Source organism: Corallococcus sp. Z5C101001, assembly GCF_007352635.1.
GTDB lineage: Bacteria > Myxococcota > Myxococcia > Myxococcales > Myxococcaceae > Corallococcus > Corallococcus silvisoli.
In genome coordinates, this window is sequence record NZ_VKLU01000009.1 from 1 (window position 1) to 57671 (window position 57671).

The 57671-nt window shown below is 70.4% G+C and carries 45 protein-coding genes and 1 tRNA gene (1 of these 46 running past the window's edge); 13 read left to right on the top strand and 33 right to left on the bottom strand.

Going from position 1 to position 57671, the window contains the following annotated elements; translation table 11 throughout:
* Both FOF48_RS20575 and FOF48_RS20580 read left to right on the top strand, forming a co-directional pair.
* Nucleotides 1-1716 (top strand): condensation domain-containing protein (locus FOF48_RS20575; RefSeq protein WP_255442452.1); only part of this gene is annotated, 1716 nt, incomplete at its 5' end.
* Nucleotides 1713-3155, top strand: coding sequence for a glycosyltransferase (locus FOF48_RS20580; RefSeq protein WP_143904303.1), 1443 nt, complete (start codon nucleotides 1713-1715; stop codon nucleotides 3153-3155). The genes FOF48_RS20575 and FOF48_RS20580, both read left to right, overlap by 4 nt.
* 55 nt (nucleotides 3156-3210) lie before the next feature.
* Here FOF48_RS20580 and FOF48_RS20585 read toward each other — a convergent pair whose 3' ends face one another.
* Nucleotides 3211-4086, bottom strand: a complete 876-nt coding sequence (locus FOF48_RS20585) for a class I SAM-dependent methyltransferase (protein WP_255442453.1) — start codon at nucleotides 4084-4086, stop codon at nucleotides 3211-3213.
* A gap of 111 nt (nucleotides 4087-4197) precedes the next feature.
* Between FOF48_RS20585 and FOF48_RS20590 the strand changes: the two genes are divergently transcribed.
* From FOF48_RS20590 to FOF48_RS20600, 3 genes are all read left to right on the top strand, one after another.
* Nucleotides 4198-5361, top strand: coding sequence for a hypothetical protein (locus tag FOF48_RS20590; RefSeq protein WP_143904305.1), 1164 nt, complete (start codon nucleotides 4198-4200; stop codon nucleotides 5359-5361).
* A 120-nt stretch (nucleotides 5362-5481) separates the two neighbouring features.
* Nucleotides 5482-5844, top strand: a complete 363-nt coding sequence (locus FOF48_RS20595; RefSeq protein ID WP_143904307.1) for a YciI family protein — start codon at nucleotides 5482-5484, stop codon at nucleotides 5842-5844.
* A 132-nt stretch (nucleotides 5845-5976) separates the two neighbouring features.
* Nucleotides 5977-7998: a membrane dipeptidase gene (locus FOF48_RS20600; RefSeq protein ID WP_143904309.1), complete on the top strand. Its 2022-nt coding sequence runs from the start codon at nucleotides 5977-5979 to the stop codon at nucleotides 7996-7998.
* An 89-nt stretch (nucleotides 7999-8087) separates the two neighbouring features.
* On the opposite strand, the gene FOF48_RS20605 is transcribed toward FOF48_RS20600, so the two are convergent.
* The 10 genes from FOF48_RS20605 to mxcK form a co-directional block, all read right to left on the bottom strand.
* Nucleotides 8088-9338 (bottom strand): hypothetical protein, encoded by a 1251-nt coding sequence (locus tag FOF48_RS20605; RefSeq protein ID WP_143904311.1) that lies wholly within the window; start codon nucleotides 9336-9338, stop codon nucleotides 8088-8090.
* Between the two features lie 60 nt (nucleotides 9339-9398).
* Nucleotides 9399-11960: a TonB-dependent siderophore myxochelin receptor MxcH gene (mxcH, locus tag FOF48_RS20610; RefSeq protein ID WP_255442456.1), complete on the bottom strand. Its 2562-nt coding sequence runs from the start codon at nucleotides 11958-11960 to the stop codon at nucleotides 9399-9401.
* Between the two features lie 112 nt (nucleotides 11961-12072).
* Nucleotides 12073-13350, bottom strand: coding sequence for a 3-deoxy-7-phosphoheptulonate synthase class II (locus FOF48_RS20615; protein ID WP_143904315.1), 1278 nt, complete (start codon nucleotides 13348-13350; stop codon nucleotides 12073-12075).
* Nucleotides 13347-17699 (bottom strand): myxochelin non-ribosomal peptide synthetase MxcG, encoded by a 4353-nt coding sequence (mxcG, locus tag FOF48_RS20620; RefSeq protein ID WP_143904316.1) that lies wholly within the window; start codon nucleotides 17697-17699, stop codon nucleotides 13347-13349. The genes FOF48_RS20615 and mxcG overlap by 4 nt, the downstream gene beginning before the upstream one ends.
* Nucleotides 17700-17743: 44 nt before the next feature.
* On the bottom strand, nucleotides 17744-18649 hold the full coding sequence (locus FOF48_RS20625; RefSeq protein ID WP_143904318.1) for an isochorismatase family protein: 906 nt from the start codon (nucleotides 18647-18649) through the stop codon (nucleotides 17744-17746).
* 14 nt (nucleotides 18650-18663) lie between these two features.
* Nucleotides 18664-20298: a (2,3-dihydroxybenzoyl)adenylate synthase gene (locus FOF48_RS20630; RefSeq protein ID WP_143904320.1), complete on the bottom strand. Its 1635-nt coding sequence runs from the start codon at nucleotides 20296-20298 to the stop codon at nucleotides 18664-18666.
* The gene (dhbC, locus tag FOF48_RS20635) at nucleotides 20295-21590 is read right to left on the bottom strand and encodes an isochorismate synthase DhbC (RefSeq protein ID WP_143904322.1); all 1296 of its coding nucleotides are present in this window, start codon (nucleotides 21588-21590) and stop codon (nucleotides 20295-20297) included. The genes FOF48_RS20630 and dhbC overlap by 4 nt, the downstream gene beginning before the upstream one ends.
* A 78-nt stretch (nucleotides 21591-21668) precedes the next feature.
* Entirely contained in the window at nucleotides 21669-22511 is an 843-nt protein-coding gene (locus FOF48_RS20640; RefSeq protein ID WP_304503227.1) for a 2,3-dihydro-2,3-dihydroxybenzoate dehydrogenase, read from the bottom strand.
* An 86-nt stretch (nucleotides 22512-22597) separates the two neighbouring features.
* A complete protein-coding gene (gene mxcL / locus FOF48_RS20645; protein ID WP_143904324.1) occupies nucleotides 22598-23875 on the bottom strand; it encodes a myxochelin B biosynthesis transaminase MxcL in 1278 nt (425 codons plus the stop codon).
* A gap of 28 nt (nucleotides 23876-23903) precedes the next feature.
* Complete coding sequence (gene mxcK / locus FOF48_RS20650) at nucleotides 23904-25133, bottom strand: myxochelin export MFS transporter MxcK (RefSeq protein ID WP_143904326.1); 1230 nt, start codon at nucleotides 25131-25133, stop codon at nucleotides 23904-23906.
* Between the two features lie 287 nt (nucleotides 25134-25420).
* Between mxcK and FOF48_RS20655 the strand changes: the two genes are divergently transcribed.
* From FOF48_RS20655 to FOF48_RS20665, 3 genes are all read left to right on the top strand, one after another.
* On the top strand, nucleotides 25421-27118 hold the full coding sequence (locus FOF48_RS20655) for a dihydroxyacetone kinase family protein (RefSeq protein WP_143904328.1): 1698 nt from the start codon (nucleotides 25421-25423) through the stop codon (nucleotides 27116-27118).
* 20 nt (nucleotides 27119-27138) lie between these two features.
* Nucleotides 27139-27201 (top strand) — tRNA-Arg (locus FOF48_RS20660).
* A 434-nt stretch (nucleotides 27202-27635) separates the two neighbouring features.
* A complete protein-coding gene (locus FOF48_RS20665) occupies nucleotides 27636-28262 on the top strand; it encodes a hypothetical protein (protein ID WP_143904330.1) in 627 nt (208 codons plus the stop codon).
* 9 nt (nucleotides 28263-28271) lie between these two features.
* Here the strand turns inward: FOF48_RS20665 and FOF48_RS20670 are convergent, their stop codons facing one another.
* Nucleotides 28272-28724 (bottom strand): C40 family peptidase, encoded by a 453-nt coding sequence (locus tag FOF48_RS20670; RefSeq protein WP_255442458.1) that lies wholly within the window; start codon nucleotides 28722-28724, stop codon nucleotides 28272-28274.
* Nucleotides 28725-30060: 1336 nt separating this feature from the next.
* On the opposite strand from FOF48_RS20670, the gene FOF48_RS20675 reads away from it, so the two are divergent.
* Nucleotides 30061-32445, top strand: coding sequence for an Ig-like domain-containing protein (locus FOF48_RS20675; protein ID WP_370456600.1), 2385 nt, complete (start codon nucleotides 30061-30063; stop codon nucleotides 32443-32445).
* Here the strand turns inward: FOF48_RS20675 and FOF48_RS20680 are convergent.
* Together FOF48_RS20680 and FOF48_RS20685 are read right to left on the bottom strand one after the other, a co-directional pair.
* Nucleotides 32428-32709 carry a hypothetical protein gene (locus FOF48_RS20680; RefSeq protein WP_143904333.1) on the bottom strand — a complete coding sequence of 94 codons (282 nt, stop codon included), beginning with the start codon at nucleotides 32707-32709 and terminating at the stop codon, nucleotides 32428-32430. The two genes, FOF48_RS20675 and FOF48_RS20680, sit on opposite strands and share 18 nt — an antisense overlap.
* 23 nt (nucleotides 32710-32732) lie before the next feature.
* On the bottom strand, nucleotides 32733-34346 hold the full coding sequence (locus FOF48_RS20685) for an LVIVD repeat-containing protein (protein ID WP_143904335.1): 1614 nt from the start codon (nucleotides 34344-34346) through the stop codon (nucleotides 32733-32735).
* Between the two features lie 128 nt (nucleotides 34347-34474).
* On the opposite strand from FOF48_RS20685, the gene FOF48_RS20690 reads away from it, so the two are divergent.
* Nucleotides 34475-34957: a hypothetical protein gene (locus FOF48_RS20690; RefSeq protein WP_143904337.1), complete on the top strand. Its 483-nt coding sequence runs from the start codon at nucleotides 34475-34477 to the stop codon at nucleotides 34955-34957.
* A gap of 260 nt (nucleotides 34958-35217) precedes the next feature.
* The gene (locus tag FOF48_RS20695) at nucleotides 35218-35418 is read left to right on the top strand and encodes a hypothetical protein (RefSeq protein WP_143904338.1); all 201 of its coding nucleotides are present in this window, start codon (nucleotides 35218-35220) and stop codon (nucleotides 35416-35418) included.
* A gap of 241 nt (nucleotides 35419-35659) precedes the next feature.
* On the opposite strand, the gene FOF48_RS20700 is transcribed toward FOF48_RS20695, so the two are convergent.
* Nucleotides 35660-36052: a helix-turn-helix domain-containing protein gene (locus FOF48_RS20700; RefSeq protein ID WP_143904340.1), complete on the bottom strand. Its 393-nt coding sequence runs from the start codon at nucleotides 36050-36052 to the stop codon at nucleotides 35660-35662.
* Between the two features lie 121 nt (nucleotides 36053-36173).
* Between FOF48_RS20700 and FOF48_RS20705 the strand changes: the two genes are divergently transcribed.
* Nucleotides 36174-36941, top strand: a complete 768-nt coding sequence (locus FOF48_RS20705) for an SDR family NAD(P)-dependent oxidoreductase (protein ID WP_143904342.1) — start codon at nucleotides 36174-36176, stop codon at nucleotides 36939-36941.
* A gap of 125 nt (nucleotides 36942-37066) precedes the next feature.
* On the opposite strand, the gene FOF48_RS20710 is transcribed toward FOF48_RS20705, so the two are convergent.
* The 18 genes from FOF48_RS20710 to FOF48_RS20795 all read right to left on the bottom strand — a co-directional run bounded on the left by FOF48_RS20710 (nucleotide 37067) and on the right by FOF48_RS20795 (nucleotide 57187).
* Nucleotides 37067-38593, bottom strand: a complete 1527-nt coding sequence (locus FOF48_RS20710) for a PH domain-containing protein (RefSeq protein ID WP_143904344.1) — start codon at nucleotides 38591-38593, stop codon at nucleotides 37067-37069.
* Nucleotides 38583-39017, bottom strand: a complete 435-nt coding sequence (locus FOF48_RS20715) for a PH domain-containing protein (protein ID WP_161665532.1) — start codon at nucleotides 39015-39017, stop codon at nucleotides 38583-38585. The genes FOF48_RS20710 and FOF48_RS20715 overlap by 11 nt, the downstream gene beginning before the upstream one ends.
* A 174-nt stretch (nucleotides 39018-39191) precedes the next feature.
* Nucleotides 39192-39497, bottom strand: a complete 306-nt coding sequence (locus FOF48_RS20720) for a PRC-barrel domain containing protein (protein ID WP_186002002.1) — start codon at nucleotides 39495-39497, stop codon at nucleotides 39192-39194.
* Nucleotides 39498-39515: 18 nt separating this feature from the next.
* Complete coding sequence (locus FOF48_RS20725) at nucleotides 39516-40322, bottom strand: acyl-CoA desaturase (RefSeq protein WP_143904349.1); 807 nt, start codon at nucleotides 40320-40322, stop codon at nucleotides 39516-39518.
* 183 nt (nucleotides 40323-40505) lie between these two features.
* Nucleotides 40506-41897 carry a multicopper oxidase family protein gene (locus tag FOF48_RS20730; protein ID WP_143904351.1) on the bottom strand — a complete coding sequence of 464 codons (1392 nt, stop codon included), beginning with the start codon at nucleotides 41895-41897 and terminating at the stop codon, nucleotides 40506-40508.
* Complete coding sequence (locus tag FOF48_RS20735) at nucleotides 41878-43224, bottom strand: TolC family protein (protein WP_255442462.1); 1347 nt, start codon at nucleotides 43222-43224, stop codon at nucleotides 41878-41880. Before FOF48_RS20735 ends, FOF48_RS20730 begins: the two co-directional genes overlap by 20 nt.
* Before the next feature lie 242 nt (nucleotides 43225-43466).
* A complete protein-coding gene (locus tag FOF48_RS20740) occupies nucleotides 43467-44114 on the bottom strand; it encodes an isoprenylcysteine carboxylmethyltransferase family protein (protein WP_143904354.1) in 648 nt (215 codons plus the stop codon).
* 64 nt (nucleotides 44115-44178) lie between these two features.
* A complete protein-coding gene (locus FOF48_RS20745; protein ID WP_143904356.1) occupies nucleotides 44179-44724 on the bottom strand; it encodes an RNA polymerase sigma factor in 546 nt (181 codons plus the stop codon).
* Nucleotides 44721-47849 carry an efflux RND transporter permease subunit gene (locus FOF48_RS20750; RefSeq protein WP_143904358.1) on the bottom strand — a complete coding sequence of 1043 codons (3129 nt, stop codon included), beginning with the start codon at nucleotides 47847-47849 and terminating at the stop codon, nucleotides 44721-44723. Before FOF48_RS20750 ends, FOF48_RS20745 begins: the two co-directional genes overlap by 4 nt.
* Complete coding sequence (locus FOF48_RS20755; protein ID WP_143904360.1) at nucleotides 47839-49029, bottom strand: efflux RND transporter periplasmic adaptor subunit; 1191 nt, start codon at nucleotides 49027-49029, stop codon at nucleotides 47839-47841. Before FOF48_RS20755 ends, FOF48_RS20750 begins: the two co-directional genes overlap by 11 nt.
* Nucleotides 49026-50255 carry a TolC family protein gene (locus tag FOF48_RS20760; RefSeq protein ID WP_143904362.1) on the bottom strand — a complete coding sequence of 410 codons (1230 nt, stop codon included), beginning with the start codon at nucleotides 50253-50255 and terminating at the stop codon, nucleotides 49026-49028. The genes FOF48_RS20755 and FOF48_RS20760 overlap by 4 nt, the downstream gene beginning before the upstream one ends.
* 105 nt (nucleotides 50256-50360) lie before the next feature.
* The gene (locus FOF48_RS20765; protein ID WP_143904364.1) at nucleotides 50361-50675 is read right to left on the bottom strand and encodes a hypothetical protein; all 315 of its coding nucleotides are present in this window, start codon (nucleotides 50673-50675) and stop codon (nucleotides 50361-50363) included.
* A gap of 73 nt (nucleotides 50676-50748) precedes the next feature.
* Nucleotides 50749-51582 carry an N-acetylmuramoyl-L-alanine amidase gene (locus FOF48_RS20770; protein ID WP_143904366.1) on the bottom strand — a complete coding sequence of 278 codons (834 nt, stop codon included), beginning with the start codon at nucleotides 51580-51582 and terminating at the stop codon, nucleotides 50749-50751.
* A 183-nt stretch (nucleotides 51583-51765) separates the two neighbouring features.
* Nucleotides 51766-52050, bottom strand: a complete 285-nt coding sequence (locus FOF48_RS20775; protein WP_143904368.1) for a hypothetical protein — start codon at nucleotides 52048-52050, stop codon at nucleotides 51766-51768.
* A gap of 4 nt (nucleotides 52051-52054) precedes the next feature.
* Nucleotides 52055-53575: a DUF4331 domain-containing protein gene (locus tag FOF48_RS20780; protein ID WP_143904370.1), complete on the bottom strand. Its 1521-nt coding sequence runs from the start codon at nucleotides 53573-53575 to the stop codon at nucleotides 52055-52057.
* Nucleotides 53576-53726: 151 nt separating this feature from the next.
* Nucleotides 53727-54854, bottom strand: coding sequence for a HupE/UreJ family protein (locus FOF48_RS20785; RefSeq protein WP_143904372.1), 1128 nt, complete (start codon nucleotides 54852-54854; stop codon nucleotides 53727-53729).
* Complete coding sequence (locus FOF48_RS37570) at nucleotides 54851-56077, bottom strand: tetratricopeptide repeat protein (RefSeq protein WP_143904374.1); 1227 nt, start codon at nucleotides 56075-56077, stop codon at nucleotides 54851-54853. Before FOF48_RS37570 ends, FOF48_RS20785 begins: the two co-directional genes overlap by 4 nt.
* Nucleotides 56078-56149: 72 nt before the next feature.
* Nucleotides 56150-57187 (bottom strand): ornithine cyclodeaminase family protein, encoded by a 1038-nt coding sequence (locus FOF48_RS20795; protein ID WP_255442467.1) that lies wholly within the window; start codon nucleotides 57185-57187, stop codon nucleotides 56150-56152.
* 282 nt (nucleotides 57188-57469) lie between these two features.
* On the opposite strand from FOF48_RS20795, the gene FOF48_RS20800 reads away from it, so the two are divergent.
* A protein-coding gene (locus FOF48_RS20800; protein ID WP_186002003.1) for a hybrid sensor histidine kinase/response regulator crosses the window boundary here: on the top strand, nucleotides 57470-57671 show its 5' portion. The gene runs 1079 nt beyond the window's last position; 202 of the gene's 1281 nt are visible here — the first part of the coding sequence; it begins with the start codon at nucleotides 57470-57472; the stop codon falls past the right edge of the window.

Sequence of the window (57671 nt, forward strand, 5' to 3'; positions counted from 1 at the left end):
TGGATGAGGGAGCGGGTGCCGGAGCACATGGTGCCGGTGGCGTACGGGAAGCTGGAGGCGCTGCCGCTGACGCCGAGCGGGAAGGTGGACCGGGCGAAGCTGCCCGCGCTGAGCGCCGAAGCCACACCGCGCACGAGCGCCTTCGCGGCGCCGCGAACGCCGGTGGAGCAGCTCATCGCGGAGCAGTGGGCGGAGCTGCTGAAGGTGGAGCGCGTCGGGCTGCACGACAACTTCTTCGACCTGGGCGGCCACTCCCTCATCGCCACACAGGTCGTGACACGCCTGGGTGCGCTCTTCGGCCGGGAGCTGGCGCTCGCGGATCTCTTCGAGCGTCCCACGGTGGTCGCATTGGCGGAGTTGCTTCAGACGCCCGGCAAGGCGGACGCGGTGAAGCCGCTCCCGCCCGTCGTGCGGACGCCTCCTGTTGATCGCCTCCCGCTGTCATTCAGCCAGGAGGTCTACTGGTCGCCGGAGCAGGGCGGCGCCGAGAGCGCGCACAATGCATCCCCGGTCGTGCTCGGTCTGGGGGGCATGTTGGATGTGGCGGCCCTGAAGCAAGGCGTCGAGGAGATCGTCCGCCGCCACGAGAGCCTGCGCACGACGTTCGCCACGGTGGATGGGCGGCCGTGGCAGCACATCGTTCCTCCCGGGCCGGTTCCGTTCGAAGTGGAGGCGCTGGACTCGCTACCGGAAGCGGAGCGGGAGGCCGAAGCCCTGCGCCGCGCGCGGGCGCAGATGGACCTTCCCTTCGACCTGGAGCACGGGCCGCTCTTGCGCTGTCACCTGTACCGGCTCACCGCGGAACGGCACGTGCTGCTGGTCAACATGCACCACGCGGTGACGGACTTCGTCTCCTTCTCCGTCTTCGCGGGCGAGCTCGCCGTGCTCTACGCCACCTTCCGCGAGGGGCGCGCGTCGCCCCTTCCGGAGCTGCCGATCCAATACCAGGACTTCACCCGCTGGCAGCACGCGTGGCTGAAGGACGGAGCGCTGGAGCGGCTGCGCGCGTACTGGGCGGAGAGGCTGTCGGGGTCGCCCCAGGACGTGCAGCTGCCCCTGGACTTCCCGCGCCCGGAGCGCGAGTCCCTGCGCGGCGCGAGCCTCGACCTCGTCCTGCCTCCGGAGCTCGTCGCCGACCTGCGGCAGCTCTGCCGCGCGGAGGGCGTGACGCTGTTCATGTTGCTCCTGTCCGCGTTCCAGGTGCTGCTGGCGCGCCGGTCGGGCCAGGACGACATCCGCGTGGGCTTCGCGCATGCCCAGCGGCCGCGCCCGGAGTTGGAGCCGTTGATCGGCATGTTCGCCGGCTACCTCGTCATCCGCTCCCAGATGGAGCAGGGGCTCACGCCACGCGAGGCCCTGGCCCGCGTCCGCACGGCCTACCTTGAGGCGTTCGCGCACCAGGGCTTGCCCCACACGGAGCTGGTCCGGCTGCTGCCCGAGCTGTGCCGCATCGGCTTCACCTTCTCAGACCGGGAAGGCAACTCTCCCCAGGTGCCCGGCCTCGCGGTCCGCCCGCTGATGCGCACGCGCGGCTGGACGCTCTATGACCTGAAGCTGGGCGTCTCCGACGCGCCCCAGGGTCTCATCGCCACGCTCGAATACAAGGTCGAGCTGTTCCGCCCCGACACCGCCGCCGCGCTCCTCCAGGAATGGCGGCAGGTGTTGGAATCCTTCCGTGACGCCTTCTCCCATCCCACCTCGAGGAACCAGCCATGACGCAGCAGCGGGTCAAACTTTTCGTGGAGTCCGAACCCTTCCGCACCGCTTCGGGTGTCATCAACGGCCTCATCCAGGAGGATTTGCGGCAGCAGGGCCACGAGGTGAATGCCCACTTCAAGCACCGCCCCGGCGGCCCGGACACGCCCATGCCGGTGGCGACCGCGGATCGGCTGCGCCGCATCCAGGCCGAGCCCCCCGCGGACCTCGCCATCTTCTGTGACCACGGCCTGTGGATTCATCCCCCGGGGCCCGCCATCGCCCGCCGCTCCGCCGTCATCTTCCACGGCCTCGTGGGCGGACAGTCCCTCTGGCTGGGCAACCCCGCCGTGGACCTGTACTGCGCCTACTCCGGCTACATGCGGGAGGTGCTCATCAGCCTGCTGACGATGCCCGACGTGCGCCGCCGCACCTGCCTGGATCCCTCGGGCTTCGACAAGGTGGTGGACTTCCACGCGGGCCTGCCCTGCGTCGCCAGCGCCACCGGCGACTCCCGCATGCAGGGGGCGCAGATCCCCGAGCGGGTCCAGCAGGCCCTGGACGCGGGCGACGTGCTGGGCCATGCCCTGCAACCGCGCAAGCCGGACTGGTACGCCGTCCTCAACATCCTCGTGCACCTCAACCTGCAGTCGCGGGAGGCGAACGGGCCGCGCTACCGGCTCATCGTCGATGCGGAGGACTTCGCCCTCATCGACTACTCCTATACGCACGGCTTCCCGTTCGACGTGAGCGCCGCCCGGTCCATGCTGGATGCGATGGGCTTCACCCTCGCGGACCTGCTCATCCCGGTGCGCTTCCTCAATCAGGCCGCGCTCTTCCGGCTGTTCGAGCTCACGAAGTTCGGACTCTCGTTCAACGTCTACCCGGAGCCGTTTGGCTTCTATCCGATGGAGTCCGTCTACCAGGGCTGCCCCGTCTACACGAACGGCATTGGCAACAACCGCTTCGGCCTGCCGCCCGGCCACGGTGTCCGCGTCTTCGACAACGTGGACATGGCCTTCGGGGATCCGTTCTCGTTCCAGGAGGTCGCGAACGCCATCCTGGAGGACGTCCGCTCGCGCGACCGCGTCACCCAGGAGTGCGCCCGGGGCCGCGAGTTCATCACGCGCCACTTCGACCGCGACAGCTTCACGCGCACCTGGCGCGAGTGCCTGGCGCGGCTGGACGCCCCCAAGCCGGAGCCCCGCCCCTTCGAGTCACTTCACGTGAAGCAGAGCCCCATGGTCCGCAAGGTGGACGAGGACACGGGCCGCGTGGTCAGCGACTTCGAGCGCCTGACCCTGGAGCCGCGGGAGCTGGCCCTCCTGAAGGCGGCCGTGGATCGCCCCATGGGCGACGTGCTCCGCGACATGGGGGAGGCGGATCAGGACCTGCTCCAGGGCCTGTTCTCCCGGGGCGTGCTCACGCTGCGGCCCGAGGGCTATTCGGCCCAGCTGTAGCCCAGGGCACTCGGGGCATGGCCGCGACCGCGCCATGCCCCGGGCCGTGGCCGGCTCAGGCCGGGTTCTTGCGGACGATGACCTGGAAGCCCTTGAGCACCACCTCCAGGTGGTCCGCGGCGGCGCTCAGGAACGCGTCGATGCCGATGTCCGGACGCGCGATGCGCGTGTGCGGCGTGAGCTGCGCGGTGGCCATGCCGTAGTCGTCGAAGATCATCCAGCCGCCCGGCCGCAGCAGGCGCCAGCTCAGCACCGCATCCTCCAACGTGTCGTAGGCCTGATGCGAACCGTCCACGTAGATGAGGTCGTACGCGGGCTCGGGAGCCAGCCGGCGCAGCACCACCGAGGACGCTCCCTTCAACTTCTCCACGCGGGCCTGCGCGCCGCTGGCGGCGATGTTCGCGTCGAAGCGCTGGGCGTACTCCCCTTCGAACAGGTCCACGCAGGTGATGCGGCTGGACGCGTCCGTCAGCACGTTCTCCAGCAGCCAGATGGCCGACCGGCCCTCGTAGCTGCCGATCTCCAGCGCGCGCACGTCGTGCTTCCCGGCCAGCGGCGCCAGCGCCTTGCGCCAGTCGTCCTCGCACTTCGACATCCAGTCGGAGGAGAACTGGTAGCGCCCCACCTGCCGGGCCGCCGGGTGGCGCTCCAGGTAGCCGCTGAGCGCGGTCTTCGTCTCACCCGACACCCAGGGCATCTGAAGCAGCCGCTCCACCGCGACGCGGGCCGCCAGCCGCAGGTTGTCCGCGGACGTCGCATGCGGGCCCAGCTGCGCCACCGAACCGTCCTTCACCAGTGCCCACGCCGACTCCACGTCCCTCAGCCAGGTCACCACCGCCGCGTTCGCGTCGGGACCCGGTGCCTTCATCAGCTCCTGCACCCGCGAAGCAAGCGATGAAACCTTCGAGGCGATCTCCACTCCTGGATTCACTTCGACCTTCCTTTCCACTGGCGGGCGTTGGGCCCCACTCGGACCCAATGGTAAAGGAATCCGTGTGTTGGTGGGAAAACCTCTAATGCTTCAAAACATGGTTCTGACTCCATGAACGACACCCGCTTGTTGGTGACCTCCATCGTTCGTATCTCCGGTACGGGCGAAAGCAGTGGCTTTGTCCGGTGGGTGAGCACGGGGCAGCGCCGCGTGCTGAAGACGTGGCCCATCCAGGAGAGCCGCTTCCGCCAGTTCGATCTCAACCCCCGAGGCGGGCTCCGCGGGGGGCGAGGCATCGGCAGTACGGAGGAGCGGCTGGTCATCGCGATGACGGACCGGCTGTACGTGTTCGACCGGCAGTGGAATCAGGTGGGGGAGTTGACGCATCCGCTCTTCGGGGAGGTCCACGACATCCTGGTGGAGCCGGATGGGGTCTGGGTCACGGCGACGGCATCGGACGCGCTGCTCAAGATCGGCTGGGATGGAAAGCTCCTGCGCTCCTGGAGCTGGCGGAAGGATCCGGTGTTGGCGGAGGCGCTGGGGTTGGGGGCCTGGGCGGGGGAGGCCGCGGAGGTGGACTACCGCGATCCCCGCCAGCTCCCGGCGCTCTACGACTTCGTGCACATCAACGGCGTGGCGCGCGCGCCGGAAGGGTTGTTGCTGTCCTTCGGCTTCGTCGCCTCGGCCGCGACGCGCAGGTTCCAGAGCATGCTGGGCCTGCCGGGACGACTCCTCCAAGGCATGGGCATCGACACGCCGATGGCCCGGCCCTCGCGCATGTTCGCGATGCGCTTTCTGGGCGCCCGCTATTCATCGTCGACATGGCTGGGCGTGCTGCTACCGGACGAGGGGCCCGCTCGCATCGTCACGCGCAAGGAGGGCGTCAAGATCCCCAACCACAACCTGCTCTGGCACGAGGACTCGCTCGTCTTCAACGACACCCACTCCTCGCAGCTGGTGCGGCAGGCCGTGGATGGGAGCTGGCGGCGTCAGGTGTCGGTGCCCGGCAAGCCGGCCTTCGCGCGGGGCCTCGCGCCGCTGGACGGTCAGCGCTTCATCGTGGGGAGCCAATGTCCCGCCGCGCTCTACGAGCTGGACCTCGGCACGGAGCGCAGCGAGCTGCTCTGCGCGCTGAGCGACAACGTCCACGAATGCGTCTACGCCGTCCACGCGGTGCCGGATACGTTCGGAGAGCCCCCTGATCAGCTCTGGGCCTCTCCCGCCATGGCCGCTCCGGTGGAGGCGGCGTCCCCTGCCATCGCGGTGGGGCGCTGAGCGGGCGCTCAAAGGGCGACGACTTCACGCGCTGTCATTTCCATCCGCCCCGGTGGGCGTGCTGAGACAGCCTCCACGTTGGAGGCCCCGCCCTGCGCGGTGCCTCGGAAGGAGCCTGGAATGTCATACATGCTGGTGGTGATGCAGACGGTGGGCGGGAAGCCCCGGACGGTGGACGAGAAGCGCGTCGCCGCGGAGCGCATGGAGCGGATGCGGGGCTTCGGCGCGGGCCTCCAGGCGCGGGGCATCCTCCAGGCCGCTGATTCCCTGCGCTCGGACATGGAGGGCGTCCGGGTGGAGCGGCGGGAGGGCAAGCTGAGCTTCAGCGACGGCCCGTTCACGGAGTCCAAGGAGATCATCGGGGGCTTCTTCCTGGTGGACGTGAAGACGCGCGAGGAGGCGCTCGAGCTCGCCAGCCAGTGCCCCGCGGCGGAGTGGTCCACCGTCGAGGTCCGTCAGAGCGGCCCTTGCTTCGACGAGTGAAGGCACCGGGGGACGCGATTTTTCATGCGACGCGTCAAAGCCATGCGCCATCACGCTTAGGCGGTGAGATTTGATTACCCGGAACGGGTGCTGATACGCCGGGTGCATCTCCACCCCGGAAAGGTGCACCCCATGTCGCGTCGTTCCCGTTCCCGTCGCTGGTTGTCCCCGTTGCTCGCCGCCTCGGCGCTGGCCTGTGGGCCCGTCGCCGACGAGCCTCCCTCGCCACCGGCCGCGCCCGAGGAGGTCGCCCAGCCGCTCGCGGTGGGCGGCTTCGCGGAGATGCACCACCACATGTTCGCCGAGGAGGCCTTCGCCGGCGGCTGGTTCCATGGCAGCCACACCGGCACGCTGACGACCTGTGATGGCGGCATGCCGGAGAGCGACCACGCGCGCGTCCGCATGGACCTGCGCGACATGCTCAACATCTGTCCCAACGCCGGCAGCGTGAACCTGGGCGGCGTGCCCATCCTGTCGGACGTCTTCGGCGTGGGCGGCGCGGTGGCCTCGGAGGTGATTGGTCAGGTCGAGGGCACGCAGGGCGACACGGGCCTGCACCTGGGCCGCATGGAGACGCCCACGCAGTGGCCGCGCTGGGACACCATCGCCCACCAGCAGGCGTGGGAGGGGTGGCTCAAGCAGGCGAAGCAGGGCGGCATGTCCCTGGTGATGGTGTCGCTTGTCAGCAACGAGTTCCTCTGCAAGGCCCTGCCGTACCAGAACCTCAAGCGGCCTTGTGACGAGATGATGGACGTGGACGTCCAGCTCCAGATGGCTCGCGACTTCGATGCGCGCACGGACTGGGCGGAGATCGCCCTGTCGCCCGCGCACGCCCGGCAGATCATCGCCGCGGGCAAGCTCGCGATGGTGCTCTCCATCGAGTCCAGCAAGCTGTTCGGGACCAAGGACTGGCGCGCGGAGCTGAACCGCGTCTATTCGCTGGGCGTTCGCTCGCTCCAGCCCGTGCACCAGCTGGACAACCGCTTCGGCGGCGCCGCGCCGCACAACGCCATCTTCCAGGTCGCCCAGTTCCTGGAGAACTGCCACATCGACACGGACTGCGGCATCACCGGCCCGGGCTTCACGCTCGGCTTCGACGTGGATGCCAACTGCCGCAACACCAAGGGCCTCACCGCGGATGGCAAGGCGCTGGTGCAGGAGATGATGGGCAAGGGGATGCTCGTCGACATGGCCCACATGTCCGAGAAGAGCATCCAGGACACGTATGCCCTGTCCCAGGCGAAAACCTACTACCCGCTGTTCATCTCCCACGGCCACTTCCGCGAGGTGATGAACCCGGACCTCGCCGCCAACGAGAAGACGACGCCCTCGTGGGTGGTGCGCTACGTGCGCCAGACGGGCGGCATGTTCGGCCTGCGCACCGCGCATGACGAGACGCGCGACTACACCCGCACGCCCGTCGCCAACACCTGCCAGGGCTCCACGCGCTCGCTCGCGCAGGCGTACGAGTTCGGCCGCCAGGGTCTGAAGGTCAACATGGGCTTTGGCGCGGACCTCAATGGCTTCATCCAGCAGACGCGCCCGCGCTTCGGCGACTTCGGCGCGTGTTCTGCGGGCTTCCGCGCGGAGGCCGACACGCAGCGGGAGCAGCAGAACGTCTCCGGCCCGCCGCGCCTGGGCACCGACTTCGACATCTACGGCCTGGCCCACGTGGGCCTGCTCCCGGACGTGGTGAAGGACCTGAAGCAGCTGGGCGTCAACACCAGCGGCCTGGAGGGCTCCGCGGAGAACTTCATCCGGATGTGGGAGCGCGCCAACAGCACGCGCACCGGCATGGCGGACGCGGCCACCGACATCGACACCGGCGGCGTCGCGGCCTACGTGCCCAAGGCCACCCGCGAGGCCCAGTACCCGAAGATCTGCGGCAAGGCCTACGCTCCCAGCACCAAGGCGGTCTCCGAGACCTGCCGCTTCGACCAGGAGTGCAAGAGCGGCGACTGCAGCGCGCTGGACAACTGCGGCGACGTGCCCGGCGTCTGCACCTGCTCCACGGACGCCCACTGCGCCGCGACCCAGTTCTGCGGCTGGGGCACCAACGCGGGCAAGTGCGTGACCAAGCGGGCCAAGGGCGCCCTGTGCTCCTCCGGCCGCGAGTGCCAGTCGAACAAGTGCTCGTGGCTGATGTGCACCTGAGCCCTGGCGCATGAAAAAGGCCCCCGAGGACCGGAGACGGAGGCTTCCGTCCCGGGCCGCGGGGGCCGAAGTACCGCCGACGACAGGGGCTAGCGCAGCTGGAGGAACGAGAAGGACAGGCCCTCGTGCGTCGCCACCAGCTTGCCGCTCAGGTCGGTCAGCTCGCGGAAGTTGGTGTTGCTGCCGCCGTTGGTGAACTCGGTGAACAGGGTGCGGTCATCCGCCTGGAAGAGGAAGGAGCTGCCCGTGCTGGCCGGCAGCGTGTCCACCAGCGTCGCCTTGGCGCCGGAGGCCGGGTCCAGCTTCCACCACTTCCACGCCACGGCGCTCGCGATGACGCGCGGGTGCGTGCCCTCCGCCACCGTGTAGACCGACTCATCCAGCACGCGCAGGTAGCCGGTGCCGTTGGGGCCCGCGAGCAGCGAGCCCGTGGCGCCGTCGTTCGTCAGCGAGCCCAGCTCCTTGAAGAAGGTGGCGTCGTACTTGCCCGTCGCCGGGTCGAACTTCAGGAGGCAGGGGGTGGGCACGTCCGGGTTGCTGCCGGACACGCGCTTCACCGCGGCGCCGTACGCCTCCGTCGCCAGGTACACCTGGCCGTCGGTGCCCACGATGCCGTCGCGCACGTAGCCGCAGCGGTCGTCGCGGACGACCACGGCGCTGTCATTCGTGGTGTCCACCACGATGATGCCCGCCTGCTTCGTGATGCCGATGCCCGCGGACGGACGCCAGCCCAGCGGCATCAGCACCTTGTTGCCCACGCGCAGGGGGTTGGACGCGAACGTGAGGATCGCGCCGTTGATGGCCATGTCCGGCAGCGCGACGCTGTTCGTCAGCGTCATGTCCTTCGGGTTCCAGATGATCAGCTGCGCCGTCCGGCCGTCGAAGTAGTAGGCCTTCGTCTCCGACACGAACTGGAACTGGTTCTGGTACTCGCCAATCGTGGTGAGGCCCTTGCCCGCGAAGCTGACCTCGCCCGCCTTCTCCAGCTTGTTGTCGTTCGTCACGTTGTAGCGGGTGACGGTGGCGTTCGCGCTGCTGGACACGAAGAGCGAGCCCGACTTGGAGATGCCGGAGCCCAGCGCGCGGCCGTTGATCTCCGTGGCGTTCGCCAGGGACAGCGGCGCGGTCTGGTCCACCTTGTCCGTGAGGATGATGTAGCTCTGGGACTCCGTGTCGGTGCTCACCTGCGCCACGAACGCGTACAGCGGCGTCTTGGTGACGGGGCCGGCGTCCGGGTTGTTGTTGTCCGGATCCGTGTTGTCGCTGCAGGCCGCGACGAAGGAGAAGGCGAGTGCCGCGAGGACGCGGCCCGGGGTGCGGAAGGAGGGTGACAGCTTCAAGGAGATCCCTTTCGATGGGGGTTTGCGGGTGCTGCGTGCGGAGTGCCGGAGGCGCGGTGCTCAGCGCTCCAGCGTGAACTTGGCGGCGAGGCTGCGGCCGGGGCGTTGGACGCCGTAGAAGTCGTAGGTCCGGGAGTCGGTGAGGTTCTGCAGGTCCAGCGTCCAGCTCAGCCGCGTCGTCATGTCGCGCACCACGTAGGTGACCGCGAGCGAGTGGGTGAGCTGCGAGGGGATGCGCGACTTCGTCACCTGCGCCCCCAGGCCCTCCCACGACCGGAAGAAGCCGTGCACATAGCGGGAGCGCCACGTCACCAGCAGCTCGTCGTGGTCGCGCAGGAGGTCGCCCACGCGCCCCTGCGCGCTGCCGTTGCCGAGCAGGTAGGGGCGGTTGGGGATGCGCTGTCCGTCGAACGCGCCGAAGTTGCCCTCGGTGGAGACATTGCGAACGTCCTGCCAGGTGGCGTTGCCGTCCAGGGCCAGGTACTGACCGGGCGACGTCCACCCCACGCTCCCGAGGGCGCCCAGCGCGCGGGCCGCGTACACGTTCTGGTAGAGGAAGTAGCTCTCCCGCCCGATGAGGACGATCAGCTGATCGGCCAGGCGCGCGAAGCCGCCAGCGCTGGCGCGGAAGCCGCCCCCGCGGCTGCTGGGCGCTGACGCGTAGCTCAGCCCCAGGTTGAAGTTGTGGCTGACCTCGGGCCGCAGCTCCAGGTTGTCGCCAATGAGCAGCCCGTCGCCAAAGAGCTCGTCCGGGCGCGGCAGCCGCGTGGCCCACTCATAGGAGGCCTTGGCGATGAGCGAGGTGGACAGCCGGTAGCGCAGGCTGTCGCCCACGCCGAACTCGTGCGCGGTGCGGCCCAGGTTCATGAACTCGTTGCTGGCCAGCAGCTTCTTCGCGCGGGTGTCCTGGAGGTAGTCCTTGGCGAAGACGATGTTCTGGAGCCGGCCGTCGAAGGCGTCGTGCTGGTACTCCAGGCCCGTCACCAGGGACGTCACGCCCCGGCCCACGGACAGCGGATCCGCCTCGCCGCGCGCCTGGAGCTGGCGGTCCTCGCCCGAGCGCTGGACGAAGGTGGGGGCCACCGCCAGCCGCACCGTGTGCGCTCCGCCGGGCACGGGCACCCAGGCGGCGTTGAGGCGCGCGAAGGCGGTGTGCTGGTTGACGTAGCGCTCCACCGCTCGCGATTCGATCTCACCCGGCTGGGGCAGGGTGACGACGCAGCGGCCGTACCAGTCGTACGCGCAGGTGCCCAGGTCCAGGAAGCGGTTGCGGCGGAACGTGTAGCCGCCCACCGCGTCCACGGTGAGGCCCGGGTCGAAGGTCTGCGCGTAGCGCAGCGTGGCGCCCGCGGTGCCCTCCGCGGTCGTCACGTCGCCATAGGCGGACTCCATGGCGACGTCGTTCTGGATCTCCCGGCCGGCGGCGTTGAGGAAGGCGCGCACCAGCAGGCGCCGCGCCCAGGGCCGGTCCACGTAGCCGGCCTCCACGCTCGCGCCTCCGGCGCGGTAGCCGTCATGGAAGCGGCGCACCTCCACGGGCGCGAGCTTGCCCAGGTCGTTGGGCACCTCCACCTGGATGGGGTAGTTGTTGCGCGCGTCGTCGTAGAAGCCGTGCGCGCGCACCAGCAGGCCGGTGGACTCCTGGAGGTGGCGGACGCTCGTGGTGAAGCGGTGCGTGTCGAAAGAGCCCAGCTCATACGAGCCCGTCACGCCCGTGCCGCGCACGTCCTGGTCGGTGACGAGCTCCACCGCGCCGCCCAGCGCGTCCGCGCCGAAGCGGATGGGCACCACGCCCTGGAAGATCTCCATCCGCTGCACCAGGTTCACCGGCACGCTGGCGATCGCGGGCCCGTAGCCCGCCAGCTCCAGCGGAACGCCGTCGATGAAGAAGCGCACCTGATCATCCGAAAGGCCCGCCACCGAAACGCGTGCTCCGCTGCCAAGTCCCCCGGCCCGCCGCACGTCCACGCCTTCCGTGCGCGCCAGCGCGGTGCCCAGGTCGGCGGTCTCCATGCTGGCCTGCTCCAGCTCGACGACCTGCACCGCCTCCGCGGACTTGCGGCGGCGCTCGGCCTGCGTCTCGCCCACGCCGGTGACTTCGACGGTCTCCTCGTACTCCTCCGGGGCCGTGTCGGGCGCGTGGGACTTCGCCGCCGTCATCGTGATGCGAGGGGCCGGCGGCGGTGCCGGCTCCACGGGCGCGGCCAGCTGGAACACGTAGGTGTAGGTGACGCGGGCGGGGGCCGCGACGCCGTTGCGCTTCGCGGGCTCGAAGCGGAACTGGAGCGCCGCGGTGCGCGCGGCCTCGTCGAAGCCGTGGCCGACGGGCTCCATCACCTCCGCCTGGGTCACTTGCCCCTGCGCGTCCAGCCGCAGCCGCAGCCGGACATTCGCCTCCAGCTTCTCGCGCGCCGCTTCGGGCGGGTAGGGCGCCTCCACGGAGCGGAGCAGCCGCGGAAGCTCGATGACCGGAGCCGCGGGCGCCGGGGTCGGCTGCGCCGCATCCTGGGCGCCGGGCTCGGCCGTTCGCGCCGGAGGCGGCTCGGGGGCGGCCTCCTCCTGGAGTCCTCCCGCGTGCGCGAGTCCACTGGCGCACGGGAGGGACAGCAGGGCCACGCCCATGCCCGGAAGCCATCGCCGCGTCGTCGCTCTTATGATTATGAGAATGGTTCTCATTTTCAGCGCCGCGACGTTTACCCGCTTGAGTTCGGAACTGTCAAGGCTCCATGGAAAATCAGGCTGCGCGGTCCTGGGGTGCGCGCACGGTGTGCAGCCCGTCCGCGACGCGGAACGCGAGCTGGAGAGACTGGTCCGCGTTGAGGCGTGGATCGCAGTGCGTGTGGTAGCGGTCGGAGAGGTCGTCCTCGGACACGTCCAGCGGGCCGCCCAGGCACTCGGTGACGTCCTGGCCGGTCATCTCCAGGTGGAGTCCGCCGGGGTGGACGCCTTCGGCGGCGGCGACCTGGAGGAAGCCCATCACCTCCGCGAGGATCCGCTCCAGCGAGCGCGTCTTGTAGCCGTTGTTCGCCTTGTGCGTGTTGCCGTGCATCGGGTCGATGGACCACACCACGGGGCTGCCGTGGCGCTGGGTGGCGGCCATCAGCCGGGGCAGGCGCGCGGCGACCTGATCCGAGCCGAAGCGCCCGATGAGCGTGAGCTTGCCCGGGATGCCCTGGGGGTTGAGCGTGTCGATGAGGCGCACCAGGTCCTCGGGCTCCAGCGAGGGGCCGCACTTGAGGCCGATGGGGTTCTGGATGCCCCGCATGAACTCCACGTGGCCGCCGTCCAGCTGGCGGGTGCGTTCGCCAATCCAGAGCATGTGCGCGGACGTGTCGTACCAGTGGCCCGTGGCTTCATCGACGCGGGTCATGGCCTGCTCGACGTTGAGGAGCAGGGCTTCGTGGCTGGTGAAGAAGTCCACGGGGCGCACGGCGCCTTCGGATTCCGGCCGGTGGCCCAGGAGCCGGGTCAGGTCCGTGTAGCCCTCGCGCGCGAAGGCCCGCACCAGTTGGAGTGTCTCCGCGGACTGGTGGTAGGCGCGAAGCAGGCGCTGGGGATCCGGCGTGCGCTCGCGGGCGTCGAAGTCCATGCCGTTGATGATGTCGCCGCGGTAGCTGGGCAGGGTGACGCCGCCCACGGTCTCCGTGGCGTTGGAGCGCGGCTTGGCGAACTGGCCCGCGATGCGGCCCACCTTCACCACCGGGCAGCCGCCCGCGAAGGTGAGCACCCCGGCCATCTGGAGCAGCAGTTGGAAGGTGCCCCGGACGTTCTGGGCGGAGAACTCCTTGAAGCTCTCCGCGCAGTCGCCGCCCTGGAGCAGGAAGGCCTTGCCCTCGGCGACCTGCCCCAGCGCTTCTCGCAGCCGGCGCGTCTCCTCCGCGTGCACCAGCGACGGCAGGGCGGCGAGCTCGGACTCCACGCGCGCGAGGGCGGAGAGGTCGGGGTAGTCGTCGGGGATGTAGCGGACAGGCTTCGCGCGCCAGGAGGCAGGGGACCAGGAAGGGTTCGTCACGGGAGCGCCGTTTCTTTCGGAGGCAGGATTCCCTGCGCGACGCAGGAGTCGAGATAGCGGTGGAGGAGCTTCCGGTCGGTGGGGGGGCAGCGGACGTCCGTGCCCTCCAGCGCGGCCAGCAGCCGTTCGCAGCGGATGGGGCCCAGGCCGAAGGCCGGCGTGGAGTCCCCGCTGCGCAAGTCGAAGAAGGCGAGCGTGGCGTCGTGGCCGCCCGAGCCCTTCGCGACGCGGTCGCGCCACTCGGGGACGGGACACAGGTCCAGCGGGTAGCCGTAGTCACGCACCCAGCCGAACAGCTCCGCCAGGCGCACCTCCGCCGCCGGCGTCACGTTGAAGACCGCGCCCGGCCGAGGCGTGCGCGCGAGCTGGACGATCGCGCGGGCCACGAAGTCCACGGGCGTCCACACCTCGCCCACGTCCAGCAGGGGCAGGGCGCGCACGGGCAGCCCGGCGAGCACGATGCGCCACACGAGGTCCTGGGTGTTGACGAGCGCGGTGTCGGGCGCGCCCACCACGCGGCCCAGCCGGTACACCGTCGCGGGGAGGCCCCGCTCGCAGGCCTGCTGCACCAGCCGCTCCGCGATCCACTTGCTCTGCTGGTAGCCGTCGCGCAGGCCCGGGTGCGCGGGGACGAAGGCCTCTGGCACGTCCGGAGCCAGGTTCGCCTGGGGCGCCACCGCCAGCGTGGAGACGTAGTGGAAGGGCTTGGGGCGCACGGCGGCGGCCAGCTTCAGCAGCTCCCGCGTGCCGCGGACGTTGACGCCCTGGAGGCTGCCGTACTCGCGCACCACGCTGACCACGGCGGCGTTGTGGATGACGGCGTCGCACTCGGCGGCGAGCCCGTGGAAGCGCGTGGCGTCCAGGCCCAGCAGCGGTTGGGACAGGTCCGCCGGAAGCGCGAGCACCCGCGCTTCAATCCCCTCCGTGGGCAGCCGCTGGCCCGCCAGCGCGGAGCGCAGCCGCTCCATGGCCTGCGCCTCGTCCTTCGCGCGCACGGGGCAGATGACGCGCGAGTCCGTCCGCGTCAGGAGCTGATGCAGCAGGTGCGCGCCGACGAAGCCCGTGGCGCCCGTGAGGAGGACCTGCCGGAAGCCGGTGCCCCGTCGCGGCGCCTCGTGTGCCCACGCCTCGTGGGTGGTGGTGGGGACGATGTCCTCGCCCAGCTCCGCGTCCGTGAGCATCGCGGGCGTGAGGCCGCCGGGCTCCGAGCCCTCGGCGCTGCCGCGCTGGAGCGCCTGCGCGAGCCCCGACACGGTCGGGTGCCGGAAGACCGTGGCCACGGGCACGTCGCGGCCCACGGCGATGCCCAGCCGGTTGGCCACCTGGATGCTCTGGAGGGACTGGCCGCCCAGCTCGAAGAAGTCGTCCTGGAGCGAAGTGGCGGCGCGGCCCAGGACCTGCTCCCAGACCTCCAGCACCGTGCGCTCCATGGGGGTCGCGGTGGCGAGCAGCGCGGCGCTCGCGTCCGCGGGCAGCGCGTTCTTGAGCGCGTTGCGGTCGATCTTCCCCGTGCTGGTGCGGGGCAGCCGCTCCGCGAAGGCGAAGGCGCCGGGCACCATGGGAGCGGGCAGGGCCGTCAGCAGGTGCTTGCGCAGCTCCGCGGGCGAGGGCTCGGGCGAGGCCACCAGGTGCGCGCACAGCCGTCGCGAGCCCCCCGGCAACACCTGTCCCACGACGGCGGCCTCGCGGACACCGGGATACAGGAGCAACACGGTTTCAACTTCGCCCGGGTCGATGCGGTGCCCGCTGATCTTGAACTCGTCGTCGACGCGGCCCACGAACACGAGCTGGCCGTCCTCCCGCACGCGCGCCTTGTCGCCGGTGCGGTAGGCCCGGGGCGCTCCCTCCAGCGCCTCCAGCCGGGTGAAGCGCGCGGCATCCAACTGGGGGCGGCCCAGGTAGCCCCGCGCGAGCGCGCCGCCCAGCAGGCACAGCTCGCCCTCCTTGCCGGGGGCCACCAGCCGGCCCTGCGGGGTGATGACCGCCGCGACCACGCCGGGCAGCGGACGGCCGATGGGGACCTCCTCACCGGAGGCCAGGGCCTCCGGCCCCGCGAGCGTGGCGACGGTGGCCACGACGGTGGCTTCGGTGGGGCCGTAGGTGTTGAGCAGCCGCACGCGGTCGCCCGCGATCTCCCGCCAGCGAGCGATGCGCTCCGGCAGCGCCGCCTCGCCGCCGATGATGACCGTGCGCAGGGCCTCCGGAAGGCGGGCGGCGCCGGTGGACAGGCTGTAGGCCAGCTCGTGCCAGAAGGCCGTGGGCAGGTCGAGCAGGGTGATGCCGTGCTCGGCGCACGCGTCCATCAGGCGTGGCACCGACTGGAGCATCTCGTCGGTGCGCAGCACCAGCCGCGCGCCCGTGCACAGCGCGACGAAGATCTCCTCGACGCTGGCGTCGAAGTGGAGCGGCGCGAACTGGAGCACCCGATCCTCGGGGCCGACGCCGTAGCGCGGCGTCGCGCCCGCGACGAAGTGGGCCAGGGCGCCGCGCGTGATCTGCACGCCGTTGGGCTGACCGGTGGAGCCCGACGTGTAGATGACATAGGCGAGCCGGGCCTCCGGGTCGGACGCGGCGGGGACGTCCCCTCCCACCGGAGCCACGGGCCCGGATGGGGCCTGCGACTCCAGCCGCTGCACGATCAGGATTCCAGGCGCCGTGGGATCCGCGTCGGGCGTGGGGCGCTCGGACACCAGCATCACGCCGGGGCGTGCGTCCTCCAGGATGGCCGCGTTGCGCGTGGCCGGCCCGGTGGGGTCGATGGGCAGGTAGCCCGCGCCCGCGAACAGCACGCCCAGGGTGGACACGATGGCGTCGATGCCCCGGGGGACCTTCACGGCCACCGCGGTGTCGGCGCGCACGCCCGCTTCCGTGAGCCGCAGCGCCAGGGCCTGGGAGGCCGCAAGCAGCTCGCGGTAGGTCATCCGCCAGCGGCCGTGCTCCACCGCGACCGCCTCCGGCCGGGCCTCGGCCTGTGCCTTCAACAGCTCCAACACAGGGCGCACCGGCGGCACCGGCCCGCCGTCGAGGACCGAAGCCTCCATCCCCGCACCCTGGGGGGCGCGCCGCACGGGCTGCTCGGGCGACGCGAGCAGCGACTCCAGCAGTTGGAGGAACCCACGCTGGTGTTCGGCGAGCGCGGCCTCGGTGTAGCAGGCGGGGTTCGCGTCCAGATCCACGCGCAGGCTTGTCCCACCCGAACGGGCATGGAAGCCGAACGACAGGTCCTCCACCGGACCGGCGGAGATGTTGTGAGCGGTCCCCGGCACGCCCGCGAAGTCCAGGGCGTAGTCGAACGGCATGATGTTGACGACGGGACCGAAGAGCTTCCGCTGGCCACCGACCAGACGCAGGTCGCGGCGGAGCTGCTCGTAGCGGTAGCGCAGGTGGGGGCGCGCGGCCTTCATCTCCGCCGCCACGTCACGCGCCAGGGCATACAGCCCCGCATCCGGCCGCACGGCGATGCGCAGCGGCACGATGTTCATCGCCATGCACGGGACTCGCAGCGACGCCGAACCCAGGCGGCCCATCACCGGCAGGCCCAGCACCGCCTCCGCCGCGCCCGTGCGCTGGTGCAGGTAGACGGCCGTCACCGCGAGCACCAGGTCGGACCAGCTCACGCCCGCCTGCTTCGCGCCGGCCTGGAGGGCGGCCATCATCTCCGGGCGCAGGTGCTCCGAGCGGCGCAGGAAGCGGGACGACATGGGCGCCGCGTCCGCGAGCAGCGGCGGCACGGGGGCATCCTCGAAGCGCCCCACCCAGAAGTCGCGGTCCTTCTGGAGCTGGGGACCGCTCCGGTACGCCAGGTCCTCGTCCAGCACGGGGCCCAGGCGGCTGAAGCCGGCGGGCGCGACCTTGCCCGCGGCATCAGCCGTGTAGAGCTCCGCCACCCGCCGCGCGAGCAGCGAGAAGCCATAGCCATCCATCGCGATGTGGTGGATGCGCTGGAACCAGAAGGAGCGCTCCGGCCCGACGGTGAGCAGGGCCTGCGCGAACAGCGGCCCTCGCGCGAGGTCCACCGTGCGGCCCAGGTCCTTCCACATCCACTCCTGGGCGGCGGCCCAGGGATCCGCTTCCGCGCTCAGGTCCACGCGCTGGAGCGCCCAGTGCGTGCCGGGATCGATCCGCTGTGCCGGGCCCTCATCGCCCGCGATGAAGCGCGAGTGCAGGGCGTCCGCGTCCGCGACCGCGCGGCGCAGGGCGGACTCGAAGCGCACCGGATCGACCGCGCCCCGGAACTCGATGCACTCGCCCGCGTTGTACACCGGGCTCTGGAGGTCGAGCTGTTGCCCCACCCAGATGCCGTGCTGTGCCGCGGTCAGCGGGCGGTTCTCATCCTGGGGAGGGTGCATGACGGGGGAACTCCGAGGGGAAGGGGGCCGCCCTCCAGGGCGGATCAGGAGGCGCGGGCGCCAGGGGCCAGCGGGGCGGGCTGCTTCGCGGCGAGCAGCGCGTACCAGTCGGTGAGCGTCGGCTTCTCGGCCAGCTCCACGAAGGACACCTCGGTGCCACCCTGGCGCCAGCGCTCCACCAGGCTCATCAGGCGGATGGAGTCCATGCCGCGCTCGAGCAGGTTGTCGTCCTCGCCAATCGCCGACGCGGACTCCATCAGGAGCTCGGCCACGTCCGCTCGAAGCTGCTCGCGGTCCACCGCCGGGGCGGAGGCACCCACCGGCATGGCGTCGATGAGCTGCTGCGTGGAGGTGACGAACGCGACGAGCTGCGAGGCGTAGTCCAGCGCCAGCCGGTGCTTCTCCAGCGAGAAGTCCGCCACCGCGTCCGCGACCAGGAAGGGCCGCACCTCGCTCATGGAGCCGTCGCTGGCCGTCTGGAGGCAGCCGATGTGCGCGTAGATGCCGCAGATGATCAGCTGGTCACGGCGCTGCTCCCGCATCAGCTCCATCAGGCGCGTGTTGCGGAAGGCGCTGTAGCGCCACTTGGTGAGCACGGTGTCGCCCTCGACGGGAGCGAGCGCCTCGATGATCTGCTGCTTCGGTCCGCTGCGGACGCCAGCGCCCCAGAAGTCCAGCTGGAGGCCGCGCTGCTCGGGGGTCTGGTCGCCGGGCTGCGCGGAGTAAACGACGGGGATGCCCAGCTTCACGGCGTGCGCACGCAGCCGCTGGATGTTGGCCACCAGCTCCGTCACCGGGGACTGGCCCTGCGCGAAGGCGTCCACGAAGTAGCGCTGCATGTCGTGGATGAGCAGCACGGCGCGCCCGGGCTCCGGGGTCCACGAGATCTTGTTGCGGGGCAGGTCCGCCGCGCCGGGCATGGAATAGGGGGCAATGGCAGGCAGTGCCATGGAGGGCTCCTGGTTCAGGGAGAGGGTGTGGAGAGGGACTGGCGCAGGCTGTCGCGCAGCGCCTTCTTGCTGACCTTGCCCACCCCCGTCTGGGGGAAGGCCGCGACGAACTCGATGCGGTCCGGAATCTTGAAGGCCGCGAGCCCTCGCTGGCGCAGGAACGCGTTGAGGGCGGAGGGCGCTGGCGCTTCACCGCGCGGGATGACGACCGCGCAGGTGCGCTCGCCCAGGAACTTGTCCGGGATGGCCACCACGGCGGCGTCGCTGACGGACGGGTGCGCGAGCAGGTGGTTCTCCACCTCCTCCGCCGCGACCTTGTCTCCGCCCCGGTTGATCTGATCCTTCGCGCGTCCCTCGACCACGAGGTACCCCTCGGGCGTCAGGCGCACGAGGTCGCCCGTGCGGTAGAAGCCATCCGTCGTGAAGGCCTTGGCGTTGTGCGCCTCCGCCTTGTAGTAGCCGCGGATGGTGTAGGGCCCGCGCGTGAGCAGGTGCCCTGTCTCACCGGGGGCCACCGGCACGTCGTCGTCGTCCACCACGCGCAGCTCGTCCGCGTCCGACATGGGGCGGCCCTGCGTGGTGACGATGCGCGCTTCGGGGTCGTCCAGCCGCGTGTAGTTCACCAGGCCCTCGGCCATGCCGAAGACCTGCTGGAGTCCGCAGCCGAGCGTGGGACGCACGCGCGCGGCGGCCTCGTCGCTCAGGCGGGCGCCGCCCACCTGGAGCACCTGGAGGCTGGACAGGTCGTGCCGCTTCGCCAACGACGAGTCCAGCCACACCATCGTCAACGGGGGCACCAGCGCGGTGACGGTGACGCGCTCGCGTTCGATGAGCGGAAAGGCCACCTCTGGGCTGGGGTTCAGCGCCATCACCGCCGTGCCGCCCGCGAAGAAGGCGCCCAGCACGCCGGGCGAGCTCATCGGGAAGTTGTGCGCCGCGGGCAGCGCGCACAGGTACACCGTCTCAGGGGTGAACCGGCACACGTCCACGCTGGCCCGGAGGCTGTAGATGTAGTCGTCGTGGGTGCGGGGGATCAGCTTGGGCACGCCGGTGCTGCCGCCGGACAGCTGGAAGAACGCCACGTCCGACGGCGACGGCCCCTCCAGCGCCACCGGCTCCGTGGGCACGGAGGCCAGCGCGGTGTGCGCCCCCGCGTCGCCCAGGATGAGCACGTGCCTCAGCGTGGGCGTGGCGGTCTTCACCTGGTCCGCGAGGCTTCGGTAGTCAAAGCCGCCGAAGCGATCCGGGATGACGTACGCCACGGCCTCGGTGAAGGCGCAGAAGTAGCCGATCTCCGACGCGCGGTGCGCGGGCAGCGCGAACACGGGCAGGGCGCCCATGCGGAAGAGCGCGAAGATGACCTCGTAGAACTCCGGGACGTTGGGCAACTGCACCACCACGCGGTCACGCGCGCGGATGCCCAGCGCGTGGAGGCCCGTGGCCATGCGGTCCACGCGCGCGTCCAGCTCCGCGTACGTCCAGCGGTGCGCGCCGCCCACCAGCGCCGTGCGCGTCCCGAAGTCGCGGGCACGCTCCCGCAGCAGCTGGCCGAACGTCTCTCCGCGCCAGTAGCCGGCCTCGCGGTAGCGTCGGGCGAAGTCCTCCGGCCAGGCGGGGCAGCCCGGCAGGTGCTCGGGGGCACCGCTCACGGCTGCACCTCGGCGTTGAGGCCCAGGCCCATGGCCAGCAACATGGTGCGGAACTTGGCCTCCGTCTCCGCGAGCTCCGCCTCTGGCGTGGAGCCCACGACGATGCCCGCGCCCGCGAACAACCGCAGGGTGTGCTCGTCGGCCTCCGCGCAGCGGATGGTGACGGCCCACTGACCGTCGCCGTTCGCGTCGCACCAGCCCACCGTGCCGGTGTAGTAGCCCCGGTGGAACGGTTCGATCCGCCCGATGGACTCGTGCGCCAGCGCCGTCGGGTGGCCACACACCGCGGGCGTGGGATGCATGGCCAGCGCCAGCGTCAGCGACGTGATGGAGGGATCCTTCAGCTCGCCCTGGATGCGGCTGGACAGGTGCCACATCGTCTGCGTGCTCACGAGCGACGGCCCCCGGGGCACGTCCAGCGTCTTGCAGAAGGGCCGAAGGGCCTCCGCCACCGCGTCGATGACGACCGCGTGCTCGTGAAGGTCCTTGGGCGAGGTCATCAGCCGCGCCGCCCGCGCCTGATCCTCCACCGGATCCGGGCTGCGCGCCGCCGAGCCCGCGAGCGGATTGGCGAGGACCTGCAACCCCGAGCGCGCCACCAGCAGCTCCGGGCTCGCGCCGATGAGCGTGCGCCGCCCCGAGCCGGGGGCCGCGTCCGCGTGCGGCGGCAGGTCCACCGCGAAGGTGTAACCATGCGGGTTGCGGCGGGCCAGGTTGTGCAGGAGCTGCCGCAGATCCACCGGCGCCGCCGTGTCCACGTGCAGCGAGCGCGACAGCACCACCTTGCGCAGCGGCCCCTCCTGCATGAGCTTCAGCGCCTCCGCCACGCCCTGCATGTAGGCGGCCGGCTCCGGCACCGGGCGCAGCGTGTAGCGTGAGCCCAGGGGAGACTGGGACGGCGCCGAGGCGTCGAACACCATCGGGCCCGCGCGCTGGATGGTCATGGGCACCACCAACTGCGCGGCCACCTTGCCATCGAAGGGCACTGCGCCCACCGCCACTGGGATGTCGTGCGCAGCCTCACGCGAGGCGTCCAGCACCGCCGCCACGCGCTCCGGCAGGCCCTCCAGGGAGTTCGTCCCGCCCGCGTCCGGCACCGTGGCGAACACGCCGCGCGCCAGCATCGTGCGCCGAGGGGACGCGAAGAAGAACGCCCCGGCGTCGTAGTCACGCAGCAGCCGCGCGGCCAACGCCTCCTGCTCCTGCTCCTGCGGCAGGGCAGGGGCGCCCACCACGCCGTCCACGGACCGCGCGTCCTTCTGACGTCCAATGATTTTGGTATCAGGAATCATTCTCAACTCGGAGTGATGCGGGGAGAGGCCCCGAGGGGCCGTCCCAGGAAGGAAGGCAGGGTGGGGGAGCTGGGAGCGCTAGACGCCGAGCGTGGCGCCGCCGTCGATACACAGGTCGTGCATCGTGATGTGGCGGGCCTGGTCGGAGGCGAGGAAGGCCACGGCGTCGGCGATGTCATCCGGCGTGGCGATGCGGCGCAGCGGGATGCCCGTGCGGAAGGTGTCCAGCGAGCCCGCGATGACCGCGTCGCGGCCGGAGTCGTCCGCCCACATCGCCCGCTGCATGGCGGTGTCGGTGGAGCCCGGGGACACGACGTTGCAGCGGATGCCGTGCTGGGCCAGCTCCAATCCCAGACACTTGGTGAACATGGTGGAGGCGGCCTTGGACGCCGCGTAGGCCGCCATCTGCATGCGCGGCACCCCGGCCGCGTTGGAGCCCACCGTCACGATGACGCCGGAGCGGCGGGGCACCATGTGCTTCGCCACCGCGCGCGAGACATGAAACACGCCGTGGGTGTTGACCGCGAACGTGGACATCCAGTCCGCGTCGCTCTGCGTGAGCACCGGGCCCACCCGCAGGATGCCCGCCACGTTGGCCAGCACCTGGATGGGGCCCAGCCGGGACTCGATGACGGCGATGGCGTCCTCGATGCCGTCCTTGTCCCGCACGTCCACCGGGAACGCCGTGGCCTTCAGGCCCTGCTGGCGCAGCTCCGCCACCAGCAGCTCCAGCCCCGCGGCGTTCTGGTCGAACACCGCGACCGGCATCGTGCGCGCCAGCTTGCGCGCCACCGCGGCGCCAATGCCTTGCGCCGCGCCCGTCACCACCGCGTGTCCTGTCGTCGCGCCCATCATCCGCTCGCCGGGGCCGTTCGTCGTGGAATGAGAACGGTTCTCATAATCAGAATCCGGAAGTGCCATGGTCGTGTATTCCTGTCAAGGTGGCTCAAACATGGAATCGCTCGCTGTCCGGAATCCGCGGGGGCGGACGGGCGGAGGACTCCGGTTCAGGCCGCGTGGGCCTTGGCGGCGGTCTCGCGCAGCACCTCGCCGGCGGCGGCGATGGTGTGGTCGATCTGCTCCACGGTGTGCACGGCGCTGATGAAGTTGAGGTCGCGGCGGAGGATGACGCCCCGGCGGGCCATGCCGGCCTGGAAGGGGATCATCTTCTCGATGTGTTCGGGGATGACCTTGCTGAAGCGGAAGAAGGGCACGGCGTCGTAGCCGATGACCTCCAGCGAGGAGCCCGTCTCGCGGGCGTGGGCGTTGACGCCCTCGCGCAGGCGGCGGCCCAGGCTGGCGATGTGTTCGACGTGGTTGGTGCGGCGGTACTCGTGGAGGACGGCCTCGCACACGGCCAGGGAGAGCATCTCACCGCCGAAGGTGGTGGAGACCTGCAGCTCGCTCAGGCGGGAGAGGTACTTCTCCGGGCCGGCGATGGCGGACAGGGGCATGCCCGCGGCGATGCCCTTGGACAGGGTGACGAAGTCCGCCTGGATGTCGAAGTACTGCTGCGCGCCGCCCAGGGCCAGGCGGAAGCCTGTGACGACCTCATCCAGGACGAACATCACGCCGTGCTTCGCGCAGGTGGCCTTCACCTGGAGGAGGAACTCGCGGGTGACGGTGCGGTTGTAGGGGATGGCCAGCAGCACGCAGGCCAGCTGGGCGCCGTGCTTCTCGATGTGCTCGAGGAGCGCGGGCTCGTCCGGGGGCGTGAAGAGCGGCAGCCGGGTGGTGAGCTTCGCCACGGTCGGGGGCACGCCCGGCGTGTCATACATGAAGTGGTCGTGCCAGCCGTTGTAGCCCACGGTGACGATGTGTTCGCGGCCGGTGAGGTGGCGCGCGAGGCGCACGGCGGCGGACGTGGCGTCCGCGCCCGTCTTGAAGAAGCGGGCCATCTCCGCGCCGGGGATGACCTCCACCAGCGCCTTCACGGAGGAGACCTCCACGGGCGTGGGCAGCGAGTGGATGATGCCCTCGGCCAGGTGCTTGCGGATGGTGTCCGCGACGGCCGGGTGGTTGTGGCCCAGCATGTTGGCGCCCAGGGCCTGGATGTAGTCGATGTACTCCTGGCCGTCCGCGTCCTCCACCAGCGCGCCCTGTCCCTTCGCGAGGAACACGGGGAAGGCGCCAGGGGCGAAGTGATCCGGCTTCTTCATCATCGTCTGGGTGACGCCGGGCACCCACTTGCGCGCCTCGGCGAGCAGCTGGTTGGAGCGCTCCAGCTTGAGTTCACCCACGATGGGGCGGGGAAGGGACGGGTGTCGGGGGGCTGCCTGGGACATGACGGGTCCTTGTGGAGGTAAGAGGGATTCAGGGCGCGGGTGTGGGGTCCAGCCGCACGGCGCGGCCAGCGAAGGTCCACAGCAGCCCGAGCGCGAGCGTGGAGATGCCCACCGCGAGCCAGCCCAGCTGGGCGAAACCCAGCAGCGCGCCGTCCGGCCCGGTGGTGAGCAGGAGCCCGCCCATCCACGCGGCGAGCCCGGAGGCGCCATCGCTGGCGGCCATGTTGACGGCGAGGTAGCGGCCCCGGAGCGCGGGGGGCACCTGGGACGCGACCAGCGCCATGGTGGGGATGGCCCGCCCGGAGGTGAGCGTCATGAACAACACGAACACGACGGCCACCACCGGCAGCGGCGACGGCGGCAGGTGGGTGAAGAGCAGGTGCGGTGCCATGGTGGCCACCAGCAGGAGGGCCAGCGCGCGGGCGGGGCCCAGGCGGTCCGCCATCCGGCCAATCCATCGCGAGCTCACGAACGTGGCCGCGCCGCCCGCCAGATAGACCCACGGCAGATCCGTGAGGGACAGGCCCACGTTGCCCACCATGAAGGCGCCCAGGTAGGGGATGAGCAGGAAGCTGGCGAACACCACCGTGAAGGTGAGCCCCCAGCCCAGCGCCAGCCGGGGCGTGAAGCCCGCGGTGGGGGACGCGTTGGAGGCCGCCGCCGGGGACAGGTGTCCGTCCACGCGGGGCAGGAAGCGCAGGAGCAGCAGCCAGACGATCCCCGCGAGCCCGGCGAGGACCCCGAAGGGCAGCCGCCAGCCGCCCAGGTTCGCGAGCCCCAGGCCCAGCGGCACGCCCGCCACCGCGGACAGCGCGTAGGCCGTCATCACGGTGCCAATGGCCTGGCCTCGGCGCTCCGCCGGCACCACGTCACTGACGATGGCGATGACGACCGCCCCCATCAGCCCCGCGCACGCCCCAGCCGCGGTGCGCGCCACGAGCAGCCCCATGGCTCCGGTGGCCGCGCCGCACAGGAGCGTGGCGGCGATGAAGCCCGCGTAGAGCATCAACAGCGTGCGCTTGCGCTCCAGGCGGTCCAGCCAGAACACCCCCAGCACGCCCATGGCCGCGGACGCCAGCGTGTACGCGGACACCAGCGCTCCGAAGCGCGTCGCGGACAGCTCCAGCCGCTGCATCAGCAGGGGGCCCAGCGGCATCAACATCATGAAGTCGACGACGTGCGTGAACTGCACCGCGGCCAGGAGCCACAGCAGCGTGCGCTCTCGCGCGGCGGGGGATGGAGCACTCAAGACAGTCACCTGAATCCAGACACACTCCGGCCCCGCCCACGCCCGGCGATGCCAGACAGGGCTCGGCCAGGACCCGGTGCGCTTCGCGCCGGGCCGCCGTGTATGCTTTAAAACTAGCGAATGATAATGAGAATCATCCTCAGAAATGTTCCCGGAGTCAATGGGAAAGCGGTTCTTTGACGCAATCGTCTGGCGGCGGGCTTGTGGGGTGCGTCCGGCTTGACGGGTTGGGGGCGAGGCGGAAAGGGTGGTCGCGTCCGCGCGATCCGTCCCGTGAACCCGACCAGGAGTCGAACGTGAAGAAGCTCGTCAATGCGCCGCGTGCCGTGGTCCAGGAGATGTTGGAGGGGTTCGTGGCGCTGGCGCCGGGGCAGGCGCTGCTGGAGGGGGAGACGGTGGTGGTGCGCGCGGACGTTCCGGCGGCGCCGGGGGCGCGGAAGGTGGCGGTGTTGTCGGGGGGCGGCAGCGGGCACGAGCCGGCGCATGCGGGGTACGTGGGCGCGGGCATGTTGCACGCGGCGGTCGCGGGGGACGTGTTCACGTCACCCAGCGCGGACGCGGTGCTGGCGGCGATCCGCGCGGTGGCGGGGCCGGCGGGGGCGCTGCTCATCGTGAAGAACTACACGGGCGACCGGCTCAACTTCGGGTTGGCGGCGGAGCTGGCGCGCGCGGAGGGCATTCCGACGGAGGTGGTGGTGGTGGCGGACGACGTGGCGTTGCGCGACACGGTGGAGCCGGAGCGGCGCCGGGGCATCGCGGGCGTGGTGCTGGTGCACAAGGTGGCGGGGGCGGCGGCCGCGGCGGGGGCGTCGTTGGCGGAGGTGGTGCGCGAGGCGTCGGCCGCGGCCGCGACGTTGGGCAGCATGGGCGTGGCGCTGGGGCCCTGCACGGTGCCGGCGGCGGGACGGCCGGGGTTCGCGCTGGGCGAGGCGGAGGTGGAGCTGGGCTTGGGCATCCACGGTGAGCAGGGCGTGCGCCGCGTGGCGCTCCAGCCCGCGGACGCGCTGGCGGACACGCTGCTGTCGATCATCGTGGAGGATCGGAAGGTGGGCGCGGGAGACCGCGTGGCGCTGATGGTCAACGGGTTGGGGGGCACGCCGCCCATGGAGCTGGCCATCGTGACGCGCCGGGCGCTGGCGTTCCTGGCGGAGCGGGGCGTGAAGGTGGAGCGCGCGTGGCAGGGCACGTTCCTGTCGGCGCTGGAGATGCCGGGGTGCTCGCTCACGGTGTTGAAGGTGGATGACGCGCGGCTCGAGCGGCTGGACGCGGCCACGGAGGCGCCCGCGTGGCCGGGGAGGGGGCAGGTGGTGACTCAGCGCCGCGTGGTGCCAGCGCGCGGCGCGTTGTCGAGGACGGAAGGGCACGCGAAACCCGAGCCCGAGATGGCGCGGGTGCGCGCGGCGGCGCTGGCGGTGGCGGACGCGTGGGACGCGGCGGAGGCGCGGCTGACGGAGCTGGACAGCGCGGCGGGAGACGGCGACCTGGGGCTGAGCCTCGCGCGCGGGGCGGCGGCGATCCGCGCGTTGCCTGAGGGGGCCTGGGCGACGCCGTCCGGTGCGTTGACGGAGCTGGGGCAGGCGCTGCGGAGGAACATCGGCGGCAGCTCCGGGCCGTTCTACGCGACGGCGTTGCTGCGCGCGGCCCGCCACCTGGCGGACAAGCCGTTGGATGCGGTGGCTTGGGCCAGGGCGTTCGAGGTGGCGGTCGAGGCGGTGTCGGAGCTGGGAGGCGCGCGGCCGGGAGACCGGACGATGGTGGACGCGCTGCACCCGGCCGCGGTGGCGCTGACGCGCGGGGTGCGAGAGGGGAGGTCGCTGGCGGTCGCGTGGGCGGAGGCGGCGCGCGCGGCGGAAGCCGGCGCGGACGCGACGGCGGGAATGGCGCCGCGCCTGGGCCGGGCCAGCTACCTGGGCGAGCGCGCGAAGGGGATTCCGGATGCGGGCGCGGTGGCGGTGGTCATCTGGATGAAGGCGCTGGGCGGCGTCGCGGACTGAGTGGGCTGGACGCTTTCCATGGCTCCGTTGGATGGAGCGGCGGTTTCCTAAACCGCAGGCCACAGGTTCGCTTCCTGTCGGGGTTACTGCTCAAGTCCCCGGCCCGACCCAGGAAATTGTCGGGCCGGGGGCGCGAGGCACGGCGGTCGGCCGGAGTTGGGAGTCCAGCGGGAGTTCTGGCGAGGCCCTCGCCGCCTCGCCCCTGCTCCCGGACACCTGGTGGACGTCTGGGCCAGGATCACCGGCGCGGAGAGGACGGCCGCGACGCACGCGGCCAGGGTGATGCTCTTCTTCATGGTGTTGCTCCAGTTGGGGGTTGAGCTGCACCAGAAGGAAGGGGCGCCTCGCTCGGCTCCCCCGTTGGAGGTATTCCCCTCGTCGCACCCGCGACGCCTACTGCCGCGCCATGCATGTCCTGAACTGGCTGGGGCCGAGCATCGAGGCACGCGTCTACTGGGGGCGAGGCGGCCCTCCTGCGCTACAGGAGGCGGTTGAGGCGGGACATCTCTCGGCGTCCATGGCCCTGCGCATCGCCAGAGAGATGCCGCTCCTGGCGTTGGAGGAAGCGGCATGGCGCGTGGGCTACGACTGGTTTTGGGACGCGGAGCACGACCAGCGCGTTGCCGCAACACAGCGGGCCGTGCTCGCAGATGCGTCCGCGGGTGAGCTGGTGGCGGTGCGCCAGGAGATGCTGGAGCGCTGGATGCAACTACGGTGGACAGCCCATGGGCAGCACTCGATGGTGGTGGCGGAGGAGCTGTCTTGCACCGCCCGAACCACGGAGTGCCTCGGCTACACCTGCGACGACGTGACGGTGCGCGAGCGCACGCTGCACGTGTCGCTCCCGGAGGCCGCAGGCATCACGCTCCCGGATGATAGGGGCCGTGATTGGCCTGTCGCGGACATGCTGATTGCGTCGGAGGGAGACGGGCGGCAGTGGCGCGTCATTCTGGAGGCGCCCAGCGACAGCCCGCGGCAGCAGACCATCGCCGCCATCATGATTCACTGGCCCGCTGGCGTGACCGTCGGCGAGGCGCTCGACCAGTTCGATAGAGAGGGCGTGCCGGGCATCGACTGGCGCGGGGTGTGGCGGTGGGTGCTGGGCGTGCTGCTGACGCGGCATCCTCCGCCAACCCGGGCGTAGGCCGCTCAATCAGGAGGCGAAGGGGAGACGCCGGAAGCCCAGGACATCGGGCCGGTACTCCACGCGCGTGAAGGACTTCACTTTCGCCCCGGCAGCCGCCGCGTCCTCCAGGGTGAGCGTCTTGCTGCTGCCTCCTGACGCGCCCACCACCACGCCCGCTCCCACGTGCACCATCACGTGGTCCGGGTCCCCACCCTTGCCGTAGAGCACCAGGTCCCCGGGCAGCAGGTCCGACGCGCTCGCCACCGGAGAGCAGGCGCTCCAGAGGCTGTCCGTGTTGTGAGTCACACGCCAGTCCGGGCCGCCCACCTGGTGGAGCGCCCAGGTCACGAGGCCGCTGCAATCGAAGAGGCGCGGGCCTTCCGGCGAGGCGCGCTGTCCCTTCCCGTTCCACCGGTAGGGCTCATGCATCTGGGAAAGGACAGACTGGAGGAAGGCGGCGCGCTGCAAGCTGGTGGGCACGGCGGGCTCCGGAGGGATCGAGGTGTGGACCAGAGAAGGGGCGCCACTACGATGGGCCGCTCCTTCTCGGTCTGCCCAGTCTCATGGGCAGACGAGAGCATAGAGGCCAGGGCCCATTAGGGAAGATTCGATCCGGAGTCCTTGGTCAAAAGGAGCTGGCCCACGGCCAGCATGAGGACGGCGGACTCGGTGCTGACGGGGGGCATGGCCGACAGAAGGGGCGGCACCTCACCCGAGCGTGAGCGCCCCGTGCTCCCGGCGACCTCCCAGGGTGCCATCAGATCTGCGAATTAAGCGTTAATCAGGCTAGGTTGAGTTTTAGTGCTTGTTTGCTTTACGTTTGGTCCATGGCGCCCGATGACCGGGCCGCCATCACAGGAGCCAGCCATGTTGAACAGACTGCTTGCACCAATCGCTCTCTCTCTTTCCCTTGTGGTCACTGCTTGTGGTGGGGATCCCGAGGCCACCGAGCCTACTCCCTCGCAGCCCAGCGAGGCCCTCCAGGGCTATCTTGGACAGGTTGAGCAGGGCACTGCGGTTGTCGACGGACAGGTCAAGTGTTGCCTTGTGAAGTGCGGCACCAATTGGTATGGCAGCAAGGCTGTGACGAAGAATTGCAACGATTGGGGGCAGACGGTCTGCTCGCACCGCTCCCTGCCGTTCACTGACGCGCAGTGGGGGGCCTGCAACTCCTCCGTTGACTGGTTGAGCTAGGCGAGGCTCTACGGCGCTCACCGCACAACTGCGATGAGCGTCTCGCTCATGTAGACAGGCACAGGACGTTACGGCCCCAACTCCTGGCGCCAGCCAGGGACGGACATGTCCAGTTCGCCGGGGCCGAAGCTGCCGCGCTCCGCAAGCCGCTCCAGGGACTGGTCAGTGCGGTAGCAACGCGCGTAGGCCCGGTTTGGCTTGCCCGTTTTCGAAGCACCACTCCTCGACCGTCGCTTCGGAGTCCCTGGTGAGTGGCTTGCCCAACCGCTGCATGACGGCCGCTTCGGTCTCTCCCTTCTGGATGACATTGAACGCAGCCTCCGAGAAGCCAGTCGCGTACTTGGGAGGACACCCCAAGGACCCGAAATCGCATCCACTTCATGGTGTTGACCTGTTCGCGGCCAGCCCGTGGGTGGGTGGGTTCCGGGACTTGGGTGCTTATCGATTGGCGTTTGGAAGACATTGGCCATCCGTGTCTTGCGCCTCGAAGCGTTCGCGGTGAGGAGTGGTGTCGTTCATTCCGTGAGGGGCGGGCGGTCCATTCCGGACTTCATCCTGCTCCTCGGGGGGGAGACACTCAATGCGAAGCCGCTCTGGTGGGCCGTGGTCGTGGGCGCTGGGCATGACGCTAGCCTTGTCGCTGGCTGCGTGTGGAGTGGAGTCCCTGGAGGAGAATGTCCGTCCTCCAGAGGGTGAGATGTCGGTCCAGGACGTCGGGGCGTTGACGCACACAGGTCCAGAAGCCGCTTTGGCGTGGGACCCGTATGCGAACGCGGTGGCTTCGGGAACCACGGCGACGGTGCTCAACGCGAGCGCGGCCCTGGGGGCTCCGGACGGGCGGGCCGCGACAGTGCTGGGCCTGCTCAACACGGCGTTGGTGCTGGACCTGGGCCAGAACGAGGAAGGCACCGGCGACCTGCGCGTCTACTACCAGGGCCTCTCGTTGGCGCTCGTGGCGCAGGTGGACTTCCTGAAGGCGGATGGAACCTTCATCGGCTCCAGTTCGTTGCACCTGGTGGAACTGGGCCTGGGGACCCATATCGCGGTGGCGAAATACCCGGGCAACGTGCCCTATCGCTACGTACGGCTGAAGGGTGCCGTGCTCGCGCTCTACCTGGTGGACGCGGTGGAGACGTCGCTGCGGACCGTCTGTGGTGATGGAGTGCTGGGCGGGTTCGAAGCCTGTGACGATGGCAATCAGCGCTCTGGCGACGGCTGCAACAGTGTCTGCGAGGTGGAGCCGGGCTACACCTGCACGGGGCAGCCCAGCGTTTGTGACAACAACCGAGCACCCACGGTCGAGGACGTCGTGGCGACCACCCCCGAGGACACTTCGGTCGGCATCACCATCCCCGCGGTGGACCCGGACGGTGACGTGCTGGCCTTCTCCTTCACGCTGCCCATCCATGGAACGCTCACGGGTACCGGGGCGTCGGTGACGTACACCCCGAATACGAACTTCAACGGAACGGACACCTTCCAAGTCACCGTCTCCGACGGCAAGAAGCAGGCAACGGCCACCGTCTCGGTCACAGTGACGCCCGTCAACGACGCGCCCGTGGCCACCTCTTCCGCGGTGACGGTGAGCTACAACACGTCGACGCCCATCACGTTGGTGGCTACGGACGTGGATGGGGACGCGCTCACGTTCACCGTGACGACACCTCCCGCGCACGGGACCCTGTCCGGCACGGGCGCCCAGATGCTCTACACACCCGCCGCGGATTTCCAGGGGGCGGACTCGTTCACGTTCACCGCCAGCGACGGCGCGCTCACCTCCAATATCGCGACCGTCACCCTCACCGTCCGGGGGCCGCCGGTCTGCGGCGATGGCTACCTCGATTCGGGTGAGGTGTGTGACGACGGCAACCGCGTCGCGGGGGACGGCTGTCGCGCTGACTGCCAGGGCGTGGAGGTCTGCGGCGACGGCCTGGTCGACAGCGCCACGGGAGAGCAGTGCGACGATGGCGGCACGACCCCCGGCGATGGCTGCGACGCCGAGTGCCAACTGGATGCCTTTTCGAATGTGCCCCCCACGCTCATCAGCGGGACTCTGAACTGCACCACCGCCAACACGAACACCGGGCGCAAGGTCGCGGTGGATGCGCTGGGGCGCTTCTACGTCGTCATGAGGTGCGGCGGCGCGGTCCATGTCAGCGTGAGCTTGGACCGGGGCCACACCTGGGTGGGGCCGACGCCCCTGGGAATCACCAACGCGGCGGAGGTCGCGATTGAAGGAGGCCCCACGGGGGTCGCCTACGTCGCGGCCACCAGCGCGGGCTCCCTCGTATTCACCCGGACCGTTGACGCGGGGGCGAGTTGGGAGGCGCCGCGAACCCTCACGTCGGCAGCCAACCCCACTCTCAGTATGGATTCCAGGGGCGACGCCCTCTACATCTCCGTCTCTCGAGGCAGCAGCACCGGGGTGCGCGTTCTCAGGAACTTCGCACGAGGCGCGAACGATTTCAGCGTGACGGATGTGAACCAGAACAATGTCTATTTCGACGTTGTCGTGGACAAGATCAGTGGAGATGTCTTCTCGGTGAGCGACGACCCCTCCTTCCGCATCCACCGCAGCAGCGACCAGGGGGTCACCTTCGGCCCGCAGAGCTCCCCGCCGGGCCAGGCCTACTTCTCGGACTGGACGGGCTCCAACGGCTTCATCTACGTCACGGGCTCCTTCGGGGATGACAACGTGGACGTCATCCCGGTGTCCGCGCCAGGGACAAGCACCCAGGTACCGGGCCTGCCCACCGACGTCGGTCCCGCGGCCTTCCGGACGATTGACGCGGACGCGCTCGGCAATGCCTACATCGCGTCCCAGCGGGGGACGGGCGACATCCAGTTGGACCGGATGCTCGTGGGGGCCGCCATGATTCTGGCCACGGATGCCAGGACGGTGGGGCCGGGGGCCGCGCCAGCGGTCGCGGCGCTCCCATCGAACGGCGGCGCCCTCGTCGCCTATACGAACGGCACCAGCGTCTACGGCTCAGTCGTCGTGTACTGATTCACGCCTCGGACGACTTGCCGCCACGCGGTGGCGGGGATAGGCGAGGGCGACGTCGAGCAGGTGGTGAGCGAAAGCCACCTGCATGCGCTTCATCTTGGAGAGGCCGTCCTTGCATCCCAGAATGGTGGGCGCCAGCCCCTCGAGAATCAACGGCGTGTGGCCCGGTGCCCACTGAATCCTCAGCCCCCGCAAGCCGCTCGCCCGATAGCGGGCGAGGAAGCGCTGGATGTCGCGGGGCGTCGTCCCCAGGTCGGCGGACACGGCAGATTCTTCCGGGCCGTGAATCAGGGCTCGTTGAAGATGAGCAGCCCGCGCGCTGAATCCACCACATAGACATACCCGTCGCCCGGGACGCGCATTCCGATTGCGCCCTCGTAGACGAAGCCCAGCCGTTTCGGGTCGGTCTCACGATAGGTGTTGAAATAGGCAATCTCCTTGGGGTGTGTGGGATTGGCTACGTCGAACACGCGCACTCCCTCCTGGTACCAGGCGACGTACAGCCGGGTGCCCTTCAGGATCATGTTGTGGATGGAGGTGGTGGGGCGCAGCCGGCGCTCGGCGATGAGTTGGATGTGGGCCGGGTCGGTGACATCCAGCACGCGAAGGTGCGCGCCCTCCTGCTCACCGCCTTCGAACGCGATGGTGCGGCCCGCGAAGGTCCCCACCGCGCTGGCATGGCTGTATTGCCGGTTGTAGTGGTATCGACCCAGCTCCTTGACCTGCATGGGGTCGCCCGGGTCGGTGACCAGGAAGCCGATATCCGTGTGGTTGATGTAGAGGCGGCCCTCGTAGGCGAAGGCGTCATGCGGATAGCTGGTGACGAACTCCTCTGACGAGAAGGTGAAGCGGTTGAGCAGGACAGGGGCTTGGGGTGACGTGATGTCGAAGATGATCGTCTGCTGGGGCCGCAGCGCCATGGCATAGAGCCGGTTGCCCTCTACGAACAGGGTGTGCACGTCCAGGGGCGCGCCGCTGGGCACGCTGCGGAGGTAGGTCGGGTCCCCCGGATTCGAGATGTCATAGAGGATGACGCCGGAAGCGCGGGTGGCGATGTAGAGGACGTCGTCCTTGGCCCACACGGCGTTCCAGTACCCATCGTCCGGCAGGGTAATGACTTTCTTCAGCACGGGGTGGCGGCGGTCGCTGACGTCGAAGACAGTCAAGCCACCCGAGGGCATGTAGTTCTTGAGCTGGATGGACACCACGTAGGCATGGTTCTTCGTGACGTAGACGTCCGCCGGAAAGCCAAGTCCGACAAAGGATTCGGAGACGAGGTTCAGGCCCCCGGAGGACTCGGCCTCACCGCGGCCCCAGGTCATGCGCTCCGAGTCGAACGTGCCCTTCTCCGCGAGCACGCCGTTGCTACAAAACGCATAGCAGCCGGTGATGTGGTTGGGCTCGGGAGCGTCGCAGCCCGCCAGCGCATACTTCGTGACCACACCCCGGGTCGTGGTGAAGATGTTCGCGAGGAACAGGCCCTGGTCATCGAACTGCTGCCGGGTGAGGGGGGTGAAATTCAGGGTTCCGGCGCCGCCATCCTCGGGGAGCAGGATGCCGGCGCCCCCCCAGGGGTACTCGCCGGAGGTCGAGCGCAGCTCCGTCTGGTAGATGCCGTGCCGTGCCGCCGTGCTGAGCGCCCCCAGGTTGCACCTCGACAGGTCGAAGAGGGCAGGGGTGTCGCAGTCAAGCGGGGTTCCGAGCGGGGGAGTGAACTCGCAGGAAGCGAAGACGCCGCGGTCAATCCAGTCGCCCTTCTCCTCAATGGGAGTGGAGGTGCCATCCCACCCCACGACAGGGGGCGTGCCGGCGTCCGGTGTCCCCTGGGGGTTGGCGCAGGCCGTCAGCAGCGTGGGGCAAGCAAGCAGCAGTGCCCCCAGACACCGGGGAAGAAAGGTCATTGATAGGCTCCCTTGCTGGCAGAGGTGGTCTCTGACTTGAGAGGAGCCCCGCAGGTCCGCCGTGATGCGCCGGGTTCCAGGATTGTGTCCTGGCGAGGTGTCACCGGGGGGGAGTATGAGCAACGCCCATGAGCAACGAGCGCACACCTTCCGAACCCGAAGTGATGGAGCCCACGTTCTGGCGGAAGAACGGCTGGACGGCCAAGGTCATCAAGAACGAGGAGGACGACGGCTGGGCCGTGGAGATCCGCAAGCAGGGGATCTCCGAGCCCGTCCTCATCAGCCCGTGGGTGATGGGCCGCGACAAGAAGAATCCCAAACCCTTCGACGCGACGGCGTTCGCGACCTTCGTGAAGACGGCCTCGGAGGTCCTGGATCGCTCCGCGCGACAGCGCGAGCAGGCCATGACCAAGAAGCTCTCCATCGCCTGGGAGGGCCGCTGGTACGAGGTCCGGCTCGAGATGGTGGCCGATGAGTATGAACCCCACGCGCTGCTCTCGGCCATCGACGACGCTGGCGCGACCGTCGCGAAACATCGCGTGTCGGCGAACTTCAAGTTCACCCGGGACGTCGCCAACGAGTGGGTGCGCGGCGGCTTCCGCGAGCCCTGAATCTTGCTGAATCGTTTCTTCACTTTCACGGCCCGGAAGAATCTGCCGTGTCCGCCGACCTGGGGACGACGCCCCGCGACATCCAGCGCTTCCTCGCCCGCCATCGGGCGAGCGGCTTGCGGGGGCTGAGGATTCAGTGGGCACCGGGCCGCACGCCGTTGATTCCCGAGGGGCTGGCGCCGTACCTCGGCAAACCGCAGTGGACGCACGACTGTATGACGGACGTAGGCCTCCAATGACGCCCCCTTGGGTGGAACCGCTTGCCGCACCGGGGGCAGCGCCAGGAATTGGCGTACCAGCCCAGGGCCGCGGAGCCGAAAAACCACGCCCAGACGACGACGCTGTTCCAGGTGCGTGAGGATGAGTGGGCCGTGAAGACCGCGGCGAGGACACAGCCAACGACGATGAAGGTGAAGAAGGCAATCCACCTCCGGCGGTACTGCTTCCACTTCGCGGCGTAGGACTCCTCCGTCACGTGCGCCTCCTCGTCTCCAGGGCCCTAATGACAGTGCGGCGGATGCGTCTTGCCATGGACGTCGCGTGCCCATGCCGCCTGACGCCGGCCACATGCCACCTGCTCCCCGCGGCCGCAGCAGGGTGCGCCACCGCGGACGAGCGTTCGCGGGCGTGGGCGGCGGCGCGACGCCTGCTTCCCGCATGGTTCCTTCACCGCGGCTTCGCGGTTCCATGCGACCGCCGCTGTCACTTCGACTTGCTCGGCGTGCCGCGCTTCGGTTGCGTGGTGTTCTTGACGCCGCTCACAGCGGCGGCCTCGAGCTCGCTTCTGTGCTTCTTTCCCCAATCGCAGAGCGCGCCCACGATTGGCCGCAAGCTCATGCCGAGCTTCGTCGCGGTGTAGACGACACGGGGAGGTACCTCGGCGAAGACCTCGCGGTGGACGATGCCGTGCTCCTCCAGCTCGCGCAGTGACTGCACGAGCATCTTCTGGCTGACGTCGGGGATGAGGCGACGCAGCTCCGAGAGACGCTTCGGGCCGTCGAACAGGAAGTAGAGCGCGAAGACCTTCCAGCGCCCGCCGATCACCCGCAGCGCGCGTTCTGCCGGGACGTGCGGTAGCTCCTTGATGATGGGCATGGTTACCTTTGGGTTCCTATGGAACCACGATGTTCGTAGTTGACCGAAGAGTCTCTAGCTACGAATCGAGTTGTACGCCATCAAGAGTCGGCAAGCCCATGTCGGGCTTGAAAGGACTCCCATGTCGATCGAGAAGACCCCCGTCGCCCTCATCACCGGAGCCAGCCGAGGCATCGGTCGGGCCACCGCGCTCACCCTCGCCGAGCGAGGTGTCGACGTCATCGTCACGTATGTGTCCGCCGAGAAGGAGGCGAACGACGTCGTCGAGAGCATTCGCGACAAGGGCCGCAAGGCCGTCGCGTTGCGGCTCGACCTCGCGATGACAGACACGTTCGATGCGTTTGTTGGCGACGTGAAGACACAGCTCATGCAGACGTGGTCACGCGAGCGTCTCGATTTTCTCGTGAACAACGGTGGCGCGGGTGGCCCGGTGTCCTTCGCCGAGACGACCGAGTCGACGTTCGACGCGCTCGTCGGCGTCCACTTCAAGGGCCCGTTCTTCCTCACGCAAAAGCTCCTGCCCGTGCTCGCCGACGGAGGCCGCATCGTGAACGTCTCGACGGGATTGACGCGTTACACGATTCCGGGCGTCTCGGTCTACGCGGCGGTGAAGAGCGCGCTCGAAGCCGTCACGCGGGTGCTCGCCCTTGAGCTTGGGCCACGCCGCATCGCCGTGAACTCCGTGGCTCCTGGCGGCATCGTCACCGACTACGGCGGCGGGTTCATGCGCACCAACGAACAGCTTCGGAAGGCAGTCGTCGCCGAGACGCCGCTCGGTCGTCTTGGAGAACCCGAGGACGTGGCCGACATCATCGCGTCGCTGCTCTCGCACGATACGCGATGGCTCACGGGCCAGCGCATCGAAGCCACCGGCGGCTATCGGCTCTGACCTTCATCGACCTCGTTACCTGCGCACATCTTGTCTTGTTCGAGGTCGCGCCGGGAGGTCGCGGGGTTCGCACACCGCCAGCGTTTGAACGTTGGGGGGGAGTCGAGCCGCACGCACGTGGCCCGCTATCCGGGAAGCCGCACGGCCGGGAGCTGGGGGCTGCGCGACGGACGCCTCGCTGGGAGCACGTCGATGAGGGATTGGGCCTCCGCCCATCCCACGCTCGGCAGGATGACGTGCGAACCCGCGACGTCGATGCGCACGTGCCCGATGCCATAGCCGCGCTCCAGCGGACCCTGACGTGCCTTGACGGACTGGATGCGCGCGCGCTGCACCACCGTCGTGCGGCGCCTCCAGAAACCCTGGCGCACCACCACCAGCGCGTCCGTGACGAGCCACCCCTGGAACCGCCAGTCGAACCACGCCCCCAGCCACTGCGCGGGCAGCAGGAGCCACGCCACCGCGCCCCACGCCCCCCAGAACCAGGTCGCGGGCGCCGCCACCAGCACGCTCAACCCCACCGCCCGGATGCGGGCACGCAGGAGCGCCTTGGGATGCGCTCGCTGGAGGGGCAGGGACCCCAGGGCGTCGGGCAGCTCCGGCACGAACTCCCGAAGCAACTCCGGCATGCGCGCCGTGGGCACCACCGGCACCAGGAGCTCCGCGCGGTCCGCTGCCTCCTGGCCGCCGCGGACACCCGCGGTCTCCACCTCCACCGACCCGAAGCCCAGCGTGCGACGCAGGAGCGGCTCATCCAGCACCACCTGCTGGATGCGCGCCCGCCGCACCGTCACCTGACGACGCGTGATGAGCCCACCCACCGCGCGCAGGTGCGTGCCCGTGTCCACCAGCCGGAAGCCGTGGAAGCGCAACACCGCCCGCACACCACTCACCAGCCACAGGCCGAGCAGCCCGATGAGCGCCGCCACCGTCGCGGCCAGCCAGCCCATGCCCGGCGCCGCCACCGCGTCCCAATGCGCTTCCATCCAGGGACGCAGCAGCTTCTGGAAGGTCTCGGTGATTTCATGCAGCGCGCCCAGCGCCACCGCGATCACTCCCACTCCCAGCGCGGTCGCGCCGTAGAGCAGCAGCCCTCCCAGGTGGGCCTCGGAGAGCACTCGCTCCTCCCGCGCGGGGTCGCCGGGCAGCGGCCCCGCCGTACCTGCCTCCCCGCGCACCGCCTGGAGCGCAAGGACCAACGCCTGTGCGTCCTCCGGCGTCAGGCCTCGCAGATGGCCGTCCGCCTTGCCTCCGGAGGCCGTCTCCACCTTCACCTCCACCAGCCCGAACAGCTTCGACATGAAGGGCTGAAGCACCTCCGTGTTCTGCACCCGCGCGGCCTCGATGAAGCGCGACGAGCGGGTGAAGACGCCAGAGCGGATCTCCAGCTGGGCGCCCACCACGCGGTAGCTCAGCGTGGCCACTTCATAGAGCCCGCCGGCGAGCAAGAGCGCCGCGATGCCCGACATGAACACCCAGGCGAACCCCGGCGGGCCGTGCTCGCCAGCGAAGTACGCGGGCAGCAGCGCCCCCAGCATCAGGCGCCCGAGGCTCGCCGACAGTGGCACCAGCGCCGCGAGCGGTGCCTTCGAGCTGAGCCGCTTCCAGGGCACCTCCTGCGTGGCGGGCGGGGCCTCTGGCTCAGACGACATCGTCGGCCTCGCGCCGCACCAGTCGCTCGCGCAGGGCGTCCGCCGTCTCCCGTGTGAGGCCCGGAATCTCTCCGTCCGCGCCGCTGCCCGCCGCCGTGAAGATCTGCAGGCGCGCGAGCCCCAGTGAGCGCTCGATGGGGCCCTGGTGCACGTCCACATGCTGGATGCGGCCCGCCGGGATGGACACCACCTGCTGCAGGAGCACCCCGTGCGAGATGATCAGGTCGTGCTCGCGCAGCGCCCACCCCCAACGCTCATGCGCCCGCTGTGGATACCACGCCGTCAGCACGCTCAGCCCCAGTACCACCGCGCACGGCAGCAGGAACGGCCAGCGCTCGTTGCCCGCGAACGTCAACGCAAGCGCCACGGCGAGGGCCATCGCGCCATAGACCCCCATGCGCAGCAACGCCCGGATGCGGAACAACGTGAGCGCTCCACGTGGGAGGCGTTCCAGGGGCGGCAACGGGGCAGTCATCGCGTCTCCTCCAGGGGAGCCCCGAATCTACCCTCATCCGGCCTCTCCCGCTGGAACTCGGCTGTGCGACTGAACCCGTATTCAGAATTTTCAAGGGTGACGTCTCAGCGCGCGGCCCGGGGCTCAGGACGGCGCTGGCGCGGCCCCTGGCTCCTGGTCGAGCACCTGTCGGAGCTCCTCCACGCTGACGGCGAGGAGCACCGTGTCGCTCACGGATTGGACCAGGCGCGTGGGCACGTCGATGCGCGCCGCGCGGAAGTAATTCCAGTACGTCCCCAGCTCATCGGCGGATGCTGATTGAAGCTTCACGTGCAGCGCTTCGACCCGCCAGGACGCATCGTCAATCGTCAACGCCTCCACGGTCCCCAGGGTCTGTCCTCCCGAGGCCACGACCGTGCGCCCCTGGACGACGGCTTCCGAAAATCGCATGTGCCGCCTCCCTTCCACTCACAAGGATGGGGATGCTGTCAGCGGCGGGCTCTGGGTTTCCCGCGCCAGGGCGGGGCGGTCCTTCGCGTGCTCACCCTGCGGCACGTTCGTCAGGCGGATGAGCTTCAGGCGGGCGAGCAGCCGCATCACCTGCCATGTGGGATCCAGCTCGAAGCGTCGTGCCGCGAAGTCGGGGCTCGCCGGCCGGGCGTGGTGGTTGTTCTGGAACAGCTCGCCCATGCACAGCACGTCGAACGGCAGGGTGTTTCGGGAGTCGTCGCGGCTCGCGAAGTTGCGGTAGCCATACCGGTGGCCGCACCAGTTGACGATGGCGCCGTGCACCGGCCCCATCACGAGATGCAAGGGCATGAGCGCCCAATGCCAGGGACGCGTCGCGAAGCGCCGGTAGAACAGCGCGTAGGCGGCGCCGAAGGCGACGCGCATGGGCCAGCGACTGAAGAGGCGATCCACCGCGGGCCACTCCGGATGACCGCCGAGGAAGCGCTTTTCGGAGGGGATTCGCCGGGCGAGCAGGCCCGTGTAGCGGCGCGCGGTCTCGAGCATCATCCGCAGCGGGTTCTTCTGATGCGCGGGGGAATGCGGATCGCGTTCCGTGTCCGCGTACGCGTGGTGTTCCCGGTGCAGGATGGCGTAGGCGCGCGGGTCCAGATAGCTCGAGCCTTGAATCAAGGCGGTCGACAGGTGCATCGCCCGCTCGGTGCGCGGCCCCATCGTGAACATCCGGTGCGCGGCGTAGCGGTGCTGGAAGAGGCTCTGACTGAGGACGCTGAGGGACCAGTGCGCGGCGAAGAAGTAGGGAATCATGCAGGAAGGAACCTCCTCCATGTCAGCCCCTTGTCAGACGCCCGCCGAAAGGCCCATGGGACTTCTCCGGCCCGAGTGCAACGGCCGTGAGCCCCAGGGCTGCTTCGCACGGAGGCTCTTCCCCCCGTGCCTGCTTCGCTCGTGGGGCGAGGCGAGGACAGACACGCCCCCTGCCGGCCACGCTCAGACGTCGATGCCGTCGCGGCGAAGCTCGTCCGCCTGGGCCAGCTGTGCCTGCGTTCCCGGCGGTGGGGTGTACCAGCCCGGATCGCCTTCGCCGTCCAGCTTCGCGCGGACCTTGAGCAGCGTGAACATGCCGCCCATGGTGATGTCGTCGTAGGGGCCCTTGCCCCCCACCATGGGGATGGAGTTCGCGGGCACGGGCATGTGGTGCATGCCGCCCATGTCCCCCATGCCCGTCTGCCCCATCGTCATGTATCCCGGGAGCAGCGGGCGCACCTTCGCGTCCAGGCCGTCGGGCTTCACGCCGATCATGTTCGGCAGATCGTGGCCCATCTGGTTCATCACGTGGTGGGTCATGTGACAGTGCATGGCCCAGTCGCCAGGCTCGTCCGCGACGAACTCGATGGTGCGCGTGCTCCCGGTGGGCACCAGCACCGTCGTCTCCGGCCACTGCGCGTTGTCCGGGATGCGGCCTCCGTCCGTCTCGGTGATGCGGAACTGGAAGCCGTGCAGGTGGATGGGGTGGTGATCCATCGCGCTCAGGTTGCCGAACCGGATCCGCACCCGCTCGCCCTGGCGCACGACGAGCGGAGCCGTGCCGGGGAACGCCTTCGCGTTCATCGTCAGGATGTTGAAGTCCGTCATCTCGTTGGGGTCCGGGCGCCGCGCGCCCGGGTCGATGCGCCACTCGTGCAGCATGATGGCGAAGTCCCGGTCCACGCGCGGTCCCACCGGCTTGCGCGGGTGGATGATGAACATGCCCACCATGCCCAGCGCCATCTGCGTCATCTCGTCGTGGTGCGAGTGATACATGCACGTGCCGGACTGGCGCACCGTGAACTCGTAGCGGTACGTCTCCCCCGGCGCGATGGCCTTCTGGTTCAGGCCCCCCACGCCATCCATGCCGCTGGGGAGCAGGACGCCGTGCCAGTGCACCGTGGTGTGCGCGGGCAGCTTGTTGGTGACGTAGAAGCGGACGCGGTCGCCCTCCACCACCTCGATGGTGGGCCCATGCACGTGTCCGTTGTAGCCCCAGCACGTGGCCTTGAGGCCGGGCGCGAATTCGTGCTCCACCTCCTGCGCCACCAGGTGGAACACCTTCACGCCGCCCACGTCCCGCCAGGGCAGCTTCGCCCCGTTGGGCACGACGACGGGCCGGTAGTCGCGCCCCTCTCGTCCTGGCGGCAGGTGCGCCTGCTTCGCGCCAGGCGCGGCGGGTTGGGCCCGCGCGTCGCGGCCGTGCATCAGCAGGGCGCCTGTCGCCAGCGTGGCGCCCGTGCGCGCGAGCAGGCTCCGGCGCGTGAGGGCGGGAACGTCCGGGCCGGTTCGGGGCTCTTCGGACCGCGTGTCCTCGGGGGCGCCCTGGGGGTCGTCAGTGGTCGTGGTGTTCATGGGTGGGTTCCGGGGAAGGGGTGGGCGTGGGAGCTTCGGGGGTGCCCGTGGGCAGAGGGCCCGTGGGCAGGCGTCCGCCCACGAGGCGCTCCAGGTCGGCCCGCGCCATCCAGTAGTCGCGGACTGTTTCGAGGTAGGCCCTCCAGGCCTCCACCTGTTCGCGCCGTGCGAGGAGGAGCGCCGGGAGGCCGATCTGCATCGCGTTGTACTGGCGCTGGGACTCGTCGACGATGGTCGTGCGCAGCGGGAGCACGACCTTCTGGTAGCGCTCCGCCATGTTCCGGAGCGTCATCAGCCTCGCCCGGGTGGCGCGCACCTCCGAGCGGGCGTTGACGGACAGCTCGGTCAGCCGGTCCTCGCCCTGGCGGTACTGGGCTTCCAGCTTCGCGATGAGCGCCTGCCGCTGATCGAAGATGGGCAGCTCCAGCGACAGCGTGGGGCCAAAGAGGCGCGGCCCGTTCGCGTCGCGGTGCGTGTGCACGCCCACCTCCACGCGACCGAAGAAGCGCGTGCTGCGCGCCAGCTCCAGCGCGTTCCACAGGAGCGAGGCCTGCTTCCGGGCCGCGTCGATGTCCAGCCGCTGCCGGATGGCGAGCGTCTCCAGGTGCTCCAGCGAGGACTCGATGGTGGGGACCTCCGGCAGCTTCTCCACCAGCGTCCACTGGACCCTCGCGCCGAAGAGGCCCATCAGGCGGTTGAGGTGCTCACGGGCCTCGAACAGCGCCAGCTCGTCCTGCGCGAGCTCCAGCCGGGCCTGTTCCAGGGAGGCCTGCTCCGTGGCCAGGGCCAGCTCCGTGACGTTTCCCGCGGCGCGCTGCCGCGCGGAGAGGTCCGCCGCCGCGTCCGCGGCCTGGACCACCTCGCGGCGCAAGGCGACGAGCTGCTGGCGGGCCTGCACCTCCGTGAACGTCTGGCGGACCTCCGCCGTGGTGGCCAGCGCCTCATGCGCGACGCGCAGGGTGTCCGCGATGAACTGCTCCTTCGCCACCCGCTTGCGAAGCGGCAGCGTGAAGAGGTCCACGAAGCCTTGGACGATGGAGAACTCGGACTCGGTGACGCCCTCCGAGGACAGCGGGAAGCCGACACTCCCGCTGAAGGACGGGTTGGTCAGCAGCCCGGCCTGCACCATGTCCGCCTGGGACACGCCCAGCTCCTCGTACGTCCCCTGGAGCGACGGGTTGTTGAGCAGCGCGACCTCCACGGCACGGTCCGACGTGAGGTCGCTGCCCAGCAGGGCATCCAGGTGTTGTTGAACCTGGGCGTCCTCCGGCGTCCCCTGGTTCCAACGCGTCTTCAGGCCCGTCCGCTCCTCCACGAGTGCCGCCACTTCCAGGTGGCCGCGCTCCTTCTGGACGGAGGCGCAGCCCGCGAGGAGGAGAACGGTGAGAAGCCAGGAGGATTTCCAGTGCACACGAGACCTCGGAATGGGCATGCCTGTACGGGAGCCAGGACACCGGGCCCCCTTGAGCAAGGGCCGGGCCACCGCGCTGGGTGCCGCAACCCCACGGAATGACGGCGTCCGGCGGAGCACGCCTCCGCCCGGATCGCGATGGAGTGTGACCCCCCACATCACACTGTGATGCGCGGAGCAGGGGCCATGGCCGGGAAGCGCCCCACGCCCGGGACGAAGCGGCCCACCCGCGCCGCGTAGCGCTGGTACGCGCTCCCGTGCAGGCGCAGCAGGTGGTCCTCCTCCAGCCGCACCTGGAGCGACACCAGCAGCACGTAGTCGAGCCAGCCCATCACGGTCCAGGCGCTGGGCGTCGCGAGCACCAGGCCCGTCACGACGAGGAGCATCCCGCTGAAGATGGGGTTGCGCACGACGCCGAAGAGCCCGGCCGTCACCAGCTCCGTGCGCTCCGAGTCGATGCCGATGCGCCACGACGCGCCCATCTCGCCCTGGGCCCGCACCGTGACGGCGAACCCCACGACGACCCACGCCCAGCCGCTCCAGCGGAGCGCGTCCGGAACGCGCCACACCCCCAGCGCCTGCTCGCCGAGGGCCAGGTGCGCCGCGCTCCAGAGCACGGTGGCCAGCATGAACAGCGCCATGCCCACGCCGATGACGCGCTGGAGCGGCGGCCCCGAGCGGTGCAGCACCAGGGCGGGCCGGCCCGTGCGCCTGCGCAGGCGCACCGAGGGCAACACCATGGCGAAGAGCAGGAAGGCGAGGGTGGCGGCGGGCAGGGCCGGCCGGGTGAAGGTGACGACATCCATGGGGACCTCCAGAAGCGTTCCCCCTGGCTGACGCCCGGCCCCGCGCGCTCTTACACCCGCATTTTCAGGAGGGCGGGCACGCGCAGTCCACGCAGCCCTGCGCGCAGCAATGGCCACACAGCGCCACCAGCTGGCGTCCCAGCGCCTGCCGCGCGCGGTGCAGCCGCACGGCCGCGTTGTTGGCGGAGATGCCGGCCTCCTTCGCGTACTCCGCCACCGGGAGGCCCTCCAGGTCCACCCGCCGGAGGGCCTCCGCGTACTCCGGCTTGAGCGCGCCCGCGAGCCCCGCCACGCAGCCGCACACCGTGGCCTCCAGGCCTGGATCCTCCGCGGTGGACAGCGGCTGCTCCCGCGCCAGGGACTCCAGCGCGGAGGACTCGCGCTGGCCCCGGCGGTGGCGGTCCACCAGGGCGTTGCGCAGGAGCCGGTAGAACCAGGCCACCGCGCTCTGGTCCTCGCGCAGGGTGCCTCCCTGTTCCATGCCCTTCACGAAGGCGGCTTGCAGGACCTCGCGAGCCGCCTCCTGGCTCCCCACGCGCGGCGTGAGGAACGCGAGGAAGGCGTGGTGGTGGCGCAGCAGCGCGCCGAGCGCCTCGGAGGACAGGCTCATGCGCTGGCCTTTCGCGCCGCCCGGCGGGCCTGGAGGCGCTCCTGGAAGCCGTGCACCAGGGCGTAGAACGTGGGCAGCGCCAGCAGCGTGAACAGGGTGGAGGTGACGAGTCCGCCCACCATCACCACCGCCAGGGGGCGTTCAATCTCCGTCCCGTGAAGCGGCAGCACCAGCAGCGGCAGGAGGCCGAGGATGGCCGTGCCCGCCGTCATCAGTTTGGGACGCACCCGTCCGAGGCTCGCCTCACGCACGGCCTCCGCGAAGGGCTTGCCCCGGGCCATCAGGTCCTTGGTCTGCGCGACGAGCACCAGGCCGTTCTGCACCGCGATGCCGAACAGGCCGATGAGGCCCACCAGGCTGGAGACGTTCCAGGTCTCGCCCGCGAGCAGCAGCGCGAGGATGCCGCCCACGAACGCGTCTGGCAGCGTGGCCAGGATGACCAGCGCCTCCGCCACCGAACCCAGCGCGAGGTACAGCAGGATGAACACCGCCAGCAGCGCCACGGCGATGGCCGCCGTCAGCGACTGCGCCGCGCGCTCCTGGCTCTCCACCTTGCCGCCCACGTCCACGAAGTAGCCCGTGGGCAGCTTCAGCCCCTGGGCCAGGGACTCGCGCACCTCCGCCGCCGTGCTGCCCAGGTCGCGCCCGGACACCCCGGCCTCCACCGCGATGCGCCGGCTGCCCGCCTCGCGCCGCACGCTCCCCGCGCCGGAGGTCTCTTCAATCGTGGCCAGCTGGCTCAACGGGATGCGCGTGCCGTCGTGGCCGTCCACCAGCAGGTTGCGCAGGGCGTTCACGTCGCCCCGGCGATGGTCCGCCAGGCGCAGCACCAGGTCGTAGCGGCGCTGGCCCCGCCAGATCTGCGCGGCCTCCTCGCCCACGAGCCCCACGCGGATGGCCCGGATGACGTCCCCGGGCGTCAGGCCCACCCTGGCCACCGCGGCGCGGTTCACCGCGATGCGCAGCTGGGGGAGGCCGCTCAACTTCTCCACCCGCAGGTCCTCCACGCCGTCCACCTTGGCCATCACGGCGCGCGCCTGCTCCGCGAGGTGTGCCAGCGTCTCCAGGTCCGGCCCGAAGATGCGCACGGACAGGTCGGCGGGGCTGCCCCCCAGGCCCTCGTCGATGCGCATGCCCAGCGGCGTGGTGAAGAGCGCCGACACGCCGGGCACCTTCTCCACCGCTTCGCGCATCCGCTTCTCCAGCGCCTCGCGGTCCCCGGGCGCGTCCTTCTTGAGGACCACCAGCACGTCGGAGAGCGTGTGGGGCATCGGGTCCTCGGTGCGCTCGGCGCGGCCGGTGCGGCGCACCACGTCGTCCACCTCCGGGAACTCGCGCAGCACGTCCTCCACGCGGTGGTTGAGCCGGTCCACCTCGTCCAGGGACGCCTCCGGCGGCAGCACCGTCTGGATGAGGAACGCGCCCTCGTCCAGGCGGGGCATGAAGTCGCTGCCCACCATGAAGGCCAGCCCCAGCGCGGGCACGGTGATGGCCAGCGCCACCACGCGCACCAGCCCCGCGTGGCGCATGCACTTCTCCAGCAGCGGCGCGTAGGCGGCCTTCACCTTGCGGATGAGCCACACGTCCTCGGGGGCATCCTCGCGGGGGGCGCGCAGCAGGAGCCCCGACACCACCGGCACCAGCGTGAGCGCCAGGGCGAGCGACGCGGCCAGACACGCCACCACCGCCGCGGCGAGCGGCTGATACATGCGGCCCTCGATGCCCGTCATCGCGAACAGCGGGATGAAGACCGCCACCACGATGAGCGTGGCGAAGGCGATGGGCCTGCCCACCTCCATCGCCGCGGCCAGCGCCTCGTCGCGCACCGAGCGGCGCCCCCGGCCCTCGCGCAGGTCGTGGATGACGTTCTCCACGACGATGATGGCCGCGTCCACCAGCAGGCCCACCGCGATGGCCAGCCCTCCCAGCGTCATCGTGTTCAACCCGACGCCCGCCGCCTTCAACAGCAACCCCGCCAGCGCCAGCGACAGGGGCAGGGTGAGCGTGACGATGAGCGCCGCGCGCCAGTCCCCCAGCATCAGGAAGAGCACGCCCACCACCAGGAACGCGCCCAGCAGGATGGCGCGGCCCACGCCTCCCAGCGCGGAGCCCACGAGCTCCGACTGATCGTAGACGACGCGCAGCTCCACCCCCGGCGGCAGCGAGCGGCGCAGCTCGTCGATGGCCGCGCGCACGCCCGCGGCCACCCGCACCGTGTCCGCGCCGAATTGCTTGCTCACGCGGCAGCTCACCACCTCGCCCTTCAGCCGGTGCGCCAGGCCCCGCCGCAGCGCGGGCGCCTCGCGCACGTCCGCCACGTCCCCCAGCAGCACGGGCGTGCCGTCCCGCAGCGCGACCACGGTGTTGTTCAGGTCCTCCACCGTCTCCGCCCGGCCCACCGCGCGCACCGTCCACTCCATGGCCCCCTGCACCACGAAGCCTCCGGACGCGTTGAGGCTCGCGCCCTCCAGGCCGTGCTGCACCTCGTCCAGGGTGATGCCGCGCGCCACCAGCTGATCCGGATCCAGCAGCACCTGGAACTGGCGCAGGTAGCCGCCCAGCCGCTCCACGCCCGCGACGCCGGGCACCGCGAGCAGCCGGTTCTTGATGTCGAACTCCGCCAGGTCGCGCAGCGCCATCAGGTCCGCGCTGCCAGGCTCCGCCTCCAGCGTGAACTCGAAGACTTCGTTGAGCCGGCCCGTGAGGCTGGAGACGAGCGGCGCGTCGGTGCCGGGCGGCAGCTCCGCCTGCGCCTGCGCCACGCGCTCCACCACGTACTGGCGGCTGCGGAAGTAGTCCGCGTCCGGTTCGAACTCCACCGTCACCTGGGTCACGCCCAGCTGCGAGGTGGAGCGGATGCGGCGCACCTGCGGCAGGCCCGCCAGCGTCACCTCCATGGGGATGGCCACCGCCGTCTCCAGCTCCTCGGCGCCCATGGCCGGGTTCTGCACGATGACGTTGAAGATGGGCGCGGACAGGTCCGGGAACACGTCCTGTCGCAGGTTCTTGAGGGCCACCAGTCCGAAGGCCGCCAGCGCCAGGACCAGGAGGACGGTGAGTCCCGGCCGGGCGAAGGAGGCGCTCAGGATGCGCCCTGGGAGCGTCGCGCGAGGTTCAGTGGCCATGTTCATCACCTCCGCCCTTGGACTTCTCCACCTCGGCCTTGAGCAGGAACGCTCCCTCCACGACCACCTGCTCGCCGACGGCGAGCCCCGACAGCACCTCCACCTGTGTTCCCAGGCTGCGGCCCCGGCCCACCTCACGCTGTTCGAAGACGCCCACCTCCGGCGTGGGCAGGAAGGCCACCCAGCCGTTCTCCATCCGCTGGAGCGCGGCCGCGGGCACGGCGGTGAGCGTGGCGCCCGGCTCGCCCAGCGGCACGGACGCGGTCGCGGACATGCCCGGCCGCAGGAGCCCCTTGCTGTTGTCCAGCTCCAGCCGGACGGGGATGGTGCGGCTGCGGGGATCCACTCGCTGCCCCACGTGGCCCACCTTCGCCGCGAACTCCTGGCCCGGGTACGCGGCGAAGGTGACGCGCGCCTCGGTGCCCGGCTTCAGCCGCACCGCGTCCCGTTCAAAGGCGTGGACGATGAGCCACAGCGACGACAGGTCTCCGATGCGGAAGAGCGGCTGCGAGGGATCCGCCATCTGCCCGAGCCGCGCCGCGCGCTCCACGACGGTGCCGTCGATGGGCGCCTTGAGCACGAAGCCCGACGTGCCGTCGCCTCCGGCGCTCCCGCCGCCCAGCGCCACCAGGGCGGCCTTCGCGGCGGCGACCTCCGCTTCCGCCGCGGCGGCCTCCGCGTCCGCGGCCTGCACGTCCTTGCGCGCGACGATGCGCTCCTCGGCCAGGGTGCGCTTGCGTTCCGCGGCCTGTCGCGCGGCGGTGGCGCGAGCCTGGGTGGCCTGGAGATCCGCGCGGGCGCGCCCCAGCTCCGGACTCTGGAGCTCCGCCAGCCGCTGGCCCTGCTTCACCGCCTGTCCGGTGGTGACGGCGACCGCGGCCACGCGCGCGGAGACCGGCGAGGACACCTCCGCGTAGGCGTCCTCGCTGAAGGTCAGCTCGCCCAGCGCGGTGACGCTCTCTCCTCCGGGACGGGCCTCCACCTTCGCGGTGGTGACGCGCAGGTCCCGCAGCATTTCCTGGGAGACGTGCACGTGGACCGCGTCTCCGGATTCGTCATGGGGTTTCTCCGGGGCCGCCTTGTCGTGGCCGTCCTCGCGCGCGTCGGCGTGTTCCGCCTGGGAGGACTTGCAGGCGGTGAGGCTCAGCAGGGTGGCGAGCAGCAGCAAGGTGGGCTTCATGGCAGGACTCCGGTTTCCACTTCGAGCTGCACTCGGGAGAGGGCCGCGCGCAGGAGGCCGTCGAGCCACGCGGCCCGCGCCTCCAGGGTGTCGCGGCGGATGAGGAGGAACGCGGCGAGGTCCATCTCGCCGGCGTCGTAGGAGCGCTGGGCCAGGGACGCGTTGTCGTCCAGGAGCGGGAGGATCTCCTCCAGCGCCTTCAATGCATCCTGGCTCGCGCCGTGGCGTTCGCTCGCGGCGCGCTGCTGGGCCTCCGCGAGGACGCGCGCGGCCTTGAGTTCATTCTCGGCTCGGCTCAGGTCCGCGTCGCCCGTGATGCGCGCCTCCTGGCCGCGTGAGAAGACGGGCAGGGGCACGCTGAGCGTCCCCAGCACCACCGTCTCATCCGCCTCCTTCTGGTAGCGCACGCCCACGGAGACGTCGGGCAGCACCAGGCGCCTGCCCAGCGTCGCGGTGGCCTTCGCCTGGACCTGCTCCTGCGCGAGGGCCGCGAGGTCCGCGCGGTCCTCCAGTCGAGCCTGGGACACCCGCGGAGGGGCCAGGGCCAGGGCCCGCAGGTCGTCATCGAACTCGCGCGTCGCCCCGGGGACGAAGCCCATCCGTCCCCCCAGCTCCGCCAGCAGGGCGTTGAGCTCACCCTGGGCCACCTGGGCCTCCGCGCGCGCCCGGGCCCAGGCCACCTTCGCGACGTTGACGTCCACCACCGGCACGTCTCCGGCGTCGAAGCGTCGCTCCGTGGCCTGGACGGTGCGGGACGCCGCGTCCGCGGCGGCGCTCACCAGCTTCAGCCGCTCACGGGCGTGCAGCATGCGCAGGTAGGCGCCGGCCACGTCTCCCAGCAGGAGTCGTTCGGCGTCGCGCAGCCGGGCCTCCTCCATCGAGAGCCCGGCGCGCGCCGCCTCCCGGCGAAGGCCCTGCTTTCCCCCCAGCTCGAAGGGCTGCGACAGCCCCACCGCGACGTCCCAGCCGGGATCGCCGTTGGAGAGCAGTCGTGGCCCGGTCTGGAAGTCGAGCTGGGGGTTGTTGCGAAGCAGCGGCGCGGCGCCCGCCACCGGCCCCTGGGCGGCGCGGACGCGAGCCCGAGCCTCCACGAGCGCGGGCGCGGACTGTCGCGCCAGGGTGAGGGCATCCTGAAGGGTGATGCGGGAGGAAGCCGCGCCGCCAGGGCGCGGACAGAGCAGGGCGACGGCCAGCCCCAAGGCTGCCGTCGTTGAACGGATGGGCACGGAAGGAAGACCTCTTGGAAGGCGGGCCACGCACGCCAGCGCGCCCGGGCGGAAAGCCGGGCACACCGGTGGCGGGGCGCGTGCGAACGGACTGCGGACGCGGGCCTACGCGAGAGGCGCTATCGGGACGTGCAGGATGTCATCCGCGTCAGCGGACGACGGCTCGTGGGTTTCGAGCGAGATGCGCGGGGCCCGGAGCGGAGCGCTCACGAGCCCCGGGAGAGGCACCGCGACGGCCAGGGGCCGCACGTGGGTGCAGCAGACGCAGTCCGCGCAGGTGGGCGCGCACTGGCCCCGGGCGTCGTCATCCGAACAGCCCGTCAGGCACGTCTCCGCCGCCACTGGCCCGAGGGCATGCGCGAGCCCGCCCCCGAGCGGAGCGAGCACCAGCAGACAGAGGATGAGCCAGAAGCGGAGCACCGGGGCGGTCTTCTAGCACGCTCCGGTGGTTCCGTGCACGTGGTCGCGGGGGAGGCGGCGCGGCGAGCGCTGCTCAGCCGCCAATGCCCTTGCGCAGCCGGTTCCAGTCGAAGTTGGCGGCCGGGTCGTCCTTGCGGCCCTTGGGGACGGCCACGTCCTTGTGTCCGACAATGTTGTTCGCCGGAACCTTGTACTCCTGCTTCAGGTAGCCCACGAGCTGGGTCAGCGACTTGTACTGGGCGTCGGTGAAGGCCGTCTTGCCGCTGCCGTCGTTGACGATCTCGATGCCGATGGAGCGCGCGTTCACGTCCGTGGGGACGCCGTGCAGCTCCGCCTTGCCCGCGTGCCAGGCGCGCTTCGTGTCGCCCACCAGTTGATAGATCTTCCCGTCGCGGTCCAGCACGTAGTGCGCGGACACCTGGCTGTCCGGGTTGCGCAGCCAGGCCACGTCGCCGGAGCCATTGTTGGAGCCGGTGTGGTGCAGGACGATGGTGTCGATGTCCGCGCCGTTGCGCGAGTCGCTGTTGGGCGACGGCGCGCTGATGACCGCGGGCTTGGTGAACTTCCCGGGCTGGGTGGGCGTCGTCGGCGTGGACACCTTCGTGAGCGCCTTCTTCAGCGCCGCCGCCGTCTGGTCCCCGTAATAGCCCGTGGCCTGCACGCCCTGGGCGGTCTGGAACTTCTTCACCGCCGCCTCGGTCGCCGGTCCGAAGGTGCCCGGCCCCGAGTTCATCTGCGCCTGCGTCAGGTATCCCAGCTTCACCAGCCCCTGCTGGAGCTGCTTCACCTTGGGCCCCGAATCCCCCTTCCCCAACCCGGCCGGCGGCGCCGTGACGGCGGTGGCCGTGGCGGCCACGCTCGCGGTGGCGGTGGAGGTGACGCGGGAGGAGGAAGCGCGGATGGTCATGGTGAAAAATCCCAGGAAGATTGGAAAGACGTTGCTTTCGCGATTATCGCCGGGATTGTCAGCGAAGTTGTGTGCCGACTCGGAGCCGATTCTGAAACGAAACCGCCCCGACGCCCGGTGCTGTCACCGGACCTCGGGGCGGGCCACCGGAGCCGGTGGTGGGCTGCCCGTTTCGGCCTTCGGCTACTGGAAGAAGGCCGGCGGGAATGCGTTCGGAGGCTCGGTGTCGACGAAGGTCTTGTCGTCGAGCGCCACGGGCTCGGCGGTGTCGTTGGTCTGGGTGTCGATGAGGTCCCGCACGAAGGTGGTGAATTCGATGCCGGTGGGGCCGGCGTCCGGGCCGGCGTCCGGGGTGCCGGAGTCCGGGAGGTCGCTGCCATCTGGCTTGTTGTCGTCGGCGCCGCACCCGGTGTAGGCCACGCCGGCGCCGAGGACGAGGATGCAGGCCATTGCTCTCAGGTGGCGCATGGCATCACGTCCCGTTGCCGTTGGCGCCCGCGTTGGGGGTCGTCAGGTAGGGGAAGACGGCGTCGAACTGCGACGCGTCCTGGAGCACGGCGTCGGTGAACGCGACGTTGCGGGACGGGGCCTGGGTGTCGTTGGCCAGCAGGTAGCCCATGGCCACGCGCAGCTCGATGTCCACGACGTCGTCGCCGGGGCGGCGGCCGTTGGGGAAGCCCGCGGGGTCGCAGCCGGCCAGGGTGGTGTCCAGCTTGCCGTTGAGGAAGCAGCCCGCGGCGCCCAGGTTGTTCTGGTTCGCCTTGGGGGTGGCCGGCAGCGCCATGTTCAGGCGCTGCATCTCCGCCGTGGAGCCGTTGGCGTTGACGCCGGTGACGCCGGTGAGGAACGCCGCCACCAGATCCGCGCGCGGGAAGACGGTGGGCGCCTTCGTGCCGAAGAGGGTCTCCAGCAGGGCGGGCAGCGTGGGGTTCGTCACATAGGTGGCGAACTGGGCGTCGTCCTTGGGCTGGCTGGTGTTGAACTTGTCCTTGTCCGGCAGGCCGATGATGAGCTCATTCACCAGCGGCATGCCCAGGCGGCTGACCTGCTGCCACGCGCCGCCCTCACGCGCGGGATTCGCGAACGTGGGCGTGGGGTTGATGGCGCGCGCCTGACGCACGCTGGCGGTGGTCCACGCGCCGATGATGTCCTGGCTGGTGCCCTTGAGGCAGGCGATGGGCACTTCCAGGGCCAGGGTGGTGATGTTGTTATGCGCCAGCGGATTCGGGACCGCGTCTCGCTTGGCAGGGTCGGTGATGATGGCCGCGGGCGCGTTCACCAGGTCGAAGATCGGCCCCAGGTTGACCGCGAAGGGCTCCTTGCGCTGGCCGACGAACACCTTGCCCGGCGTGGGGCAGTCCGGGATGTTCACCGTGTAGATGTGCTCCTTGACGTAGGCCTCGTACGCGGCCAGGTCACCCAACGACTTGGTACCGATGTAGTCGGTGGGCTTGAGGAAGGTGGTCGAGCCGCCCGCCGCGTTGGTCACGTTCTTGGCGGTGCCGGTGCGGCGGTTGCCGCGGATCACCTTGAGCGTGAAGGACTCCTTCACGTTCAGGTTGGCCTGGTTCGCGGTGGTGATGGGACCCACGTTGAAGAGCGGCACGGGGACCGACTTCGCGTCCGCGCCGGTGCCGATGGTCAGCGCCGCGCCCTTGTCGGAGTTGGCCAGCGTGTTGGTGAAGCGGAACTGGAAGGTGAGGTCCTCCTGTGCGTCACCGGTGTTGTCGATGTGGATCTCATACAGCGCCTCCGGATCCATCGTGAAGAAGTTCGGACCGCCATACCGCTCTTGGAACGGCATGTAGTCGGCGATCATCGTCACGAAGTCCGCGCGGCCCGCTTCGTAGCTGCGGAACAAGTAGAGGTCGGTCCCGTCGACCTTGGGGGACTGGGTGATGAAGGGCGCTTCCCGGTGGCTGGACGCGATCGCCCCGGTAGCACCCAGCGTCGTCGCGATGGTGAGAACCGCCGCGAGTTTCTTTGCTCTCATGTGAGGCTCCTCCTGCTTTGGTGGAAGCTGCGGAGTGACGTCCCGGAGTCGTGCGGGCGCAGGACATACAGCCGCGCACTGCATTTACGCGGGGGGAGTTCGAGCGGATTTCCCAGAGTGGACGAATCCGTTATCCCAGCGGCGCGCGCCGTCAGGTGAGAGACATTGCTACGCCGAAAGCGCGCTCCGCGAACCAAGCACACGCCACCAGGGCGATCACCGCGGAGCCGCCCACGAGCAATGCCCTGCGGTACACAGGTGTCCCGCGCAGGACGAATGCGACCGGCAGGAACACGGCCACGCACGCGAGCTGCCCCAGCTCCACGCCCACGTTGAATCCAAACAGTGTGACGGCGAGGCTACCGGCGGGCAGCTCCAGGTCCGCCAGCACGGACGCGAAGCCGAAGCCGTGGAGCAAGCCCAGCGCGAACGCCGCCAGCCACCGGGTGCGGTCCATCAGCGGAAAGACATTGTTGAGCGCGGCGACGACGACGCTGGCGGCGATGGCGGACTCCACCAGCCGTGATGGCAACGACACCCAGCCCAGGGACGCGGCGCTGAGCGTCAGGGAATGCGCGAGCGTAAAGGCAGACACCACCTTCACCACGTCCTTCACCGCCGCGCCGAAGTCTCCGACTGGAACCCAACGCCCCGTCGCACGGTCGCGCCGAAGGACGGACGGCAGCAGCAGCGCCAGGAGGAAGAGCAGGTGATCGATGCCCGCCCAGATGTGTTCGATGCCGGAGTGCACCATCTGACCGAAGCGCCTCCAGGGAGACAGCCCTTCCAAGGACACCTGGGCGGTGTGGCGCGAGGCGGAGAGGACCAGGGGTTCGCCGGCGCCGTCGCTGCCCACCCGCACGATGCCCCGGTGCTGCGGGTCGCGATCGAAGAGCAGCGAGTAGTCCACGTCCAGCGCGCGCGGCGCGACCGGGCACGCGGAGGTGAAGTCGATGACGGCGTAGGCTCCGTCGGAGTGACGCACCACTCGCAGCGCGGCGGCGGGGGACAGCGGGCACGGGGCGCCCTCCGCGGACAGCTTCAGCCGGGCGAGCGCGTAGCCCGAGACGTCCGCCTGCCGCGCGCCCAGCTCGGCCCAGGTGATGGCGCCGTCGCCATCCGCGTCCAGGACCAAGACTTCTTCCAGGTCGCGCAGGGCCACGTCCCAGCGCCCGGTGAAGCCCTCGCCCGCGCGGTCCAGGTGCAGGTAGCTGTCGCTCGGCTTGTGGGCCAGCGCGACAACGGGGAGGAGGAGCAGCGCCAGGGACAGGGCCTTCATGGGGTGGCCTTTCGCACGCGCTCCGCGAGCGCCAGCGGGCCGGGGTCGTCCGCGCCGCTGGCTTCCAGGAACTTCAAGACGGGGAGGGCGGCGTCGGGCGAGTGGTGGGCGAGCGCGGCCTCCAGGAGGATGCGCGCGTCCCACGGCTCGTGTTGGACCTCCCAGTTCGCCTGGGCCAGCTTCAGCGCCTTCGCGGCGTCCTTCTCGACGTGGAGGGCGAAGCGCGCCTCCTCGCGGGCATGCAGGGCGTCACCGCGCAGGTGGCTGGCCGCGTGGCGCGAAGCCAGCTCGGCGGTGAGCGCGGGGGCTTCCGGCGTGCCCAGGGCCACCTCCGCGAGCACTCGCCGCAAGAGCTGGTTGTCGTCCTGGCCGTGGTCCTTCGTGAGCGCGATGACGTCGCGCGGACGGCCCAGGTCCAGCAGCAGGTCCGCGTAGGCGGCGCGCGTGTACGCGTCGGCCGGGTCCATCGCCAGCACGCGGGCGTAGAGCTTCGTGGCGCGCTCGGTGTCCCCCGCGCGCGCGGCGGCCTCGGCCAGTGTGGACAGCGCCCAGGCCTGTTCGCCCACGCCATGGGCGCCCCGGGCCAGCGCGGCGGACAGCAGCGCGTACGCCTCCCGGGAGCGTCCCGCCAGGCTCTTCACCTGCGCCTGGCACACCGCCCCGGCCACCGGGCCCGCCAGCGGGGCCAGCGCCGCGCAGCTGTTCAAGGCCTCCGAGTGTTCGCCTCTCACGCCCAGGACGACCGCGCGCGTGAGCCATGCCTGCGGATCCTCGGGGGCCTCGCGCACCAGGGCCTCCAGATCGACCAGGGCGGCGGGGAACTCATGGCGGCCCTGGAGGATGGTGGCGCGCAGCAGGCGCACGCCCGTGGGCGGAGTGGCCGCGTCCCACCACGGCGCGAGCGCCGCCTGCGCCCGGCCCAGGTAGCGGGGGTCCCCGGAGGCACGTCCCTCCTCGATGTCCAGCCGCGCCAGCCGCAGCGCCAGGTCCAGTTGATCCGCGCGGGAGGCCAGCGCCCTGCGCAGCGCGGCGCGCTCGCGGGCCTTCGCATCCGTCGCCGTCGCCGGGACGTGCTCCAGCACCGTGTCGCGGGATGCCGGGGTGAACGGGACCCGCTCCGACGCGGGCGTCTGGCCACAGCCCGCGAGGCCCAGCGACAGCGTCAGGGCCAGGTGACGCACGAGGCGCGGAGCGCCGCGCGGCGAAGGGGATGGCGCAAGCATGCGTGAAGAGCCTTACGGAAGCCCTGCACGCTTGGATGTCACCCGCTGGGGCAGCGTGTCGCGCGGTGAACGTCAGGTGCCGGTGGCGCGGCGGGGCGTGTCCATCCAGGCCCCCGCGTCACCGCGCACCAACCCGTAGGGGTCGAGCGGATCACCGCCCAGCCCCTCCAGCGCCACCAGGGTGCCCAGCTGCATGCGCCGCGCGTGCTCCAGCAGGAGGCGCGTCACCACGTGATCCTCCAGCGCGTGGCCGGTGGAGTCGAACACCGTGTTGCGCTGGCGCCAGCCCAGGAACTCCTCTGGCTGCTGCACCACGGTGGCCAGGTCCGGGCCAATCTGATCCGGGTGGAGTTGCTGGCACTCGCCCTCCAGGCGCGCCTGGGCGGGAAAGTCCGGGCACACCAGGCTGCGGCGCAGGAGCGCCAGCGGCAGCTCCGTCTTGCCCGGCTGATCCGCGCCCACCGCGTTCACGTGCGCGTGCGCCTGGAGCGAGTGGCCAGAGATGACGGGCCCCGCGCCAGGCGCCACGGTGGTCGCGGTGCAGAGGATGTCCGCGCGCGCCTCCAGGTCCGGGAGCAGCGTGGGACGCACGTCCAGGTCCAGGAACGCCACGCGCCGCACGAAGGAGCGCGCCGCGTCCGGATCCACGTCGTGCACCAACACCTGCTCCAGGCGGAACACGCGGCTGAGCGCGTGCAACTGCGAGACGGCCTGCGCGCCGCAGCCCACCAGCCCCACCACGCGGCTGTCCGGCGAGGCAAGGCAGCGGCTGGCCACCGCCGACGCGGCCCCGGTGCGCAGCGCCGTGGCGAGCACGCCGTCCATCACCGCCAGCAGGTGGCCGGTGCGCACGTCGTAGACGCTGTGGCTCGCGACGACCGTGGGCAGCCCCGCGTCCACCCGGTTGGCGGGCAGGGAGCCCGTCACCTTCAAGGTCAGCGTCTCGCCGCGCCGCACTGCGGGCATCCAGCCGAGCATCCCCACCGGCCGCGACTCGCTCGCCGACGCGAAGCCCTCGCGCCGGGGCACCTGGAGGACGGAGTCGTCCAGCTCCCGGAGCGCCTGGGTCAGCGCCTGGATGAGCTCATCCATCAAGACGTTCAGACCCACGCCCTCCACGAGGGCGCGCAATTCGGCTGGACCAAGGAGGAGCGTGCGAGGAACCGGGGGCGTCATGCGCGCGGAGTCTACGCTCCTGACAGGAATTGCAACGGACCCGTTTTGAGCCTGAATTCCTGTCACGCTGTGTCTTTTGAATACAGGTGCAGGGAACAACGTGTCTCGGGGGCCGTGTTGCATGCCAGCGCTCGACATCGGGTGGGCCCGGGCAGCCTCGGAGTCCGGCTCACCCCCCTTGAGCCGCTCCACCTCAACGCCCGAGTGACTCCCGCCTTGCAGCCCTCCGCTCCCAAGACGACGCAGCCCTCCGCTCCCAAGACGACCGCGCTCACGCCCATCTCCGACGCGACCTCCCACCACCGCCTCGCCGCCGCGCCGGACGCGCCCCGAGCGCGCATCCTCCTGGTGGATGACCTGCCGGCGAACCTGCTCGCCCTGGAGGCCATCCTGGAGCCGCTCGGCCAGCAGGTGGTGT

Coding starts and splice junctions, on each gene's coding strand:
- FOF48_RS20785 (WP_143904372.1), bottom strand. CDS start 54,854: ATGAAGGCCCTGTCCCTGGCGCTGCTCCTCCTCCCCGTTGTCGCGCTG.
- FOF48_RS37570 (WP_143904374.1), bottom strand. CDS start 56,077: ATGCTTGCGCCATCCCCTTCGCCGCGCGGCGCTCCGCGCCTCGTGCGT.
- FOF48_RS20685 (WP_143904335.1), bottom strand. CDS start 34,346: ATGACCTTTCTTCCCCGGTGTCTGGGGGCACTGCTGCTTGCTTGCCCC.
- FOF48_RS20770 (WP_143904366.1), bottom strand. CDS start 51,582: ATGACCATCCGCGCTTCCTCCTCCCGCGTCACCTCCACCGCCACCGCG.
- FOF48_RS20690 (WP_143904337.1), top strand. CDS start 34,475: ATGAGCAACGAGCGCACACCTTCCGAACCCGAAGTGATGGAGCCCACG.
- FOF48_RS20700 (WP_143904340.1), bottom strand. CDS start 36,052: ATGCCCATCATCAAGGAGCTACCGCACGTCCCGGCAGAACGCGCGCTG.
- FOF48_RS20730 (WP_143904351.1), bottom strand. CDS start 41,897: ATGAACACCACGACCACTGACGACCCCCAGGGCGCCCCCGAGGACACG.
- FOF48_RS20640 (WP_304503227.1), bottom strand. CDS start 22,511: ATGGCACTTCCGGATTCTGATTATGAGAACCGTTCTCATTCCACGACG.
- FOF48_RS20710 (WP_143904344.1), bottom strand. CDS start 38,593: ATGTCGTCTGAGCCAGAGGCCCCGCCCGCCACGCAGGAGGTGCCCTGG.
- FOF48_RS20750 (WP_143904358.1), bottom strand. CDS start 47,849: ATGGCCACTGAACCTCGCGCGACGCTCCCAGGGCGCATCCTGAGCGCC.
- mxcG (WP_143904316.1), bottom strand. CDS start 17,699: ATGCACCCTCCCCAGGATGAGAACCGCCCGCTGACCGCGGCACAGCAC.
- FOF48_RS20675 (WP_370456600.1), top strand. CDS start 30,061: ATGACGCTAGCCTTGTCGCTGGCTGCGTGTGGAGTGGAGTCCCTGGAG.
- FOF48_RS20625 (WP_143904318.1), bottom strand. CDS start 18,649: ATGGCACTGCCTGCCATTGCCCCCTATTCCATGCCCGGCGCGGCGGAC.
- FOF48_RS20740 (WP_143904354.1), bottom strand. CDS start 44,114: ATGGATGTCGTCACCTTCACCCGGCCGGCCCTGCCCGCCGCCACCCTC.
- FOF48_RS20705 (WP_143904342.1), top strand. CDS start 36,174: ATGTCGATCGAGAAGACCCCCGTCGCCCTCATCACCGGAGCCAGCCGA.
- FOF48_RS20780 (WP_143904370.1), bottom strand. CDS start 53,575: ATGAGAGCAAAGAAACTCGCGGCGGTTCTCACCATCGCGACGACGCTG.
- FOF48_RS20580 (WP_143904303.1), top strand. CDS start 1,713: ATGACGCAGCAGCGGGTCAAACTTTTCGTGGAGTCCGAACCCTTCCGC.
- FOF48_RS20595 (WP_143904307.1), top strand. CDS start 5,482: ATGTCATACATGCTGGTGGTGATGCAGACGGTGGGCGGGAAGCCCCGG.
- FOF48_RS20600 (WP_143904309.1), top strand. CDS start 5,977: ATGTCGCGTCGTTCCCGTTCCCGTCGCTGGTTGTCCCCGTTGCTCGCC.
- mxcH (WP_255442456.1), bottom strand. CDS start 11,960: ATGGGCGTGGCCCTGCTGTCCCTCCCGTGCGCCAGTGGACTCGCGCAC.
- FOF48_RS20725 (WP_143904349.1), bottom strand. CDS start 40,322: ATGATTCCCTACTTCTTCGCCGCGCACTGGTCCCTCAGCGTCCTCAGT.
- dhbC (WP_143904322.1), bottom strand. CDS start 21,590: ATGATTCCTGATACCAAAATCATTGGACGTCAGAAGGACGCGCGGTCC.
- FOF48_RS20745 (WP_143904356.1), bottom strand. CDS start 44,724: ATGAGCCTGTCCTCCGAGGCGCTCGGCGCGCTGCTGCGCCACCACCAC.
- FOF48_RS20665 (WP_143904330.1), top strand. CDS start 27,636: ATGGCCCTGCGCATCGCCAGAGAGATGCCGCTCCTGGCGTTGGAGGAA.
- FOF48_RS20755 (WP_143904360.1), bottom strand. CDS start 49,029: ATGAAGCCCACCTTGCTGCTGCTCGCCACCCTGCTGAGCCTCACCGCC.
- FOF48_RS20590 (WP_143904305.1), top strand. CDS start 4,198: ATGAACGACACCCGCTTGTTGGTGACCTCCATCGTTCGTATCTCCGGT.
- FOF48_RS20720 (WP_186002002.1), bottom strand. CDS start 39,497: ATGCGATTTTCGGAAGCCGTCGTCCAGGGGCGCACGGTCGTGGCCTCG.
- FOF48_RS20775 (WP_143904368.1), bottom strand. CDS start 52,050: ATGCGCCACCTGAGAGCAATGGCCTGCATCCTCGTCCTCGGCGCCGGC.
- mxcL (WP_143904324.1), bottom strand. CDS start 23,875: ATGTCCCAGGCAGCCCCCCGACACCCGTCCCTTCCCCGCCCCATCGTG.